The 57,117-nt window shown below is 63.4% G+C and carries 53 protein-coding genes (2 of these 53 only partly in view); 27 read left to right on the forward strand and 26 right to left on the reverse strand.

Going from position 1 to position 57,117, the window contains the following annotated elements; all coding sequences use genetic code 11:
- The 6 genes from LMJ30_RS02185 to uraH form a co-directional block, all read right to left on the reverse strand.
- Positions 1–953: the 5' portion of an HlyC/CorC family transporter gene (locus LMJ30_RS02185; protein WP_229430699.1), read on the reverse strand. The gene continues 334 nt to the left of window position 1, outside the view; the window shows 953 of its 1,287 coding nt (coding positions 1–953); it begins with the start codon at positions 951–953; the stop codon falls past the left edge of the window.
- Between the two features lie 244 nt (positions 954–1,197).
- The gene (locus tag LMJ30_RS02190; RefSeq protein WP_229430700.1) at positions 1,198–2,766 is read right to left on the reverse strand and encodes a methyl-accepting chemotaxis protein; all 1,569 of its coding nucleotides are present in this window, start codon (positions 2,764–2,766) and stop codon (positions 1,198–1,200) included.
- 111 nt (positions 2,767–2,877) lie between these two features.
- The gene (locus LMJ30_RS02195; protein ID WP_229430701.1) at positions 2,878–3,297 is read right to left on the reverse strand and encodes a type 2 periplasmic-binding domain-containing protein; all 420 of its coding nucleotides are present in this window, start codon (positions 3,295–3,297) and stop codon (positions 2,878–2,880) included.
- Positions 3,298–3,307: 10 nt separating this feature from the next.
- Complete coding sequence (locus LMJ30_RS02200) at positions 3,308–4,567, reverse strand: porin (RefSeq protein WP_229430702.1); 1,260 nt, start codon at positions 4,565–4,567, stop codon at positions 3,308–3,310.
- A 194-nt stretch (positions 4,568–4,761) separates the two neighbouring features.
- Entirely contained in the window at positions 4,762–5,322 is a 561-nt protein-coding gene (locus LMJ30_RS02205; protein WP_229430703.1) for an ATP-dependent Clp protease proteolytic subunit, read from the reverse strand.
- A gap of 66 nt (positions 5,323–5,388) precedes the next feature.
- Complete coding sequence (gene uraH, locus LMJ30_RS02210) at positions 5,389–5,742, reverse strand: hydroxyisourate hydrolase (protein ID WP_229430704.1); 354 nt, start codon at positions 5,740–5,742, stop codon at positions 5,389–5,391.
- 109 nt (positions 5,743–5,851) lie between these two features.
- On the opposite strand from uraH, the gene puuE reads away from it, so the two are divergent.
- The 10 genes from puuE (at position 5,852) to LMJ30_RS02260 (ending at position 22,794) form a co-directional block, all read left to right on the forward strand.
- Positions 5,852–6,805 (forward strand): allantoinase PuuE, encoded by a 954-nt coding sequence (gene puuE / locus LMJ30_RS02215; RefSeq protein WP_229430705.1) that lies wholly within the window; start codon positions 5,852–5,854, stop codon positions 6,803–6,805.
- A 293-nt stretch (positions 6,806–7,098) separates the two neighbouring features.
- Positions 7,099–8,565 carry a xanthine dehydrogenase small subunit gene (gene xdhA / locus LMJ30_RS02220; RefSeq protein WP_229430706.1) on the forward strand — a complete coding sequence of 489 codons (1,467 nt, stop codon included), beginning with the start codon at positions 7,099–7,101 and terminating at the stop codon, positions 8,563–8,565.
- A gap of 10 nt (positions 8,566–8,575) precedes the next feature.
- On the forward strand, positions 8,576–10,915 hold the full coding sequence (gene xdhB / locus LMJ30_RS02225) for a xanthine dehydrogenase molybdopterin binding subunit (RefSeq protein WP_229431048.1): 2,340 nt from the start codon (positions 8,576–8,578) through the stop codon (positions 10,913–10,915).
- On the forward strand, positions 10,915–11,862 hold the full coding sequence (gene xdhC / locus LMJ30_RS02230) for a xanthine dehydrogenase accessory protein XdhC (protein WP_229430707.1): 948 nt from the start codon (positions 10,915–10,917) through the stop codon (positions 11,860–11,862). The genes xdhB and xdhC overlap by 1 nt, the downstream gene beginning before the upstream one ends.
- Entirely contained in the window at positions 11,862–13,181 is a 1,320-nt protein-coding gene (gene guaD, locus LMJ30_RS02235) for a guanine deaminase (RefSeq protein ID WP_229430708.1), read from the forward strand. The genes xdhC and guaD overlap by 1 nt, the downstream gene beginning before the upstream one ends.
- A 32-nt stretch (positions 13,182–13,213) precedes the next feature.
- Positions 13,214–14,710: an amidohydrolase family protein gene (locus tag LMJ30_RS02240; protein WP_229430709.1), complete on the forward strand. Its 1,497-nt coding sequence runs from the start codon at positions 13,214–13,216 to the stop codon at positions 14,708–14,710.
- Between the two features lie 763 nt (positions 14,711–15,473).
- Positions 15,474–18,899 carry a TonB-dependent receptor gene (locus LMJ30_RS02245; RefSeq protein ID WP_229430710.1) on the forward strand — a complete coding sequence of 1,142 codons (3,426 nt, stop codon included), beginning with the start codon at positions 15,474–15,476 and terminating at the stop codon, positions 18,897–18,899.
- A 135-nt stretch (positions 18,900–19,034) separates the two neighbouring features.
- Positions 19,035–20,720 (forward strand): bifunctional metallophosphatase/5'-nucleotidase, encoded by a 1,686-nt coding sequence (locus LMJ30_RS02250; protein ID WP_229430711.1) that lies wholly within the window; start codon positions 19,035–19,037, stop codon positions 20,718–20,720.
- Between the two features lie 18 nt (positions 20,721–20,738).
- Positions 20,739–21,821 carry a S1/P1 nuclease gene (locus tag LMJ30_RS02255; protein ID WP_229430712.1) on the forward strand — a complete coding sequence of 361 codons (1,083 nt, stop codon included), beginning with the start codon at positions 20,739–20,741 and terminating at the stop codon, positions 21,819–21,821.
- A gap of 151 nt (positions 21,822–21,972) precedes the next feature.
- Positions 21,973–22,794, forward strand: coding sequence for a MipA/OmpV family protein (locus LMJ30_RS02260; RefSeq protein WP_229430713.1), 822 nt, complete (start codon positions 21,973–21,975; stop codon positions 22,792–22,794).
- A 1-nt stretch (position 22,795) separates the two neighbouring features.
- On the opposite strand, the gene LMJ30_RS02265 is transcribed toward LMJ30_RS02260, so the two are convergent.
- Both LMJ30_RS02265 and LMJ30_RS02270 read right to left on the reverse strand, forming a co-directional pair.
- Positions 22,796–23,218, reverse strand: coding sequence for a DoxX family protein (locus tag LMJ30_RS02265; protein ID WP_229430714.1), 423 nt, complete (start codon positions 23,216–23,218; stop codon positions 22,796–22,798).
- Positions 23,219–23,298: 80 nt separating this feature from the next.
- On the reverse strand, positions 23,299–24,084 hold the full coding sequence (locus LMJ30_RS02270) for a dioxygenase family protein (RefSeq protein ID WP_229430715.1): 786 nt from the start codon (positions 24,082–24,084) through the stop codon (positions 23,299–23,301).
- 93 nt (positions 24,085–24,177) lie between these two features.
- Here LMJ30_RS02270 and LMJ30_RS02275 point away from each other — a divergent pair, with 93 nt between their 5' ends.
- Positions 24,178–25,068, forward strand: a complete 891-nt coding sequence (locus tag LMJ30_RS02275) for a LysR family transcriptional regulator (RefSeq protein WP_229430716.1) — start codon at positions 24,178–24,180, stop codon at positions 25,066–25,068.
- Here LMJ30_RS02275 and LMJ30_RS02280 read toward each other — a convergent pair.
- From LMJ30_RS02280 to LMJ30_RS02300, 5 genes are all read right to left on the reverse strand, one after another.
- Positions 25,065–25,835, reverse strand: coding sequence for a hypothetical protein (locus LMJ30_RS02280; protein ID WP_229430717.1), 771 nt, complete (start codon positions 25,833–25,835; stop codon positions 25,065–25,067). The two genes, LMJ30_RS02275 and LMJ30_RS02280, sit on opposite strands and share 4 nt — an antisense overlap.
- 85 nt (positions 25,836–25,920) lie before the next feature.
- Positions 25,921–26,889 carry an ABC transporter permease gene (locus LMJ30_RS02285; RefSeq protein ID WP_229430718.1) on the reverse strand — a complete coding sequence of 323 codons (969 nt, stop codon included), beginning with the start codon at positions 26,887–26,889 and terminating at the stop codon, positions 25,921–25,923.
- A 3-nt stretch (positions 26,890–26,892) separates the two neighbouring features.
- Positions 26,893–27,993 (reverse strand): ABC transporter permease, encoded by a 1,101-nt coding sequence (locus LMJ30_RS02290; protein ID WP_229430719.1) that lies wholly within the window; start codon positions 27,991–27,993, stop codon positions 26,893–26,895.
- Positions 27,990–29,519, reverse strand: coding sequence for an ABC transporter ATP-binding protein (locus tag LMJ30_RS02295; RefSeq protein WP_229430720.1), 1,530 nt, complete (start codon positions 29,517–29,519; stop codon positions 27,990–27,992). The genes LMJ30_RS02290 and LMJ30_RS02295 overlap by 4 nt, the downstream gene beginning before the upstream one ends.
- An 88-nt stretch (positions 29,520–29,607) precedes the next feature.
- On the reverse strand, positions 29,608–30,603 hold the full coding sequence (locus LMJ30_RS02300; protein WP_229430721.1) for a BMP family lipoprotein: 996 nt from the start codon (positions 30,601–30,603) through the stop codon (positions 29,608–29,610).
- A 689-nt stretch (positions 30,604–31,292) separates the two neighbouring features.
- On the opposite strand from LMJ30_RS02300, the gene LMJ30_RS02305 reads away from it, so the two are divergent.
- The 6 genes from LMJ30_RS02305 (at position 31,293) to LMJ30_RS02330 (ending at position 37,004) form a co-directional block, all read left to right on the forward strand.
- Entirely contained in the window at positions 31,293–33,572 is a 2,280-nt protein-coding gene (locus LMJ30_RS02305; RefSeq protein ID WP_229430722.1) for a TonB-dependent receptor, read from the forward strand.
- A 247-nt stretch (positions 33,573–33,819) separates the two neighbouring features.
- Entirely contained in the window at positions 33,820–34,251 is a 432-nt protein-coding gene (locus LMJ30_RS02310; protein WP_229430723.1) for a hypothetical protein, read from the forward strand.
- 78 nt (positions 34,252–34,329) lie between these two features.
- A complete protein-coding gene (locus LMJ30_RS02315; RefSeq protein ID WP_229430724.1) occupies positions 34,330–35,022 on the forward strand; it encodes a DUF969 domain-containing protein in 693 nt (230 codons plus the stop codon).
- Positions 35,019–35,975 carry a DUF979 domain-containing protein gene (locus LMJ30_RS02320; protein WP_229430725.1) on the forward strand — a complete coding sequence of 319 codons (957 nt, stop codon included), beginning with the start codon at positions 35,019–35,021 and terminating at the stop codon, positions 35,973–35,975. The genes LMJ30_RS02315 and LMJ30_RS02320 overlap by 4 nt, the downstream gene beginning before the upstream one ends.
- A gap of 13 nt (positions 35,976–35,988) precedes the next feature.
- On the forward strand, positions 35,989–36,633 hold the full coding sequence (gene pcp, locus LMJ30_RS02325; RefSeq protein ID WP_229430726.1) for a pyroglutamyl-peptidase I: 645 nt from the start codon (positions 35,989–35,991) through the stop codon (positions 36,631–36,633).
- Between the two features lie 20 nt (positions 36,634–36,653).
- A complete protein-coding gene (locus LMJ30_RS02330; protein ID WP_229430727.1) occupies positions 36,654–37,004 on the forward strand; it encodes a DUF3147 family protein in 351 nt (116 codons plus the stop codon).
- Positions 37,005–37,021: 17 nt separating this feature from the next.
- Here the strand turns inward: LMJ30_RS02330 and LMJ30_RS02335 are convergent, their stop codons facing one another.
- Positions 37,022–38,302 (reverse strand): alpha/beta fold hydrolase, encoded by a 1,281-nt coding sequence (locus LMJ30_RS02335; protein ID WP_229430728.1) that lies wholly within the window; start codon positions 38,300–38,302, stop codon positions 37,022–37,024.
- Positions 38,303–38,558: 256 nt separating this feature from the next.
- Here LMJ30_RS02335 and LMJ30_RS02340 point away from each other — a divergent pair, with 256 nt between their 5' ends.
- Positions 38,559–38,729 carry a hypothetical protein gene (locus LMJ30_RS02340; protein WP_229430729.1) on the forward strand — a complete coding sequence of 57 codons (171 nt, stop codon included), beginning with the start codon at positions 38,559–38,561 and terminating at the stop codon, positions 38,727–38,729.
- A gap of 17 nt (positions 38,730–38,746) precedes the next feature.
- On the opposite strand, the gene LMJ30_RS02345 is transcribed toward LMJ30_RS02340, so the two are convergent.
- From LMJ30_RS02345 to LMJ30_RS02360, 4 genes are read right to left on the reverse strand one after another with little or no spacing between them, the layout of a single operon-like run.
- Positions 38,747–39,301 carry a GNAT family N-acetyltransferase gene (locus tag LMJ30_RS02345; RefSeq protein WP_229430730.1) on the reverse strand — a complete coding sequence of 185 codons (555 nt, stop codon included), beginning with the start codon at positions 39,299–39,301 and terminating at the stop codon, positions 38,747–38,749.
- 17 nt (positions 39,302–39,318) lie between these two features.
- A complete protein-coding gene (locus tag LMJ30_RS02350; RefSeq protein WP_229430731.1) occupies positions 39,319–40,221 on the reverse strand; it encodes a LysR family transcriptional regulator in 903 nt (300 codons plus the stop codon).
- A 15-nt stretch (positions 40,222–40,236) separates the two neighbouring features.
- Positions 40,237–41,166, reverse strand: coding sequence for a pseudouridine-5'-phosphate glycosidase (locus tag LMJ30_RS02355; protein ID WP_229430732.1), 930 nt, complete (start codon positions 41,164–41,166; stop codon positions 40,237–40,239).
- 2 nt (positions 41,167–41,168) lie between these two features.
- Positions 41,169–42,308 carry a carbohydrate kinase gene (locus LMJ30_RS02360; protein ID WP_229430733.1) on the reverse strand — a complete coding sequence of 380 codons (1,140 nt, stop codon included), beginning with the start codon at positions 42,306–42,308 and terminating at the stop codon, positions 41,169–41,171.
- Positions 42,309–42,460: 152 nt separating this feature from the next.
- Between LMJ30_RS02360 and LMJ30_RS02365 the strand changes: the two genes are divergently transcribed.
- The 8 genes from LMJ30_RS02365 to LMJ30_RS02400 all read left to right on the forward strand — a co-directional run bounded on the left by LMJ30_RS02365 (position 42,461) and on the right by LMJ30_RS02400 (position 51,451).
- Positions 42,461–42,634, forward strand: coding sequence for a hypothetical protein (locus LMJ30_RS02365; RefSeq protein ID WP_229430734.1), 174 nt, complete (start codon positions 42,461–42,463; stop codon positions 42,632–42,634).
- A gap of 281 nt (positions 42,635–42,915) precedes the next feature.
- Positions 42,916–43,758 carry a xanthosine phosphorylase gene (xapA, locus tag LMJ30_RS02370; RefSeq protein ID WP_229430735.1) on the forward strand — a complete coding sequence of 281 codons (843 nt, stop codon included), beginning with the start codon at positions 42,916–42,918 and terminating at the stop codon, positions 43,756–43,758.
- A gap of 24 nt (positions 43,759–43,782) precedes the next feature.
- On the forward strand, positions 43,783–44,976 hold the full coding sequence (locus LMJ30_RS02375; protein WP_229430736.1) for a phosphopentomutase: 1,194 nt from the start codon (positions 43,783–43,785) through the stop codon (positions 44,974–44,976).
- Positions 44,973–45,929 carry a deoxyribose-phosphate aldolase gene (deoC, locus tag LMJ30_RS02380; RefSeq protein ID WP_229430737.1) on the forward strand — a complete coding sequence of 319 codons (957 nt, stop codon included), beginning with the start codon at positions 44,973–44,975 and terminating at the stop codon, positions 45,927–45,929. The genes LMJ30_RS02375 and deoC overlap by 4 nt, the downstream gene beginning before the upstream one ends.
- A gap of 13 nt (positions 45,930–45,942) precedes the next feature.
- Positions 45,943–48,324: an aldehyde dehydrogenase family protein gene (locus tag LMJ30_RS02385; protein ID WP_371872961.1), complete on the forward strand. Its 2,382-nt coding sequence runs from the start codon at positions 45,943–45,945 to the stop codon at positions 48,322–48,324.
- Positions 48,325–48,438: 114 nt separating this feature from the next.
- On the forward strand, positions 48,439–49,761 hold the full coding sequence (gene deoA / locus LMJ30_RS02390; RefSeq protein ID WP_229430738.1) for a thymidine phosphorylase: 1,323 nt from the start codon (positions 48,439–48,441) through the stop codon (positions 49,759–49,761).
- Positions 49,762–49,771: 10 nt separating this feature from the next.
- The gene (locus tag LMJ30_RS02395; RefSeq protein ID WP_229430739.1) at positions 49,772–50,176 is read left to right on the forward strand and encodes a cytidine deaminase; all 405 of its coding nucleotides are present in this window, start codon (positions 49,772–49,774) and stop codon (positions 50,174–50,176) included.
- Between the two features lie 3 nt (positions 50,177–50,179).
- A complete protein-coding gene (locus tag LMJ30_RS02400; RefSeq protein WP_229430740.1) occupies positions 50,180–51,451 on the forward strand; it encodes a cytidine/deoxycytidylate deaminase family protein in 1,272 nt (423 codons plus the stop codon).
- A gap of 56 nt (positions 51,452–51,507) precedes the next feature.
- Here the strand turns inward: LMJ30_RS02400 and LMJ30_RS02405 are convergent, their stop codons facing one another.
- The 8 genes from LMJ30_RS02405 to LMJ30_RS02440 form a co-directional block, all read right to left on the reverse strand.
- A complete protein-coding gene (locus tag LMJ30_RS02405) occupies positions 51,508–51,900 on the reverse strand; it encodes a YybH family protein (RefSeq protein ID WP_229430741.1) in 393 nt (130 codons plus the stop codon).
- A complete protein-coding gene (locus LMJ30_RS02410) occupies positions 51,897–52,289 on the reverse strand; it encodes a VOC family protein (RefSeq protein ID WP_229430742.1) in 393 nt (130 codons plus the stop codon). Before LMJ30_RS02410 ends, LMJ30_RS02405 begins: the two co-directional genes overlap by 4 nt.
- A gap of 65 nt (positions 52,290–52,354) precedes the next feature.
- On the reverse strand, positions 52,355–52,582 hold the full coding sequence (locus tag LMJ30_RS02415; protein WP_229430743.1) for a DUF1272 domain-containing protein: 228 nt from the start codon (positions 52,580–52,582) through the stop codon (positions 52,355–52,357).
- A 15-nt stretch (positions 52,583–52,597) separates the two neighbouring features.
- Positions 52,598–53,362, reverse strand: a complete 765-nt coding sequence (locus LMJ30_RS02420) for a LytR/AlgR family response regulator transcription factor (RefSeq protein WP_229430744.1) — start codon at positions 53,360–53,362, stop codon at positions 52,598–52,600.
- The gene (locus LMJ30_RS02425) at positions 53,359–54,252 is read right to left on the reverse strand and encodes a sensor histidine kinase (protein WP_229430745.1); all 894 of its coding nucleotides are present in this window, start codon (positions 54,250–54,252) and stop codon (positions 53,359–53,361) included. Before LMJ30_RS02425 ends, LMJ30_RS02420 begins: the two co-directional genes overlap by 4 nt.
- A gap of 1 nt (position 54,253) precedes the next feature.
- Positions 54,254–54,535: a hypothetical protein gene (locus LMJ30_RS02430; protein WP_229430746.1), complete on the reverse strand. Its 282-nt coding sequence runs from the start codon at positions 54,533–54,535 to the stop codon at positions 54,254–54,256.
- Between the two features lie 114 nt (positions 54,536–54,649).
- A complete protein-coding gene (locus LMJ30_RS02435) occupies positions 54,650–55,300 on the reverse strand; it encodes a TetR/AcrR family transcriptional regulator (protein WP_229430747.1) in 651 nt (216 codons plus the stop codon).
- Positions 55,297–56,772, reverse strand: a complete 1,476-nt coding sequence (locus tag LMJ30_RS02440) for an aminotransferase-like domain-containing protein (RefSeq protein WP_229430748.1) — start codon at positions 56,770–56,772, stop codon at positions 55,297–55,299. Before LMJ30_RS02440 ends, LMJ30_RS02435 begins: the two co-directional genes overlap by 4 nt.
- A 169-nt stretch (positions 56,773–56,941) precedes the next feature.
- Here LMJ30_RS02440 and aptA point away from each other — a divergent pair, with 169 nt between their 5' ends.
- Positions 56,942–57,117 carry the start of an omega-aminotransferase AptA gene (gene aptA, locus LMJ30_RS02445; protein WP_229430749.1) on the forward strand. Its footprint extends 1,141 nt past the window's final position, so only the first 176 of its 1,317 coding nucleotides appear in the window; the start codon lies at positions 56,942–56,944; its stop codon lies off the right edge, out of view.

Below are 57,117 nucleotides of genomic sequence, written 5' to 3' on the forward strand. Positions count from 1 at the left end.
ACCAGGCCCTGCACCTCGCCGTATTCGTCGACGATGATGCCGAGGCGTTCCTTGTTCTCCTGAAAATACTGCAGCTGCGCCAGCGCGCTGGTGTCTTCGGGGATGAAGTAGGGCGTGCTGAGCAGCTCGCGGAAATGCTCGACCGTCAGTTCATCGTCTTCGTTAAGCAGGGCGACGGCGTGGCGGACATGCAGGATGCCGACGATCTGGTTGATCTCGCCTTCATAAACCGGCAGTTTGTTGTGGTAGCAGGTGGTCAGCTGGTGCTTGATTTCCGCGACCGGCACGGCCAGGTTCAGCGCCTCGACCTGGGCGCGCGGGGTCATGATGTCTTCGACCGAGATGTTTTCCAGGTCGAGCAGGTTGAGCAGGATGCTCTTGTGCTTTTGCGGAATGAAGTTGCCGCCTTCGAGAACGATCGAGCGCAGTTCTTCCGGCGACACGCGCTGCTCGTCCGGGTTGCTGCGGCGGATGCGCAGCAGCGACAGCATGGCCGACACGAACAGGTTGACGAACCAGATCAGCGGTTGCGAGATGGCCATCAGCGGGCGCAGCACGGTGGCGGCCGACAGCGAAATGTTCTCCGGGTAGCGCGCGCCGATGCGCTTGGGCGTGATCTCGGCAAACACCACCAGCAGGAAGACCAGCGCGGCGATGGCGAGGGCGATCATGGCTTCGTCGTAGCCGAAGAACAGGATGGCGATGCCGGTGACCAGCGCGGTTGCGGCGGCGTTGACGACGGTATTGGCGATCAGGATCAGCGACAGCAGCTTGTCGGTACGGTCGAGCAGCCACAGCGTCGAGCGGGCGCCGCGGTGGCCGCGTTTGGCCATCGAGCGCAGGCGGAACTTATTGGCCGACATCAGCGCCGTTTCCGCCATGGCGAAAAAGGCCGAGAACAGGATCAGGAAGGCGAGTGCGAGAAGTAGCACCCAAAGCGGCACGGTATCCAAGGGTCACCGTCAGAAAACTTGCATAACAAACTGGACGGCACCTTCGTTGGGCCGGCACCAGGCGGGGCGGGCCATCAGGCTACCGCTGAGCTTTGGATTTTAGAGGAAGGGGAGGGTTGATGCAAGTTTGTACACAAGCGGGACGGGGCGGGTGTTCGGCGGATGCGCGTACGCTTATCCGCCCTACGAAACCAGAGAAGGCGTAGGGCGGATAAGCGCGAAGCGCGCATCCGCCGATTTGACCTCAGTTGGTTATTGCCAGCACCGGCCGCCTGGCCGCTACCGCAGCATGCCCCGCCTGCGCCAGCTTGAACATCCCCAGCGCGCTGCTCAGCTGGTCGGTCTGCTCGGTCAGCGATTCCGCGGCAGCCGCCGCTTCCTCGACCAGCGCCGAATTCTGCTGGGTCATCTCGTCCATGCTGGCGATCGCGCGGCCGATGTCGTCGATGCCGGCTGACTGCTCCTGGCTCGACGCATTGATCTCGACCATGATGGCCGCCACCTTGCGCACCGACTCGACGATCTGTCCCATCGTCACGCCGGCCTGGTCGACCAGCTGCGAACCGGCATCGACCTTCGACACCGAATCACCGATCAGCTCCTTGATTTCCTTGGCGGCGGCAGCGCTGCGCTGCGCCAGGTTGCGCACCTCGGCAGCCACCACCGCGAAGCCGCGGCCCTGCTCGCCGGCGCGCGCCGCTTCAACGGCCGCGTTGAGCGCGAGGATGTTGGTCTGGAACGCAATTCCGTCGATCACCGCGATGATGTCGACGATTTTCTTCGCCGACGCGTTGATGTCGCCCATCGTCGTCACCACGCCGCTGACCACCTGGCCGCCGCGGGTGGCTTCGTCCGATGCCGACAGCACCAGCGCGTTGGCCTCGGTCGCATTGCCGGCGTTCTTGCGCACGGTGCTGGTGAGTCCCTGCATCGCCTGCGTTGTGCGGTCGAGGCTGGCTGCCTGCGATTCGGTGCGCGCCGCCAGGTCGGCGTTGCCGCTGGCGATTTCAGCGCTGGCGACGTTGATCGTCTCGGCCGAGCTCTTGATCTCGGCCACCATGCTGCCCAGCTTGGCGCGCATGTCGCGCAGCGCGGCCAGCAGGCTGGTGGTGTCGTTCTTTTCCGTAACGATTTCCATCGACAGGTCACCGTCGGCAACCGAGCGCGCAATGGCGCGGGCATACTCGGGCTCGCCGCCCAGCTGGTGCCAGATGGCCTTGACGACGAACCACGACACCAGCGCCAGGCTGGCGATCACGGCCAGCGCCGCGGCCACGATGGCCCACAGTACGCTGCGGACCTTCGCCTCGCTGTCGCCGATGCCGGCCTTGAATTGCGCCTGCGCGGCGGCATTGGTTTTCTGCAGGTCGGCCGTCAGCGCAGCGAGCGCGCTTTGCATGCGCGCCACGGTCGCGCCCGGATCACCTTCTTCCATTTCAAGCATGATGCGGGCAGCCGACAGCGCCGGCGCGTAATACGCATCGAATTCTTTCGCCAGGCGCGCGCCGTTCTCGGCTTGCCCTGGAATTTGCGCCAGCTTGCCGATGTTGGCTTTGACCTTGCCGGCCTGTTCGGCAATCTGGTCGAGGCGCGCCTTGTCGCCTTCGGCCACCGCGTCGCGCAGGCCGTCGGTGATGGCGGTGACTTCCAGGGACAGCGATTTGGCGCCGTCCAGCACTGGATAGTCGACGTTGCCGGTGGTGCGGATCGAATTGAGGGCGCCAGTGGCAATGTACGCACTGGCCCCGACGCCGACGCTGAAGATGAGGGTCGAGATCGCGGGCAACGCCCAGATCTTACGTTTGATACTCATTCTACGACTCCAAAAAGACTTAACATGCCGCCCGTGAAGGCGGCATGTTGTTGGCGCCCGTTCAAGAGAGAGCGGCGCGGGATTGGCAGGGCGTGATCAGTGCGCCAGGCGTCAAGGCACGCTCAGGACTGCCTTGACGGAACCGTCGAGTGCGCTCTTGTCGATGTAGCCGATGGCCTTTGGATCGGCCGCCACTGCCTTCTTGACTTCAGCGTTGCCTGCCAGTTCTTTTGGCAGCGAGGCCTTGCCGGTGAATACCAGCTTGGACCACAGCGCCTTGGCCTGGGCGGCGTCCTTGCCGGCGACCTTCTTGTAGAACTCGCCGCGGATCGCTTCCGATTCAGGCTGGTCGACCGGCGTCATCGCCGTCGATTTGCCGAGGAAAACCTGGGCCACCTGCTCGCTGGTCATGGTCGATGCCGGGCTCTTGGCGCCGACCACGACCACCACCTCGGCCTGTGCCGGTACTGCCAGCACTGCCAGGGAAACAGCTGCGGCCACGGTCGCCAGTTGATGACGAATTTGTTTCATGCGTGGCTCCTTAGAAGACGAAGTCGACGGCAACTGCGCCGACGGTAACTGGACCGGTGAAGCCGGCGGCAGGCTGGAGCAGCAGGCCCTGGCCGTGTTTCGGCTTGATGCGGTCGACCTGGACCTTCAGCGCGGCCGACTGGTGGAAGTCCCAGCGCATGCCGATGGTGTCGGTGCTCTGCTGGCCCTGGGTGCCGGTGGTGGTCAGGCGGGTGACGCCGGCCGACAGCGCGCGCATGGTCGGGGTGCAGGCGGCCGGGTAGCCGGGAGGGCAGGCTGCAGGAACCGTGTTGGCAACGATGTTGTCAGCCTTCAGGTTCGAGTGGCTGACATACGGCAGGAACTTGCCGAAGCGGTAGCCGCCCATCACGTACCACGAGGTGGTGTCGTTGATGTAGCTGTCGGTCTTGCGCTTGCCGATTTCGGTCTGGACCAGGATGTTGTTCCAGTCGAGGATCGCGCCGGCGGAGGTGAACGACACTTTCTTGTCGTTGACGGACAGTTCATTGCCCAGCGAGATAAGCTGGCCGAAACCATAGCCCGAGCCGGCTGCGCGCAGGCCGCCTACCAGGGTGTTGAGCGACACGGAATCGTCGATGGTGGCTTTGGCGTCAGCGCGGCCAAGGCGCACGATCAGGGGGCCATGCTCGGCCACCAGGTTCAGCGCCAGCAAGTCCTTGGCATCGAGGTGGACGATCGAGCCGCTCCCCGTGTTGAGCGCGCGCTCGGTCGTGCCGTATGCGAGCTGGGCGGTAACAGTGGTGTCGCCGAACGACTGCTGGAAGGTGCCGTCGACGCCGTCGATGCTGTCGAATGGAACCTGCGAATACATGTCCGAAGGCGGACGCAGCATGGTGTTGGCGTAGCCGACGTTACGGTAGTCGGAAATCATGAACACCGGCAGGCCCAGGCGGCCGCCGCGGATGCTGAAGTTGTCCGACACCTTGGCCTTGACGAAAGCCCACGCCAATTCGGCGCCAAAACCTTCTGCGCCATCCTTGCGCACCAGGCCCTGGGCGGTGGCCGACAGCCATGGGTTGATGTCGGTGCTGGCCTGCAGGCCGAGGTTCGAATCGACGCCGGTGCGCGGGCTCTTCCTGGCGCCGCTAGCCTGGTTAGGGCGGGCGAACTGGGCCTGGTCGGTGTCGGTGAATGTGAGGGCGCCGGTGCCGAAACCGCTGATTTTGACCGTCGGTGCGGTGTCAGCTGCGTAGGCGGCGGACACGGCGAATGGCAACGCAAGCATCGTTGCAATAAAGCGTTTGTTCATTGTGATTGTCTTTGTGAGGTTAAACGGAGGTGCAAAACTCGCGGAGGTCTTACGGCGGGGGTGGGGCCGAACGCTCTTGCTAGATTTGATTCTAACCTTGCCAAACGACAATTGGTTACATTTGGTGGGATTTGTAAAGATTTGTTGCGTAAAAGAATCGAGGGATTCTTCTAGAAAAGATCAGGGCATCATGATCAACCGTTCCACCAGTGCGATGTCGCCCCGGCTTCCGGGATCTTGGCCTGGACGGCCTTGTGGATGATGCCGCAGGCAAGCGCCTGGTCGGCGTCGAACAGGCGGGCGTTGCCGAACAGGTTAGGGCGGATGTCGACGCAGCCGGCGCAATCTTTGGTGGCTTCGTCAAAGGCGCGCGCGTAGCGCTCGGCGTCGAAATCGAGGCAGTCGCGCCACTCGCTGACGCGCGAGTGGTCGGCGGCCACCAGGTTGCCGAAGCCCCAGTGCAGGGGATGGACCAGGAAACGGGTGCCCGGGCAGGCGTAGCGCTTTGCGCCGGCGAGGAAAATCACCACGCCGACCGACTCGATGCTGCCCACGTTATGCGTGGTCAGCGGCAGCGGCAGGGACTTGAGGAAGAAGTACAGCGCGAAGCCGGCGGTCATGTTGCCGCCCTCGGTAGACATGTGCAGCTCGATCTCGCTGGCGCCGCTCTGCAAGGCCTGCAGGCACAGGTTGCGGATCGTGCAGGCCGAATGGTGGTTGATGGGGCCGATAAAGTGAACTATGTGCAAAGACATTTTCTCTCCCGAGGCAATGCCCAAGGATAGCAAGTTTGACCAATTTGCATCGTTCGGCTGGACGGCTCAGCTACCCCGGTAGGTGGAGTACGACCACGGGGTGACCACCAGCGGGACGTGGTAGTTCTGGTCGGCGTGCGCAATGCCGAAGGCAATGGTCACGCGGTCGATGAAGCGGGGCGAGGGCAGGTCCACCCCTTGGGCGGCGAAATAGTCGCCAGCGGCAAACACCAGCTCGTACTGCCCCGGCTGCATCCCATCGCCTTCAAGCAAGGGACTGTTGCAGCGGCCGTCCTGGTTGGTGGTTTCCACCTTGACCAGCCTGCGCTGGCCATCGCTGACCGCATACAGCTCCACCTTGACGCCCGCGCCGGGTTTTCCTTGTGTCGTGTCGAGCACGTGGGTACTGAGTTTGCCCATTCGCTTACCTCTATATAGTGGCTGTGAAATAACCTATCGCAAAGATCATATACCCTTGTGCGTCAGTCAATATATGATGCCAGTTATAACCCACATCCGGCTTGTACCGATGACGACCTACGATAACTATCCGCGCGACATGATCGGCTATGGCCGCAACCCGCCCCATCCGCAGTGGCCGGGGCAAGCCAGGGTCGCGCTCCAGTTTGTGCTGAACTACGAGGAAGGCGGCGAAAACTGCGTGCTGCATGGCGACGCGGGATCGGAGACCTTCCTGTCCGAAATCATCGGCGCGCAATCCTTCCCGATGCGGCACATGAGCATGGAAACGCTGTACGAATACGGCTCGCGCGCCGGACTATGGCGCCTGCTGCGCATGTTCGAGGAGCGCAAGCTGCCGTTGACGGTGTTCGGCGTATCGATGGCGCTCAAACGCAATCCTGAAGCGGTCGCCGCCTTCCGCGAGCTTGGCCACGAGATCGCCTGCCATGGGCTGAAGTGGATTTCGTACCAACACATCGACGAAGCCACCGAGCGCGCCCATATGCAGGAAGCGGTGCAGATCATCCGCGAGCTGACGGGCGAAGCCCCGCAAGGCTGGTACACCGGTCGCGACTCGCCGGCCACGCGCAAGCTGGTGGTCGAGCACGGTGGTTTCGTCTATGACGCCGACCATTACGGCGACGACCTGCCGTTCTGGCAGAAAGTGGAGTACGCCGATGCTCACGGCGTGGCGGCCGTCAAGCCGCACCTGGTGGTGCCATACACGCTCGACACCAACGACATGCGCTTTGCTGCGATGCAGGGTTTCAACTCCGGCACCCAGTTCTTTGATTACCTGAAAGATGCGTTCGACGTGCTGTATGCCGAGGGCGACCCCAATGGGCTGAACCGGCCGAAGATGCTCTCGATAGGCCTGCACTGCCGGCTCGTCGGGCGCCCGGGCAGGGCAGCAGCGCTGGCGCGCTTCCTCGATTACGTCCAGGGGCAAGACAAAGTCTGGATCACGCGGCGGATCGACATCGCGCAGCACTGGCATTCGACGCATCCTTTTCTAGAATGAAGTAATCGTTTCCAAATTCGGGGTCAGACCACGGCCAAGCGAGAACATTTCCAGAATTGGGGTCTGACCCCGAAGTTGCGGAGTTCGGGGTCAGACCACGGCCAAATGAGAACATTTCCAGAATTGGGGTCAGACCACGGCCAAACGAGAACATTTCCAGAATTGGGGTCTGACCCCGAAGTGGCCGGAGTTGGCGATTAATCATATTTGCTGATAACCGACATCAGCGTTTTCATATACCTGCCTATGCTGCTGGTGTTAGCCTTGTAAGCTGGGATAAAGCCGAGGCAAGAATGTCAGAACCGATCCGTTTCTTCTATCAGGGCGCTGTGCGCGAGGTCAGCAGTGCGTCACCGACGCAGACTGTCTTGCAGCATTTGCGCGAGGTTCTGCATTGCACCGGCACCAAGGAGGGCTGTGCCGAGGGCGACTGCGGCGCCTGTACCGTCGTCATCGGCTCGCTGGAAAATGGCCAGCTCCAGATGAAGGCAGTCAATTCCTGCATCCAGCTGGTGCCTACCCTCGACGGCGAGGCACTGTTCACCGTCGAGGACATGCAGCTGCCGGACGGCACCCTGCACCCTGTACAGCAGGCGATGGTCGAATGCCACGGGTCGCAGTGCGGCTTCTGCACGCCCGGCTTCGTGATGTCCTTGTGGGGCATGTACCTGAAGCAGGAGGGCACGCGCCCAAGCCGCTGCCAGGTGGATGATGCGCTGTCGGGTAACCTGTGCCGCTGCACCGGCTACCGTCCGATCATCGATGCCGCCATGCGCATGGGTGAGCTGCCTTCCGTGTCATTCGACCGTGATGCGCTGGCCAGCCAGCTGGCGTCGCTGCGCCGTGAAACAGCGGCGACCTACAGCGTCGGCGGACAGCAGTTCCACGCGCCGCGCACCATCGACGAACTCGTACAGCTGCGTTCCGCACATCCTTCCGCTTTGCTGCTGGCCGGCTCCACCGATGTCGGCCTGTGGGTCACGAAGCAGATGCGCGAGCTGGGCGACATCATCTACCTTGGCCATGTCGATGAACTCAAGACCGTGGCGGAAAACGATGGCACGATCGAGATCGGCGCCGGCGTTACGCTTGAAGAGGCGTACAAGGCGCTGTGCCGCCACTATCCGGGCGAGCTGTCGGAGATGTGGCAGCGCTTCGCGTCGCTCCCGATCCGCAATGCCGGCACACTTGGCGGCAACGTCGCCAATGGTTCGCCAATCGGCGATTCGATGCCGTGGCTGATCGCGGCCGGCACCCAGCTCGTGCTGCGCGGTCCTTCAGGCCAACGGGTGATGCCGCTTGAAGATTTCTACCTCGGCTACCAGCAAAAGGATTTGCAGGCCGGCGAATTCGTCCAGGCCTTGCGCGTGCCGATGCCGCGCGACGGCGTACGCCTGCGGACCTACAAGCTGGCCAAGCGCTTCGACCAGGATATCTCCGCGGTGTGCGCTGCGTTTGCATTCACCTTCGATGGCGACGTGGTCGCGGATGCCCGTATCGCTTTCGGCGGCATGGCCGCGACGCCGAAGCGCGCTGCGGCCGCGGAGGACGCGGTACGCGGCCAGCGCTGGACCGAAGCGACGGTCAATGCCGCGATGGCCGCGATGGCGCAGGACTACAAGCCGCTGTCAGACATGCGCGCATCCGGCGAGTACCGCATGAAGGCGGCGCAGAACCTGCTCAAGCGCTACTGGTTCGAGACGCGCCAGGATGCGCCGCTGGCGGCCGCCGAAGTGAACGCCTTTGCCGTGCGCGCCTAAGGAGAACATGATGAATGATGCAGGTTCCCCCGTATTGAAAAGCGCCGCCTGGAGCGTGGTCGGCAAGCCGCGCCCGCACGAGTCGGCCGAGCTGCATGTGCTTGGCCAGGCCACCTACACCGACGACATTCCGGAAGTGCAGGGCACCCTGCACGGTGCGCTCGGCCTGTCGGCCAAGCCGCACGCGATGATTGTGTCGATGGACCTGGCGCCAGTTCGCGCCAGCCGCGGCGTGGTTGCCGTCTACACGGCCGACGACATCCCAGGTACCAATGACTGCGGCCCGATCGTCCACGACGATCCGATTTTCGCGAACGGCATCGTGATGTATGTGGGCCAGCCGCTGTTTATCGTGGTCGCGGACACGCACGACAACGCGCGCCGCGCCGCGCGCCTGGCCAAGGTGACCTATGACGAACTGCCGGCAATCCTGACTCCGCAGGCAGCCAAGGCGGCGCAGTCGTACGTGCTGCCGCCGATGCACCTGGCGCGCGGCGATTACCAGGCCGCCTTCGAACGCGCGCCGCACTCGGTTAAGGGCGAGCTGTATGTCGGCGGCCAGGAGCAGTTCTATCTCGAAGGGCAGATTGCCTACGCCATCCCGAAGGAAAACAAGGGCATGCTGGTGCAGTGCTCGACCCAGCACCCGAGCGAGATGCAGCACGTGGTGGCGCATGCGCTCGGGGTTCCCTCGCATAACATCGTGGTCGAATGCAGGCGCATGGGCGGCGGCTTTGGCGGCAAGGAGTCGCAGTCGGCGCTGTGGTGCGCTGCGTCAAGCATCGCGGCCAATCACCTCAAGCGCCCGGTCAAGCTGCGTGCCGACCGCGATGACGACATGCTCGTTACCGGCAAGCGCCACTGCTTCTACTACGAATACGAGGTCGGCTACGACGACAACGGCAAGATCGTCGCGGCGAAGGTCGACATGGTCAGCCGCGCCGGCTATTCGGCCGACTTGTCCGGGCCCGTCGCCACGCGCGCAGTCTGCCACTTCGATAACACCTATTACCTGTCCGACGTCGACATCCGCGCGGCATGCGGCAAGACCAACACGCAGTCCAATACCGCCTTCCGCGGTTTCGGCGGGCCGCAGGGCGCGATCGCAATTGAATACGTAATCGACGAAATCGCCCGTAACCTGGGGCGCGATCCGCTCGACATCCGCCGTATTAATTTCTACGGGAAGACCGATAACAACGTCACGCCATACGGGCAGGTGGTGGTCGATAACGTCATCCATGAACTGGTGGCGGAGCTGGAGGCGAGCAGCGAATACCGCGCGCGCCGCAAGGCGGTCGCCGCCTTCAACGCGTCAAGCCCGGTTCTGAAAAAAGGCCTGGCGCTCACGCCGGTCAAGTTCGGCATCGCATTCAACGTCACCCACCTGAACCAGGCCGGCGCGCTGGTGCACGTATATGTCGATGGTTCGATCATCGTCAATCATGGCGGCACCGAGATGGGGCAGGGCATTAACACCAAGGTCATGCAGGTGGTCGCGCATGAACTGGGCGTGGACCTGTCGCACGTCCGCGCCACCGCGACCGATACCAGCAAGGTTTCGAACACCTCGGCCACGGCCGCATCGACTGGCGCTGACCTGAACGGCAAGGCAGCGCAGGACGCCGCGCGCCAGATTCGCGAGCGGCTGGCGGCGTATGCGGTCAAGCTGTACGGCGGCGATGTGGCGGACGTGCGCTTCGCTGCCGATACCGTGTTCGTCAACGGCCATGAAGAACCATTCCCGATCCTCGTCCAGAAGGCATATCTGGCGCGAGTCCAGCTGTGGTCCGATGGCTTCTACGCCACGCCGGGGCTGCACTGGGATCCGAAGACCATGAACGGCCACCCGTTCTCGTACTATGCCTACGGCGCCGCGGTGTCGGAAGTCGTGGTCGATACGTTGACCGGCGAATGGAAACTGCTGCGCGCCGACGCGTTGTATGATGCGGGCCGCTCGCTTAACCCGGCCATCGACATCGGCCAGGTGGAGGGCGCCTTCATCCAGGGCATGGGCTGGCTGACCACTGAGCAGCTGTGGTGGAACGACGGCGGCAAGCTGATGACGCACGCGCCATCGACTTACAAGATCCCCGGCGTGTCCGACTGCCCGGAAGACTTCCGCGTGCGCCTGTTCGACAACGGAAACGTGGAGGACAGCATCCACCGCTCGAAAGCGGTCGGCGAACCGCCGCTGCTGTTGCCGTTCTCGGTGTTCTTCGCGATCCGCGACGCGGTGTCCAGCGTCGGCGGCCACAAGGTCAACCCGCCGCTGAACGCGCCCGCCACCAGCGAAGAGATTCTCAAGTCGATCGCCGCGGTCGAAGCGGCCCTGCAATCGGCCGTGTGATGGAAGTGCTTGTAACGGTTGCGATAGCCGAGGGCTCGGTGCCGCGCGAGCCTGGCGCAAAGATGCTGGTCAGCGCGAATGAGGTGAGCGGCACGATCGGCGGCGGACACCTCGAACTGCGTGCAATCGACATCGCGCGGACAATGCGGGCAAAGCGCCACTTCGAACGCTTTGCGCTTGGCCCTGGACTGGGGCAATGCTGCGGCGGGGTGGTCTACCTGTTATTTGAACAGGCAGATGCCGCGCAGGCAGCCTTGCTGCGCGAGCGCGCGCGCGAGGACAGCTGGCGCGTGGTGGCCATCGACGGCGTGCCCGAGGCGGCGCTGTTCGACGCCGCCGGCGCACAGATCGCCGGGTCGCCTGCCCCCGCGTTTGCGCGCAACCGCGGCACGCACGTCATGCAGGATGCCGATGGACGCAGGTGGCTGGTGGACGCGGTGATGGCGCCGCGCGCCCATCTGGTGCTGTTTGGCGCAGGTCATGTGGGCGCTGCGATCGTGCGCGCGCTGGCCGACTTGCCATGTACAGTAAGCTGGGTGGACGAGCGCGACGACATGTTCCCGGCTGTGGTTCCGGCCAACGTCACGGTCGAAGCGACCGACACGCCCGAAGCGCTGGTCGCCGCTGCGCCGGAAGGCGCGAGCTTCCTTGTCATGACGCACAGCCACGCGCTTGACCAGCGCCTGGCCGAAGCGATCATGGCGCGGCCCGGCGTCGGCTGGTTTGGCCTGATTGGCTCGCACACAAAGCGCAAGCAGTTCGAGCACCGCCTGCGCGACCGGGGTGTCGACCCGGCGCGAATTGAAGCGATGGTATGCCCGATCGGGCTGCCCGGAATAAGCAATAAGGCGCCCGCGGTGATCGCGGCGTCGGTATGCGCCCAGCTGCTGGGCGTATGGGAAGCGCAAGAAGCCGCCCTCCACAAGATTGAACAAGAAAGAACCTGATGTCGATAGCTCCACCAAACAAGCTGCAAGCCTACCGCGCGAGCGTGCTGCACTTCCACGCCGACCCGGCGTTCACGCCTGATGCCTACAGCTGGCACGAGGACGGGCTGCTGATCGTCGATGGCGATAAAGTCCACGCGGCGGGCGACTACGCGACGCTTGCGCCGGCGCTGCCCGAAGGCGTCACCGTGCACGACTACCGCGGCAAACTGATCGTCCCCGGCTTTATCGACACCCACCTGCACTTCCCGCAGACCGACATGATCGCCTCGCCTGCGCCTGGCCTGTTGCCATGGCTGGAGACCTACACCTTCCCGACCGAGCGCCAGTTCGGCGACCATGCGCACGGGCGCGAGGTGGCCGAGTTCTTCCTCGACGAGCTGCTGCGCTGCGGTACCACGACCGCGATGGTGTACTGCACAGTGCACAAGGAATCGGTCGACGCATTTTTTGAGGCGAGCGAGGCGCGCAACCTGCGCATGGTGGCAGGTAAGATCCTGATGGACCGGCACTGCCCGGAGTTTTTGTGCGACAGCGCCGAGGGTGGCGCGCGCGAGAGCGAAGACCTGATCCGCAAGTGGCACAAGCGCGGGCGTTCGCTGTACGCGATCACGCCGCGCTTCGCGCCGACATCGAGCGAGGCGCAGCTGGCGCTGGCGGGCGAACTTGCGGCGGCCTACCCGGACACCTTCATCCAGACCCACGTGTCTGAAAACCATGCCGAATGCGACTGGGTGCGCGAGCTGTACCCGAAATCGCGCAGCTACCTGGACGTGTACGACAGCCATGGCCTGATGCGCCAGCGGTCGATGTTCGGCCACTGCATCTGGCTCGACGACGCCGACTTCGCGCGCATGGCCGCCACCGGCGCCGCCGCCGCGATCTGCCCGACCTCCAACTTCTTCCTCGGCAGCGGCCTGTTCGATTTCGAGCGCGCCGATGCGGCGCGGGTCAACCTGTCGCTGGCGACGGACGTGGGCGGCGGCACCTCGTTCTCGATGTTGCAAACGATGAATGAAGCCTATAAAGTAGCGCGCTTGAAGGGCAGTTACCTGCCGGCGGCGCGCATGTTCTATCTCGCCACGCTCGGTGCTGCACGCAGCATGCAACTGGAAGGCAGCATCGGCAGCTTCGCGCCGGGGACAGAGGCGGACTTCATCGTGCTCGATCCGGCTTGTACGCCGCTGCTGGCGCGCCGCACCGAGCGCTGCGCCAACCTCGAGGAACTGCTGTTTGTGCTGGCGCTGCTGGGCGACGACCGCGCGGTGAGCGCGACTTTCGCCGCCGGGCGGAAGGTACACGAGCGCCTGCCTGCATAATTTTGGCAGTTCCACACACCGAGAGAAGAACAATGCACATCAAAATGAGCAGCATGGCGATCGTCCTGGCGTTCGCCGCCGCCCTGCCGTCCGCGCACGCGCGCGCGCCATCCGCCAAGGCCAACGAAGTCCTCACGGCGCGTCATTACGCGTCGCTGATCGCGGGCCAGGCGCCGAAGACCTCGGAACTGACCCTGTTCTTCACCCGCATGCCAAAGGGCGCGGACCTGCACCATCATTATTCCGGCTCCATCTACGCCGAGCAGTACCTCGAATGGATCGACAAGCAGGGCTGGTGCGTCGACGTGAACACCTACCTGATCGAATCGGACCCGGCAAAGGTAGCTGCCGCGCGCATTCCGCCACCGCCGCCGGCCAGGATCAGCTGCCTGACGGGCGCCGAGTTTGTCGCGAACGATACTGCTTACCGCGAGCTGCTGCAGCGCTGGTCGGCCAAGGACTTCGACAACCATGGCGCGGTACAGCCGCCGCCGGACCAGCGCTTCTTCCAGACCTTTAACTACTTTTACGCGGTATCGAACACGAACTTCAATGAAGGCCTGCTGACGCTGAAAAAGCGCGCGGTCGACGAAAACGTCTCCTACATCGAGACCATGTTCAAGTCGGCGCCGTCGAGCGACGGCCCTGAGTTCGACGCCAGGGTAAGCCAGGCCACCAGCGACGCAGCCCTCGACCAGGCGATGGCCACTTGGGTAGCCGCCCTCGAGACCGACGCGAAGTTCAACCAGAACCTGTCGGAATACACGCGCCGCATCGCCGAGTCGCATGCCGGCGTCGACGACGCCAACTTCACGATGCGCTACCAGTCTTACGTGTTCCGCCTGCAGTCGCCGTCGCGCGTGTTCTCGTCGATGCTGGGCGGCTTCAAGGCTGCGGCGCAGGGCGGGCTGGTGGTTGGCCTGAACATCGTCGGCCAGGAAAGCTCGCTGATCTCGATGCGCGACTACAGCCTGCATATGAAGATGTTCAGGTTCCTCAAGGCGCGCTACCCGGGCGTCAAGCTGGCGCTGCACGCGGGTGAGCTGGCGCTGGGCGACGTGCCGCCGGAAGGCCTCAAGTTCCATATCGACGAAGCCCTGCGGATCGCCGGCGCCGACCGGATTGGCCACGGCATCGACCTCGCGCACGAGTCGAACGCGCTGGCGATCATGAAGACAATGCGCGAGAAGGACATCCCGGTCGAGATCAACCTCACCAGCAACGCTTTCATCAGCGGCATCAAGGGAGACAACCATCCGCTTACCCTGTACCGTAAATATGGCGTGCCGTATGTGATTTCGACCGACGATGCGGGCGTGACGCGCCACACGCTGTCGAACGAGTATGTGCTTTTCGCCAGCCGCTACAAGCCCGACTATAGCGAGGTCAAGAAGGCTTCGTACAACAGCTTGCGCTACGCTTTCCTGCCGGCGCAGGAGAAGAAACGCCTGACTGCCCAGCTGGACGCACGGTTTGCCAAATTTGAAGCTGAGATGGCTTCGCTGGCATCCAAGGCTAAAAAGCACTGACACACCTCAACAACGTCGTTCCCGCGGAGGCGGGAATCCACATTGCCTATGCGCGGGCGTGCCATGGATTCCCGCCTGCGCGGGAATGACGACTGGGTGACAGTTATAAGCTGGAGGCGGACCTGCTGTCGGTAGGCGTGCGCTTCCAGTTCTAAGCTCTACTGATTCAAAAAAAACCGGGCCGCAGTGCGGGCCCGGTTTTTTTACGTCCATACACATTGCGGTCAATACAGGCCCTGATCGCTGCCCCAAAAAGCGTCCTGTGTGGCCTTCCTGCTACAGATTTTCACCTCCATGGCGCGCTTTTCCAGTTTTCCCTCCGAAAGAATTTCAGCGTAGAACTGGTCATTTATAATTCCGCCACCGGGGAAACATGCTCGAAAACCAAGGGTTTTCTTCGCTGATCGGAGATATTGTTGGCCAATTTATATTTATAAAATATAAATTAGTAAGGGAAAACGTATTTGTCTTGCAAGTATTCCTTCATGCATAGTTCTCCGATGGTCGTTCCATAAGTCCGGTTTTCCCATCGCCGCCGTGTCACGAAGGTGCAATAAACGGCCGCTACACTTGAGGTTTTTGCAATTTGTTTATGGCAACAGCTTGCGGCAGATGGGCAAGATTTCGTTGTTCGGAAGAGGATGCCTTTTCCGTGATGGGTTTGACGACCGGTGGCCGAGGTCGCGTATTGATTGCAGCAAAGTAAAGAGGGAAGGGTCTGGCGGACCTTCCAATAACTATTAGTCTTTTTTGGGGTTATACAATGATCATTCAGAAACGGTTGCAGCTTACTAAGCTCGCTTTCGCCCTGTCCATGGCGCTGGCAGTGTCGGCGCCGGCCATGGCGCAGAACACGACCTCGGCAATTGGAGGCCGCGTCTCGAGCAGCGACGGCAAGCCAGCCGCTGGCGCCCAGGTAACGATCGTCCACACCGAATCCGGTTCCGTCAGCAAGGTCAACGCTGATGCGGAAGGCCGCTACACCGCGCGCGGCCTGCGTGTTGGTGGTCCATACACGGTCACCATCACCAAGGATGGCGTGTCGGAAAAGTTCGACAACGTCTTCCTGCAACTGGCTGAAACCGCAACCGTTGACGCCCAGCTGGGCGCGTCCGCCATCCAGACCGTGACCATTACCGGCCAGGCCAACAACGCCAACTTCAACAGCGGCAAGATGGGCGCCGGCACCAACGTCAACCGTGCCCAGATCGACGCGCTGGCATCGGTTCAGCGCAGCCTGGCTGACTATGCCCGTACCGACCCGCGCCTGGCCCAGACCGACAAGGACCGCGGCGAAATTTCCGCCGGCGGCCAGAACTCGCGCTTTAACTCGATCACCATCGACGGCGTGTCGATCAGCGACACCTTCGGCCTCGAAGGCAACGGCCTGCCAACCAACAAGCAGCCAATCTCGATCGACGCGATCCAGTCGGTCCAGGTCAACATCTCGAACTACGACGTGACCCAGAAGGGCTACACCGGCGCCAACATCAACGCCGTGACCAAGTCGGGTACCAACGACTGGAAGGGCAGCGTCTATCACGTCTACCGCGACGAGAGCATGGTCGGCGACCGCTACAACGCGACCGACGATTCGTACACCAAGCCAGCCGACTTCAAGGAAACGACCACCGGCTTCACCCTGGGCGGCCCGATCATCCAGGACAAGCTGTTCTTCTTCGTGTCCGCTGAAGACTCGGCCAGCTCGCGCACCACGCCAGCATTTGGCCCACTGGGCAGCCCGCTGACCAACGTCGGCATCACCCCGAGCGCAATCGCCGGCCTGCAGTCGATCGCCAAGAGCCGCTACGGCATCGACGTCGGCACCGCTGATGGCGCCGCCGGCGCTGAGCAGACCGTCGAAGACCGCCTGGTCAAGCTCGACTGGAACATCAACGACGACCACCGCGCCAGCGTGCGTTGGCAGAAGACCGACCAGGTCGAGCCTATCTTCTCGGGCTTCTCGGCGTCCGGTATCTCGCTGAGCTCCTACCTGTATTCGGAAGTCAAGAATAACGAGTCCACCGTCGTCCAGTGGTTCGGTGACTGGACCCCGAACTTCTCGACCGAAGTGAAGCTGTCGCAGCGCGATTTCGGCAAGGACCACGCCAACAACGCCTACCTGCCAGCGATGGCCCTGGCGTTCCCTGGCCCGCTGCCAGAAGGCACCCCGTCGTCGGTCCGTACCGGCACCCGCTTCATCAACTTCGGTACCGAGCGTAGCCGCCAGTTCAACCGCCTGGAAACCAAAGCGCAAGACGCTTACGTTGGCGCGACCTGGGTCCAGGGCGACCACGAAGTCAAGTTCGGCGGCGACTACAGCAAGACCGACATCTTCAACGCCTTCCTGCAAGACGTAAACGGCAACTATACCTTCGGTTGCACCAACAGCAGCGCGACCTATACCTACGAATTCGGTTCGGTCAACTGCTCGACCTCGCCTGCCGCAGTGATCGAACAGGCGGTGCTGGAGAACTTCCGCCGCGGCCGTCCAACTTCGTACACCGCCCAGCTGCCAGTGGCCGGCGTCACCCTGCAGGACACGGCAGCGAACTGGACCCTGGAAAACACCGGCCTGTTCCTGCAGGACTCCTGGACCGTATCGCCACGCCTGAGCCTGACCATGGGTGTGCGTTACGACAAGGCCACCACCGACGACCGTCCACGCCGCAACGAACGCGTTGCACTGGCGCCAGTTGCTGGCCTCTACGCTACCGTGCCTGCGCAGATCGTCCGTGCCACCGGCGGTTTTGGAAGGGATAACACCAACACGATCGACGGCGACGACCTGATCCAGCCACGCTTCGGCTTCAACTACCGCCTGGAAAGCGCACGCGCCACCCAGGTACGCGGCGGTTTCGGCCTGTTCGGCGGCTCGGCCCTGAACGTTTGGCTGGGTAACCCATTCGCCAACCCAGGCGTGAACACCTACAACGTCGGTTGCGGCGGCTCGTTTGCAGCTTGCTCGGCTGACGGCGGCGTCTTCAGCCCGGATCCAACCGCACAGCGCCCGATCAACGGCAGCAATCCGGCAGCCAACGTCGACTTGCTCGACCCGGGCCTGAGCCAGCCGTCGGTATGGAAAGCGAACATCGGCGTCGAGCACGAACTGCCATGGTTCGGCATGGTGGCAAGCCTGGAGTACATGTACACCAAGACCAACACGGGCCTGTACTTCCGTAACCTGAACCTGGGCGCACCAACCCGCATCGGTTCGGACGGCCGTGAACTGTACTGGACCGAGCCAGGCTACACCGCATCGTGCGCCAACGGCACCGGCGGCTTCACCTCCACCGGCGCTTGCGCAGGCTTCCGTGCCCGTGCACTGTCGAACGCTTCGTTCGGCAACGTGATCACGATCTCCGAGACCGACAAGGGCGGCGGCAACCTGGCCACCATCGCGGTCAACAACGGCCGTGCAAAAGGTCCGAAGTGGTCGCTGGCGTACACCTACACCGAAGCGACCGAAGTATCCAACCTGAGCTCGTCGACATCCGGTTCGAACTGGGGCGCGCGCGCAGTCTTCAACCCGAACGAAGAAGTCGATGCCAATTCGTCCTACCTGGTACGTGACCGCATCAACGCGTCGCTGACCTGGGACAAGCGTTTCTTCGGCGAGTACAAGACCACCTTCGGCGCGTTCTATGAAGGCCGCAGCGGCAAGCCATACAGCTGGACCTTCAACAACGACATGAACGGCGATAACGTCCAGTCGAACGACCTGATGTACATCCCAACCGCCTTCGGTTCGGGCGAAGTCGTGTTCCGCGGCGACACCGCTACGAGCAAGGTCAACGAGACCAAGTTCTGGGATATCGTCAACTCGACGCCTGAACTGGCCCGTGCGGCTGGCCGCGTGACCAAGCGTCATGACTCGTTCGCACCTTGGACCAACAGCATCGACGTTCGCGTCAGCCAGGAAGTTCCAGGCCTGTGGGCCGGCCACAAGGGTGTGTTCACCCTCGACATCATGAACTTCGGTAACCTGCTGAACAAGCGTTGGGGCCGTATCAATGAAGTCAGCTTCGCAAGCGCCGGCGGTAACTCGCGCAGCTTCGTGGACTACGCTGGTATCCAGGACGGCAAGTATGTCTACCAGGTGCGTGACCAGGTAGAAGACTACGTCACCAAGCAGTTCCGCGGCGAATCGCAGTGGGCCCTGCAGGTAACGGCACGTTACGAGTTCTAATCTTTTAGAACCCTGAAACGCAGAGAACGGCTGGTGGCGACACCAGCCGTTTTTTTATGTGGTGATACATTCCAGATACATTCCCGGAGGGGCTGGCTGTCACAGGCGAGCCTGCTTCGGTTATCCTTCCAGTCTATGAAAAATTATCTCCGGCCCCTCTGCGCGGCGCTCGCTGCGGCATCCCTGGTTTCCGGCTGCGCCACGCATCCGCAAGCGCCGCTTGAACTGAACGTGGTCGCGCTGAACGACTTCCACGGCCACCTCGAAGGCGGCAAATTCAAATACAAGATCAACGGCCAGGAGACCACCGTGCAAGCCGGCGGCATCGACGCCATCGGCGCGGCGCTGCAGGCCTGGCGCAAGGAAGACAAGGAGCTGATGTTCGTCGGCGCCGGCGACCTGATTGGCGCCAGCCCGGCCATGTCGTCGATGTGGGCCGACGAGGCCAGCCTGTCGGCGCTGTCGATGCTGGGCATGAACGCCAGCGCGGCGGGCAACCACGAATTCGACCAGGGCCGCACCGAGCTGCTGCGCCAGCAGCACGGCGGCTGCGCATCGCACCGCGCCGACAAGGCCTGCAAGCTCGATCCCGACTACCGCGGCGCCTCGTTCACCTACCTGGCCGCCAACGTGATCGACAAGGCCACCGGCAAGACGCTGCTGCCGGCCTACAAAATCGAGGAAGCCAAGGGCGTCAAGGTCGGCTACATCGGCGCCGTGTTGAAGGACACGCCTTCGGTGGTGCTCGCATCGGGCATCGCCGGTTTGTCCTTCCTCGACGAAGCCGACTCGATCAACAAGGCGCTGCGCGAGGTGCGCGCCAAGGGCGCAACCGTGTTCGTGGTGCTGATCCACGAAGGCGGCCATACCGACGAAGGCTTCAACGAGCCTGACTGCAAAAACCTCAAGGGCCCGATCGTCAGCATCGCCAAACGCCTCGACCCGGAACTGAAGCTGATCATCAGCGGCCATACGCACCAGGGCTTCCAGTGCAAGGTGGACGGGCGCACCATCACCCAGGCCGAGATGGGCGGACATGTCCTGTCGCGCATCAAGCTGGCCGTCGACCCGCAATCGCGCCTGCTGCGCGACATCACCGTGCGCAACGTGGTGGTCAAGCCGGGCGAGTATCCGGCCGATCCGCGCCTGGCCGGCTACCTGAAGCACGTCAAGGAGCGCAGCGATGCGGCGCTGGCGCGCCCGGTCGCCCGCCTTGGCGCCAAGTCGATCCCGCGCAAGCTCAACGCGGCTGGCGAAGCGCCGCTTGGCAACCTGATCGCTGATGCGGTGCTCGAGGCCACCAGGGCCGAAGGCGTGCAGATCGCCTTCATGAACGGCGGCGGCATGCGCAAGGACCTCGAAACCGGCGACAACCAGGTCACCACCTACGGCCAGGCGCAGGTCGTGCTGCCGTTTTCGAACACCATCGTGGTGATGGACATGACCGGCGCGCAGCTGCGCGCGGCGCTTGAGCAGCAGTGGATCCGCAAGCACGCCGACAGCCAGGCCGAGATGCTGCACCCGTCGCGCGGCTTTACCTACCGCTGGGACGGCGCCAAGCCGAAAGGGCAGCGCGTGGTGCCGGGCAGCGTCAAGCTCAATGGCGCGGCGCTCGACGACGCAAAGACCTACCGCGTGGCGGCCAATAACTTCCTCGCTGAAGGCGGCGACGGCTTTACCGCGTTCGCCCAGGCGGCCAACAAGCGCAACACGCAGATGCTCGACCTCGACGCCTTTGTACGCTACCTGTCGGCGCAGGACCAGGCCGGCAAGCCAGCTGGCAGCAGCGTTGTTGCCGGCCGCGTCGAGACGACCCAATAAAACCTGAAAGAACGAATAATGAAAAAACTAGCTTCTGTACTCGCGCTGTCCTGCGCCTTTGCGTCGGTTGATGCGCTTGCGTGGGGCCATGAGGGCCATCGCGTGGTGGGCTCGATCGCCGAGAAGCTGATCAAGGGCAGCAACGCCGAAAAGCAGGTGCAGGCGCTGCTGCTGCCGGGCGAGACGCTCGAGTCGATCACCAACTGGGCGGACGGCGCCAAGGGCGGCGTAGGCTACCCGGCGCCGACGCCGGAGCAGGCGGCATACACGGCGGTGAATCCAAAGCACGAGGAATACCACTACGTTAATATCCCGTTCCAGAAGGCGCACTACCACGACCACGAGGTCGGCACGTCCGAGCACGACATCGTCAAGACGCTGCGCCAGGCCATCGCTGTCTTGCAGGGCAAGACCGATCCTGACGTGAACCCGCACAACTTCACCAGGCGCCAGGCGCTGCTGATCGTCGCCCACATGGTCGGCGACATCCACCAGCCGCTGCACGTCGGCGCGGCCTTCCTCAGCAAGGACGGCAAGTTCGTGGTGCCCAATTCGCGCGCCGAAGTCGACGCCGTCAACATCTACGAGTCGCGCGGCGGTAACAGCCTGCTGCTCAATAACGACAAGCTGTCGATGTTGTCGAAGGCGCTGATCCCGGGCGAAGACGCGCCGCTGCCGGAAGGCGCGAAAAAATGGACCACGCGCCCGTTCCACTCGTACTGGGACAGCACCGTCGTCAACTACGCGATGCGCCGCATCAGCACCACGACGCCGCACGAATTCGCGCAGAAGGTGCTGGGCGACCCGGACAAATTCCGCAACTGCGAAATCTGCCCGGTCCTGCCGGTGAATACGACCACCGACCCGACCTACTGGCCTTACGAGTGGGCCAACGATTCGCTGGCCGTGTCCAAGCGGGCGTATGATGACGTAACGCCGGGGCAGATCACGCCGCAGGTCAACAAGAAGGGCGAAACGTATTACACATTCAGCCTGGAAATGGGCGAGAAATATCCCGTACCGAGTTCGGCCATTGCCAAAACGCAGCTAATCAAGGGCGGCTACAACCTGGCAGCGGTTTTGAAAGCAATTTGGCCGTAAGCAAACGCCGACTGGCAACCCAAGGGGGGGCTTCGGGTCAAAGTTAACTCGTCATTCCCGCGCAGGCGGGAATCCATGGCACGCCTGCTCATCGGTACTATAGATCCCCGCCTGCGCGGGAACGACGGTTTTCGGACAACGGAGGCACCCGATGCTTGAATCGATGCGTGTGTCGCTCTGCGGCGTACTGCTTGCGCTGCCCCTTGCGGCAGCGGCCCAGCAAGACCTTCCTTTGTGGGAAATCGGCGTCGTTGGCGGCGCCGTTTCCACGCCTGCCTATCCCGGCGCCGGCGACCGCTCGTCGCGCCTGCTGGTTCTCCCGGCCCCTATCTACCGCGGCAAGATCTTCCGGTCCGATGAATCGGGCATCGGCGCGCGCCTGTTCCGCAGCGACCGGGCCGAATTCGACGTGGGCTTTGCGGCGTCGCTGCCGTCGCGTTCCGACGAAGCCGATGCCCGCGCGGGCATGCCGGAACTTGGCACGCTGGTGGAATTTGGCCCGCGCCTGAAGCTCACCCTGTTGCGGCGCGAGTTCAGCCGCCTGCGCCTTGACCTGCCCATGCGCACGGTCATCGAAGGCAGGGGAGGGCTGCGCAACCAGGGCTGGAATTTCGCGCCGCGCCTGGTGTACGAAATGGACGATACCGGCACCGGGTGGAATGGCGACCTGCACATCGGCTTTGTCGCGGCCAACGAAAAGCTCAACAGTTACTTCTACGATGTGCGGCCTGAGTTCGCGACCGCCGGGCGGCCCGCGTATGACGCGAAGAAGGGGCTGGTGCTGGTGCGTGCAGGCGGCTTCGCGGCGCGCAAGGTCAATCCTGACCTGCGCGTGTTTGGCTACCTCTGGTACGAGAACTACGCGCGCTCCGCCAACGACGAAAGCCCGCTGTTCAGGAAAACCAGCGGGGCGTCGGCAGGCATCGGTTTCTTGTGGACGCTGGCGCGCTCATCGCGCCGCGCCAACGACTAGCTTAGTTCCACTTGCCGTTGATGCCGCCGACGCTGTAACGGCCTGCGCCCAGCAGGGCCACCGCAATCGCGCCGAACAGGAACATGCCCTGCAGTTCAAGCGCCCAGCCGCCTTGCTTGTTCAGCTGAGCCAGTTCAGGCATGTGGACCAGCATGATGGCCACGACCATGTTGACCGCCATGACGGCGGCGGCGGCGCGGGTCCACAGGCCGATCAGCACCAGCAGTGGGGCAACCACTTCACCGACATACACGCCGTAGGCGAAAACGGCTGGCAGGCCAGCGTTGGTGACCATGCCGGCGATGCCGTCAATGCCGCCGGTCAGTTTGGAGATGCCGTGCAGCAGCACCAGGATGGCCAGCGCGCTACGGATCACGAGTTTCCCGAGGTCTTCGGTTGGAGTGGGGAGGGCAGTGGTTTGCATGGCGATTCCTTTTCTTAAGTTGATTTATTAATAAGAACGGCACCGCGGCCTATTCTACGCCTGCGGCGCCCGCCCATGGATCAGGTAAATGCGTAGACGTCCATGGCGAGAATGCCGTACTCGTAACTGGCGTGCAGGCGTTCCGCGTTTGCGCCGTCGCCCGCCGCGCCCAGCGCCACATACAGCGGCAGCAGGTGCTCGTCGGTCGGGTGGTTGCGCTCGGCGTGCGGCGCCCGCTTGCGGTAGTCGCGCAGCGCCTGCAGGTCGTTCGCATCGAGCCGTGCCTTCATCCAGTCGCCAAAGTCGCTGACCCATGCTGGCGCGGCGGCGTCGATGGGCTGGCCGCGGAACTCGTACAGGTTGTGCGTCAGCGAGCCCGAGCCGATGATCAACACGCCTTCTTCGCTCAGCGGCGCCAGCGCGCGGCCGATGCGCTCATGGTCCGAAGGAGAGGCGCCGCGCACGATCGAGATTTGCGCGACCGGGATGTCGGCGCCGGGATACATCAGGTGCAGCGGCACCCAGGCGCCGTGGTCGAGGCCACGCGTAGCGCTTTGCGCAACGGTGAGGCCTTGCTGCGACAGCAGCGACGCGGCGCGTGCCGCCACGCCGGGCGCGCCCGGCGCGGGGTACTGGATCGCGAACAGCGCGTCCGGGAAGCCGCCGAAGTCATGGATGGTTTGCGGCTTCATGGCCATGCTGACGGCGGGGCCGCCATGCGATTCCCAATGCGCGGACGCGACCAGGATCGCTTTCGGCCGCGCCAGCGTTTGGCCCAGTTGGCGCAGGAAACGGCTGGCGGGGCTGTCGGCGATCGCGAGCGTTGGCGCGCCGTGGGAAACGAACAGGGTCGGTAAGGTGCTCATGCTGGCCTCCTTGAATGAAGCATCCAGTGTATCTGTTCCAATAAATGGGATAAATATGCTTTAATGAGACACTTCGTTCCACATATCGAGACAATGGACAAATTCCAGGAAATGCAGGCCTTCGTGGCCGTGGTGGACGCTGGCAGCTTCGTGCGCGCGGCGGAAGCGCTCGGCAGTTCTAAGGCGGCGGTGTCGCGCCATGTCAGCGAGCTGGAAGACCGGCTCGGCGTGCGCCTGCTCAACCGCACCACGCGCAGCCTGTCGATGACCGATGACGGCCAGGCTTTCTACTTCCACTGCACGGAGCTGCTGGCTGCCTTGGACGAAGCCGAGGGTGACCTCTCCACCCGCAGCGTGGAGGCCAGTGGCCTGGTGCGCATCAGCGCGCCGGTTACCTTCGGCATCCTGCACCTTGCGCCCTTGTGGGGCGGCTTCCTGGCGCGCTATCCGAAGGTGAGGCTGGATGTGGCGCTGTCGGACCGCGCGGTCGATCTCGTCGAAGATGGTTTCGACCTCGCCATCCGCATCTCCAGCGTCATGCAGCCGTCGCTGATCGCGCGCCAGCTGGCGGCCACGCGCCTTGTGCTGTGCGCGTCGCCGGAGTATCTCGCCCGCCGCGGCACGCCGCAGCATGCGCACGAGCTGGCGCAGCACGACGTCGTCGCCTACACCTATGGTGCGTTTCGCGATGAGTGGACCTTTGATGGTCCCGATGGCGAAGTGACGGTCAAGGTGAGCCCGCGCCTGTACGCCAACAACGGCGACACCTGCCGCGCCGCCGCGCTGCGCGGGCAGGGCGTGATCCTGCAGCCGGACTTCCTGATCGGGGATGACCTGCGTTCGGGTGAACTGGTAGAGATTTTGCCGGACTACCGCACCGAAGACCTCGGCGTGTACGCGATCTATGCGTCGCGCCGGCACCTGCCGCTGAAGCTGCGCTACCTGGTTGATTTCCTCGTCGAGGCGTTCAAGCCCGCAGCCTAGCCTTTGCAGGCAATGCCGAAAGGCGTGGCGACGCAGCCGCGCTTGATGCACTGCTCGGCGTGATAACCAGCGGCGCGGCACTGGCGCAGCGTCTCCGCCATTTTGGATTCACGCACCGCGGCCGGGTCAGGCGGCGGCGCAGCCACGCGGCGCGGTGCTTTCGCCACAGCGCGCACGCGGCTGCGCGCCGGTTTGGCGGCGACAGGCGTGGGTGAGAAGTCGGGCACTTCCGCCTCGAAGCCAGGGGTGTCCAGCGCCAGTTCGGAAGCGGGCACGTCGATCGGTTCCACAGTCCGTAACGGCGCGCGCGTCACGTACCCGGGCACCGGGGCGTCGAGCGCAGCCGAGGCGACGGCCAGCGCCTGGTCGGTCTTGGTTTCCTTGTACATCCAGGCAGCGCCGCCGGCCACCAGCACAAGCGCCGCTAGTGCCGCGCTCCACGCTGCGGCGCGGCGTCCCCAGCGCTCGTACCAGGCAGGCTCGATGTCGGGATTGGCGATGGCCCAGCATTCGGCCAGCGGGTCAGGATCAAGCGTGTGGATCGGCGGATCGGACGGCTCCGGCGCGGCATAGGCAGGCGCCGCGCCCTCGCCGAGCGGGGCGGAGGCGCGCTGGCGCCACGGCCCGGCGCGCCATTTGTCCGCTTCCTGCGATGGGGCAGCAGCCGGCGGCGGCGTCCCATTGGCGGGAGCCGGAGCGACATTTTTGGGGGGAATGATCGGTACGGAGTGGTTCTCGCCGATGTCTTCTAACAGTTGGGTTTTCATGTTCCAGTGCTACGCCCACTTAGACAGTACCCAAAAGTCTAGAACAATCCTGCAAGCGGGGGCGCACGGCCCCCGCTTGCATGGATCAGCGCGACTTGACGAACGGTTTGCCGATGGCTTTCGGCGCCACCGATTTGGCCATCAGGCCGGCCAGCACGATCACCGTCACGACGTACGGAATCATCTGGATCAGCGAGCCAGGGATGCGGCCGATGCCCGGCAGGTCCACGCCTTCGATCTGGATCTGCACCGCGCTGAAGAAGCCGAACATCACGCAGCCAAGCGCCGTGTACATCGGGCGCCAGTTACCGAATACCAGCGCGGTCAGCGCCAGGTAGCCCGCGCCGGCCGACATGTCGCGCAGGAAGAAGCCGCTCTGCACGATGGCCAGGTAGGCGCCCGAGAACGAGCACAGGATGCCGCAGGCGAGCATCGCCATGTAGCGGGTGCTTTCGACGCTGATACCTGCCGCATCGGCGGCGTGCGGGTTTTCGCCGCAGGCACGCAGGCGCAGGCCGAAGCGGCTGTGGTAGATCACCCAGTGCACCAGCGGGATCAGGGCGAACGCCAGGTACACCAGCGCCGAATGCCCGCCGATCACGTGGCCGTAGAACCAGCCGAGGAAGGGCACGTCGGCCAGCGCCGCGGTGCCAGGCAAAACGATGTCGTACAGGCGTGCTTCGCCCAGGTCCGGCGTGCGGCCGCCCTGCTGGTAGAAGAATTGCGCCAGCACGAAGGTCAGGCCGCTCATGGCGATGTTGATCGCGATGCCGCCCACCAGCTGGTTACCTTTTTGCGTGATGCTCACATAACCCTGCAGCAGCGCCAGCGCGGCCGATACCGCGACGCCTGCCGCTACGCCGTACCAGGCGTTCTGCGTCGTGTAGGCGACGGCTGCCGACACAAAGGCGCTGGCCAGCATTTTGCCTTCCAGCGCGAGGTCGATCACGCCGCTGCGCTCGGCGAACAGGCCGGCCATGGCGGCGAAGATCAGTACCGGCGCGTTGCGGATGGTCGATACGACGATGCTGGCTAAATGGAAGTCTTCGAACATGGCTTATCCTTTCACCGGCGCCGGCGTGCGCGTCATGTTGATCATCTTGAGGATCGCAGGTCCGTACAGGTTTTCCATCGCGCCGCAGAACAAAATGATCAGGCCCTGGATGAAAATGAAGGTCTCTTGCGGGATGTTCGGTTTTTCCAGCGACAGGTCGAAGCCGCCCTGGATCAGCGCGCCGAACAGCACCGCCGACAGGAAGATGCCGACCGGGTGCTGGCGGCCCATCAGCGCAATGGCGATGCCGACGAAGCCCGCGCCTGCCGGGAAGTTCAGCGACAGGTAGTGGGTCGAGCCCATGATCGAGTTGACCGCGCCCAGGCCTGCCAGTGCGCCCGAGATCAGCATTGCGACGATGATCATTCGGCTGATCGACACGCCCGCGTAGTGCGCCGCGTTCTGGTTCAGTCCCGTGGCGCGCAGCTGGTAGCCCCACGACGAGCGCCATACCATCACGCCATAGACCGCCAGCGCGATGATGGCGAGGATGAAGCTGACGTTGAGCGGGGTGTCGCCCAGCGCCGGGAACCATTCGCCCAGGCGCGGCATTTCGCCGGCGCTTGAAAACACGCGGCTGGCCGGATTCTGCTGGCCTTCCGGGATCAGGTATTTGACGATGATGAAGTTCATCAGGCTGGCGGCGATGAAGTTAAACATAATCGTCGTCACCACGATGTGGCTGCCGCGCTTGGCCTGCAGGTAGCCGGGCAGGAAAGCCCAGCCGGCGCCGAACAGGGCGCTGCCGATCATCGCCGCCGGAATCAGGAGCAGGGCAGGCAGGGTCTGGTCGAACGCCAGCATGACCAGGGTCAGGCCAAGGCCGCCGATGTACAGCTGGCCCTCGCTGCCGATGTTAAACAGGCCGGCCTTCATGGCAATCGACACCGACAGGCCGGTGAAGATGAAGGTGCTGGCGTAAAACAGCGTGTAGGCCAGGCCTTCAGGATTGAGCACCGCGCTGTCGATCAGGATCGCCAGCGATTCGGTCGGGCTCTCGCCCAGCAGGTGGATCACCAGCGCCGCTACCAGCAGCGCAGATACCAGGTTCAGGACGGGCAGGACAAAGCCTGTGGCCCAGCGTGGGAGTTCGGTCGTTTTCATGATTTGTGCATCCCGCCCATCAGCAGGCCAAGGCGGGTGGTGTCGAATTCTTCAATCTTAAGTTCGCCGGTGATGCGTCCGCCCGACATGACGATGATGCGGTCGGCCAGCGCCCGCACTTCTTCCAGCTCCACCGATACCAGCAAGATGGCGACGCCTTCGTCGCGCATCTTCAGCAGCTCGGTGTGGATGCTTTCGATGGTGCCGATGTCGACGCCGCGGGTCGGCTGGCCGACCAGCATCAGCTTCGGCTTTGCCGATACTTCGCGCGCGATCACCACCTTCTGCTGGTTGCCGCCCGAGAGCAGGCCAATACGCAGGTCAGGGTCGGCAGGGCGCACGTCGAAGGCCTTGAGCAGGCCCGCGCAGCGCGCCGAGATGGCCTCGAAGTCAAACAGGCCGGCGCGGTTGGTCACCCGGTCTTCGTAGCCGAACACGGTGTTCTGCATGACCGAGAAGTCCTTGATCACGCCGTCGCGCAGGCGGTCTTCGGGAATGTGGGCGATGCCCAGGTTACGGAACAATTTCGGCAGGCCGTCGGCGTCCTTGCGCTTTGCATACGGCAGTTCGCTGCCGAGGAATTCGACCTTGCCGGACGTTGGCAGGCGCATGCCCGACAAAATCTGCATCAACTCGCTCTGGCCGTTACCCGACACGCCGGCGATCGCGACGATTTCGCCGGCGCGCAGCGTGAAGTCGATGTCGGCCAGCAGGCGCACGCCCTGGCTGTCGGTCAGCTGGAGATTGTTCACCTTCAGTACCACCTCGCCCGGGTTGTACGGCGCGCGCGGCAGTTCGCTCTGGATCGGGCGGCCGACCATCATGTTGGCCAGTTCTTCTTTCGAGGTGCCCTCGGTGGCCACGGTGCCGATCACGCGGCCGCCGCGCATCACCGTCACCTGGTCGGTGATCTCCATGATCTCGCCCAGCTTGTGGGTGATCAGGATGATGGTCTTGCCCTGTTCCTTGAACAAGCGCAGGATCTCGAACAGCGATGCGGTTTCCTGCGCCGTCAGCACTGCTGTCGGTTCGTCCAGGATAAGGATTTCGGCGCTGCGGTAGATCTGCTTGAGGATCTCGACGCGCTGCTGCGCGCCCACCGACAGGTCTTCGATTTTCGCCAGCGGGTCGACGTCGAGGCGGTAGCGCGCGCAGATCTCGCGCAGCTTCGCCTCGGTCTCGGTGCGCTTGGCAGCCAGCTTGAATCCGCCTTCGGTGCCGAGCATGACGTTATCGAGGACGGTGAAATTCTCGACCAGCATGAAGTGCTGGTGCACCATGCCGATGCCCAGTTCGATCGCTTCGTGGCTGGTGCGGATGCTGCGCTCGTGGCCGTCGATCAGCGTCTCGCCACTGTCGGCGTTGTAGTAGCCGTACAGGATGCTCATCAAAGTGGACTTGCCGGCGCCGTTTTCCCCGATCACGCCATGGATCGAGCCCTTGGCGATGGAGAAGCTGACGCCGGCGTTCGCCTGCACGGCCCCGAAGGCCTTGCTGATATTGCGAAATTCTACGGCTGGCTGCATAGAGGTCAGTGGTAAGTGGTGGTGATATATTCAAAAGCGCGCCGGGCCGGATAACCGGCGCGGCGCGCTTCTTTAACGCAGGTGAAAATCAGACCGGGCAGCTGCCCGCTACGCGGTAGTCGACTACCTTGATCTTACCGTTGATGATGTTGGTCTTCGCTTCCAGCACGCGCTTCTCGATCGCTGGCGTGACGACCTTGCGGTTGTCCTTGTCCAGCACCCAGTCAACGCCGCCTTCTTTCAGGCCGCGGTGCGTGACGCCGGCCTTCCAGGTACCGTTCTGGACCTGCTTGAATGAGTCGTAGATCGCCAGGTCGACGCGCTTGACCATCGAGGTCAGCATGTTGCCCGGGTGGAGATAGTTCTGGTTCGAGTCCACGCCGATACCCAGCTTGCCTTTTTCCTTGGCCATCTGGAGGGTGCCCATGCCGCTGCCGCCGGCAACCGCGAACACCACGTCGACGCCGCGGTCGAACTGCGCGCGCGCCAGTTCGCCGCCCTTGGCAGGGTCGTTCCAGGCGGCGGCGGTGGTGCCGACCATGTTCTGCATCGATTCGATTTTCGGGTTGACCGCTTTGGCGCCCTGGTTGTAGCCGCAGGCGAAAGCGCGGATCAGCGGGATGTCCATGCCGCCCACAAAACCGATCTTCTTCGACTTCGACGCCATCGCCGCCGCGACGCCGACCAGGTAGGAGCCTTCTTCTTCCTTGAACAGGATCGAGTTGACGTTGTTACCCTTGGCGACCGAGTCGATCAGCACGAAGCGCACGTTGGGGAATTCCTGCGCGACCTTTTGCACCGCTTGCGTCTGCGAGAAGCCTACCGCTGCGATCAGGTCGAGCTTCTTGCGGGCGAGGCCGCGCATGACCTGCTCGGCCTGGGTGTCGCTGCTGGCCTGCACTTCGATGTATTTAATGCCCGTCTCTTTTTTGAAACGCTCTGCGCCTTCAAACGCGGACTGGTTGAACGACTTGTCGAACTTGCCGCCCGCATCGTAGACGATGCCCAGCTTCGGCGTGGCAGCGGAAGCGCCTGCGGTTACGCAGAGTACGGCCATCGTCATGCTGAGGTGCTTGAATTTCATATAAGTGAACTCCTGGAATATCGATATTGTACCCGGCGCTACTGCTGCGTTGGGACGAAGACTGCGTAAGCTTAAACGGACTAGGCAAGCAAGGCCAGCAAATTGGCACGGGCCGGTTCGAATTGTGTCAGCCATCCGCCCGGGGCGGGGTTACCAAATGTATCGAACGTAACCGTTGCTCGACGAGAATTTTGGCCTCCGCACACCCGTTCTATTCTTTTTCCTGCGGCATTTCTTCTGGGTAATATCAATCGGACAATCAATGTCTTGTCGTAATGACGCAACAGGCATCATTGCTTAAAAGCACTAGAGTAAGTTCTCGGTTTGGCATGACTGCAACACATCGCCCGCCTGCGGCGCCTTCAGCCTGCTCTACCAGCCAAAACCAGCGAAACCCTTACCCGCTCTGGGTCGCCAACGTGAGAACACATGAGTTTCGGAACTATGCACCAGGCTTTATATGTATGGCAAATATGTTTTTACTTTGTCATTTATATCGAAGAGGTATAAATGAAAAGATATTTACACCACTTTCCGGCGTGCTAGCATCATTTTTTCTTTGCCTAATATAAAGAAAAAGACTGCTGGATGGAGCTAGAATCACGCCGAAATTTGTGCGCTGCAATAGCACTGGCCGGGAGCTCACAGGCGCCGTAGAGATTGATTTTTTCAAAAAAAGGAACTCCACAATGAGTAACAAGAGCAAGCAATCGAGCACCACGACCCGCTCGCTGATCGCCCTGGCTATCGCCAGCGCCTTCCCGCTGCACGCCGCGATGGCACAGGAAACCGCGGCGGCCGCCGAGAAAGCCCAGCCGGGCCAGCTCGAGACCGTCATCGTGACCGCGCAGCGCCGCTCCGAGAACATCAAGGACGTGCCGATGGCGATTACCACCCTCAAGGGTGAAAAGCTCGACGTGCTGACCTCCGGCGGCCAGGACATCCGCTTCCTGTCGGGCCGCTCGCCAAGCCTGAACATCGAATCCGACTACGGCCGCTCGTTCCCGCGCTTCTACATCCGCGGCCAGGGCAATACCGACTTCGACCTCAACGCATCCCAGCCGGTCGGCCTGGTGGTTGACGACATCGTGCAGGAAAGCCCGATGCTGAAAGGCTTCCCTGTGTTCGACGTCGACCAGGTTGAAGTGCTGCGCGGCCCACAGGGCACGCTGTTCGGCCGTAACTCGCCAGCCGGCGTGATCAAGTTCGACTCGGCCAAGCCAGTCATCGGCAAGACCGAAGGCTACGCATCGGTCGGCTTCGGCAACTACAGCGCCGTCAACGCCGAAGGCGCGGTCAACCTGCCGATCAGCGACACGATGGCAGCGCGCGTCTCGGTACAGTCGCAGAACCGCGACGACCGCGTGACCAACTACCGTCCTAACGCGCCGACCAAAGAGTTCGAAGGCTACGGCGACCACGCCGCGCGCGTCCAGCTGCTGGTCAAGCCGACCCGCGACTTCAGCGCACTGTTCAATGTGCACGCACGCGACATGAAGGGCAGCGCCACGCTGTTCCGCGCGAACATCCTGAAGCAGGGCACCAACGAACTGGTCGACAACTTCGACTACGACACCTACAACACCGACGGCGGCAACGAGCAGACCCTGAAGACCAAGGGCGCCAGCATGCGCCTGCGCTGGGACCTCGAAGGCATGACCGCGCACTCGATCACCGGCTACGAAAGCGCTGACTTCTACAGCCGCGGCGACGTCGATGGCGGCTTCGGCGCGGTCTACGCGCAGCCGATGGGTCCTGGCTTCATCCCGTTCGTGGTCGAAACCGCCGACGTGCTGCCTAGCCACCGCCAGTTCACGCAGGAGTTCCGCGTCGAGTCGAACAACAAGGGTCCGCTGCAGTGGATCGGCGGCCTGTTCTACTTCAGCGAAGACATCCAGATCGACAGCATCAGCTTCGACTCGCTCGCACCTGGCAACCCGCAGAACCCGTTCTACGCAGTGCAGACCCAGGACACCACCTCGTGGGCGGCGTTCGCATCGGTGAACTACACCGTATCGGACAAGCTGAAACTGCGCGGCGGCGTGCGCTACACCGACGACAAGAAGGACTTCGCCGCATCGCGCATCGAAGCCACCACGTCGGGCCCGCACCGCATCCACAGCGATTCGACCAACGTCAGCTGGGACGCCAGCGGTACCTACTCGCTGACCAAGGACACCAACCTGTTCGCCCGCGTAGCAACCGGCTACCGCGCGCCGAGCATGCAGGGCCGCCTGTTCGGCCTGGCCGACCGTCCATCGTTCGCCGACGCAGAGAAGGCGCTGTCGGTTGAAGCGGGCGTCAAGCAGGAACTGTTCGACCGCCGCGCGCGCATGTCGGCCACCGTGTTCCAGTACCGCGTCAAGGACAAGCAGCTGACCGCGGGTTCGGGCACGATCAACATGAACCAGCTGATCAACGCCGACAAGGTCACCGGCCAGGGCGTGGAACTGGACTTCCAGGCCATCCTGAGCAGCTCGCTGCAGATGTCGCTGGGCGGCAGCTACAACGACACCGAGATCAAGGACACCAACCTGTTCGTCCAGACCTGCGGTAACTTCCCGAACACGAACGGCGTCGCTGGCTGCACCGTGACCGGCACCCCGGGCACGATCCCGTTCACGCAGCTCCTGGACGGCAACCCGCTGCCACGCGCACCGAAGTGGCAGGGTAACTTCACCCTGCGTTACAGCACGCCTGTAGCGAACGGCGAGTTCTTCGCGTACACCGACTGGGCATACCGCAGCACCTACAACATGTTCCTGTACGAAGCGAAGGAATACAAAGCCAAGTCGCTGCTCGAAGGCGGCCTGCGCGTTGGCTACAAGTGGGATAACTACGAAGTGGCTGCATTCGCCCGCAACATCACCGACGAAATGCAATCGGTCGGCGCGATCGACTTCAACAACCTGACCGGCATGGTCAACGAACCGCGCACCGTCGGCGTTCAGTTGAAGGCATCGTTCTAAGCGATAGCTGTTTTATCGAAAGCCCGCGCACCGCAAGGTCCGCGGGCTTTTTTTGGGCCTGTGCCGCCGTGGCGCGGCGAGCGCCTTTCCGCCGCCCGACGTCGTTCCCGCGAATGCGGGAACCCATACTTAACGGCGACATCGCGCTCTTTGATCCGGCCCGATCACTAAAACTGGGTCTGGCATTGCTTGAATGCTGTCCGAGGTTAAAACTGCTCTCCACCAAAATGTCTAAGCTGGGGCGATCATGTACAGAGGCTTCAAAATGGGCGTTAAGAAATTTTTAGAAGGCGATGAGGAAGAACCGTCTAGAAATCCTGTTGCGGGTGGGGGAGGCCCGCCCTATGATGGAGAAATGGAAGCCCGGATCGCCAAATTGGAAGATTTTGTTAGCGAAGCGCGCATGGAACTGCGTGCGATCGATGTTCGTCTTGGGCGAATCGAAATGCGCCTTGACGCCGCCGCCACGAAGGCTGACATCCAGGACAGTGCGAACGCAATGATTAAGTGGATCGTTGCAACCGCTGCGTTACTCGGTGCGGGCGCGATTACCATGATGACTTTTGTCCTCAATAGCGCTACTACCAAGGCTAGCCAAAGCGCGCCAGCGCCGATTGTCATCACCGTCCCCACACACGCCGGCGTACCGGCCGCGCCGCAAGTCTTGCCGACGAGATAGGTTTCGCGCCGTCAAATCGCCGATAGATACTGCTCGGTGGTAATATCTTCGCCGCCTCTTTCCCGCAGCGGAGATTCAATGCAATCAGCAGTCAACTTGTGGCCCCTGGCCGGTGTCGCAGTCATCGTCCTGGGCTTTGTCATGCGCGCGCACCCCGTGCTGGTGGTGGTTGCGGCCTGCGGCGTTACCGGCGTCGCCGCGGCGATGCCGGTCGAAGCCATCCTCGCCTCCATCGGCACCGCGTTTATCAAAACGCGCAACCTGCCGCTGATCCTGTTGCTGCCTCTGGCCGCCATTGGCCTGCTTGAACGCTTCGGCCTGAAAGAACACGCGCAAGCCTCGATCGCCAAAATCCGCTCGGCCACCACGGGCCGCCTGCTGATCTTCTACCTGTTCGTGCGCGAGGTATCCGCGGCGGGAGGCCTGACCAGCCTTGGCGGCCACGCCTCGATGGTGCGGCCGCTGGTCTCGCCCATGGCGGAAGCGGCGGCCGAACTGCAGAACCCTTCGCTGCCGGAGAAAATGCGCTACCAGATCCGTGCGATGGCGGCGGCCACCGATAACGTCGGCCTGTTCTTCGGCGAGGATATCTTCGTGGCCTTCGGCGCCATCGTGCTGATGCAAACGATCCTCAACGCCGAAGGCATCGCGGTCAATCCGCTGCACATGGCGCTGTGGGGCATTCCAACCGCGATCACCGCGTTCATCATCCATGCATGGCGCCTCGGCCGCCTCGACGGCCAGATCCGCCGCGCAGGAGCTGCGCAATGATCATCCTGCTCGATTACTTCTACCTCGTGCTGGGCGCGATGCTGACGATCGCCGCCGTCATGACGCTGCGCGACAAGCACAACCCGAAACGCTACACGACCGCGCTGTTCTGGGGCCTGTACGCAGTGGTGTACCTCGCAGGCGAACGCATTGCGCCAGTCGTTGCGGGTGCGATCATGGTCCTGATGGCGCTGATCGCCGGGTTCGGCGGCATCGCGCTGGGCAAGTACGGCTTCCTGCCTGAAGGCGAACGCCGCGCCAGCGCGAAACGCCTCGGCAACCGGCTGTTCATTCCCGCACTGATCATCCCCATCGTGACCATGCTCGGCTCGACGCTGCTGAAGGACGTCACGATCAACGGCATGCTGCTGTTCGAACAAAAGCACCTGACGCTGGTGGCGCTCGGCTGCGCATCGCTGCTGGCGGTGGCCGCGGCGTGCTGGCTGACCCGTTCGACGCCGGTGCAGGGCATGCGCGAATGGCGCCGCCTGGTCGACTCGATCGGCTGGGCGCTGGTGCTGCCGCACATGCTGGCGGTGCTCGGGCTGCTTTTCTCCGAGGCCGGTGTCGGCAAGGCCGTCGCCCACATCGCCACTTCGTATGTCGCGATGGACTCGCGCTTTGTCGCCGTCGCCGTGTATTGCATCGGCATGGCGCTGTTCACGATCGTGATGGGCAACGGCTTCGCCGCCTTCCCTGTCATGGCGGGCGGTGTCGGCATCCCGATCCTGATCGGGGTATACGATGCCAATCCCGCGGTGATGGCGGCCATCGGCATGTTCAGCGCCTATTGCGGAACCCTGATGACGCCGATGGCCGCCAACTTCAACATCGTGCCCGCGGCGCTGCTTGAGCTGCCGGATAAAAATGCCGTGATCAAGGCGCAGATCCCGACCGCCTTGCCGCTGCTGGCGGCGAATGTCCTGCTGCTGTATTTTTTGATGAACATGTAACGAGGCGAACGCCATGACCAAGACTGTACTGCTGACCGGTTTCGAGCCGTTCAACAAGGAGACCATCAACCCCGCATGGGAAGCCGTGCGCGCGCTTGCCGGATGGGCAGGGGAGGGCTTCGTCGTCGAAGTGCGCCAGCTGCCGTGCGTGTTCGGTCATGCGCAGGAAGTGCTGAAGGACGCCATCGGCTCGCTGCAGCCGGACGTGGTGATCGCGGTCGGCCAGGCCGGGGGCAGGGTGGACATGTCGGTGGAACGGATCGCCATCAATATCGACGACGCGCCGATTCCCGACAACGCGCAAAAGCAGCTGGTGGACGAGCCGATTGTCGCCGATGGCCCCGCCGCCTACTTCTCCACGCTGCCGATCAAGGCCATCGTGCGCGCCTTGCGCGATGCAGGACTGCCGGCGTCGGTGTCGCAGACCGCCGGCACTTTCGTCTGCAACCATGTATTTTACGGCCTGATGCACCACACCGCAGGGTCGTCCACCAGGGCGGGCTTTATCCACATTCCGTACCTGCCGCAGCAGGCGGCTGCGCATCCTGGCGCGGCCAGCATGTCGCTGGCCGAAGTCGTACGGGGACTGAAGATCGCGGTCGACGCCGCGCTGTCCGCCGAGACCGACGTGCGCGAAGCTGGCGGCCGTACGCACTGAGTCCCTTCCCTGGAGTGCATATGACCTGGCTCATCATCAAGTACCTGCTAACGTCGGCCATCGTGGTCGGCGTCTCCGAGTTTGCAAAGCGTAGCGACAGGGTAGGCGCGCTGATCGCCGCGCTTCCCCTTGTTACGGTGCTTGCGCTGATCTGGCTGCATGTGGAGAATCAGCCGCAAGCGAAAATCGCCAACCATGCGTGGTACACGTTCTGGTACGTGGTGCCAACGCTGCCGATGTTCCTTGTTTTTCCAGCCTTGCTGGGACGGATCGGCTTCTGGCCAACGCTGGCCGCCAGCGTCGTCCTCACCATCGTTTGCTTTACTGTGTTCGCCCGCGTGGTTGGCAAGTTCGGGATCGAGCTGCTATAGGCTCAACGCCGGCGGGGTTACTCGGCCGACGGCCGCGCTGATTGCGCGAGCGCCTGTTCCGCCCTGGCCAGGTTACCGCGGTAGCCCGCGAGTACACGCTCGCCTTTGCCCTGCTTTTCCGCTATCGAAATCGCGTTGAGGAACTGGGCCTTTGCTTCCGCTGGCTTCTTCGCGCCGAGCAGCACTTCGCCATAGCTGTCCTGCGCGTTGTCCGATTGTGCATGCGCCTGGGCGTTTGCTTTGAGGATCAGTTCGGCCACTTGCGGCTGGCCGCGCTTGCCCAACAGTTCATAGCCGATGCGGTTGATGTCAGCTTCGCCGAATTTGCTGTCGCGGATAGCCCCAGCAACCAATAATCCGGCTTCTGCGTGGCGCCCGGATTGGATCAGCGCTGGCGCCCGGTCGAGTTGACTGAAGAGCGCTGCCCGGGCCTGGGCATGGAGCCGGCGCGTTTCCTGGTCGGTCGCTAGCGACATCACTTGCTCGATAGCGGAAATGACGAGCTGGGGCTGCTCCAGATGGATATTGTGGCCGGCGTGCGCGGTCACGGTGTGGATGCCGGTGCTGAACTGGCGGAAGAAGCTTTCGTGCAGGCTGCGCCAGGTCTTCATCCCCTCGGGCGAGTGCAGGAAGAATTCGGCGTTCTCGTGCTTTTTCGACGAGGTCAGAACGGCGACAGGTACATCCGGAAGGGGCCCGGCGGCCGGCAGTGCGCCACGATCGAAAATGGCCTGCACGTGCTTCAGCTCCGCCTTGAACTTGGCCGGTGTGTAGCTCTCGCTGATTTTGATGTCGTGCGCCGTCTTTGCAGGATCGATCTTGCGTAGCTCGGCCTCGATGCGCTCATCGCTCGCGTCGACGAACACCATGCCCGCCACTTGGGCCGGATTGCGCGCTGCGAAGTCGCGGATCAGGAAACCGCCATACGAATGCCCGACCAGGATGAAAGGCGGGCGCAGCTTTGCCGCAGCGATCATGTGTTCGAGGTCCGAGGTATTGGCGGACAAGGTGCGTTCGCCCGGCCTCGCCTGCGATTTTCCATGGCCGGCGCGCGAATAGGCGACCACCCTGGCCGACCTGGCGACCGCAGGAGCGACCTTGCGCCACACGGTCAGGTCCGAGCCGAAGCCTGACTCGAAAATGACGGTGTACGGGCCATCGCCCATCTGCACCATGTTGACCTGTTGGCCCCTGACGTTGATCATGTCGGCCGGCTCGGCTGCCCATGCGGCAGTGGCCGCGGACAGGGTCGCGGCAATGATAGTGGCGCCGAACAGGCGCTTGAGGGGGGTGTTCAATATCGGCTCCTTCGAAGGCGGGATGTAATCATTGCGCATTCTAGGAGCCGCCTGACCCTCCGGCTACTGTCAGAAATGACAGCGCCGGATGGTTCGTTATCGCTTGGCCGATGGCAGCGCCCATTTCAACCCGCGCGTGATGACCAGCTTAGCTGTCATGCCAACATTGGTCAAAATGCCTTTCGCGGAGCTGGCGTTGACGGCACATGCCGCTGGCGGCATACTCTGCGCAAGAATATCGTCAAAAGGCTGCTGTATGAAGCGTCCCCACCTGATCGCCGCACTATGTTTCGCCATTGCCGGTCTTTTCTATCTTGCCGGCTTGTCGAACGACTACCTGGTCGGGTTCCTGGTCCTTGGCGTGGGCTTCGAAATTGCGGCGTGGGCTAACGTAGCCAGGGCATCGCGCGAAAAGCGCGCCGACTAGCAGCCCGCAGCCCGCAGTCAGGCGGGAGCGCCTTTCCACTCGCGCCGCAGCAAGCCATACAGCTCGGAGTCGCATACCTCGCCGCCGACGATCCAGCGTTCGCGCATGAAGCCTTCGCGGATAAACCCTAAACGCTCCAGGCACACCTTCGACGCTTCGTTGCGCGGGTCGATATCGGCTTCGAGCCGGTTCAGGTCGAGGTCATTGAAGGCGTAGGCCAGCAGCGCTTCGAGCGCTTCGTTCATGTAGCCCTTGCCCCAGTGCTGGCGCTGCAGCGCGTAGCCGATCTCGGCGCGTCGGTTCTGCCGGTGCAGCGCGTACAAGGTGCAGTTGCCGATCATGCGCTGCGTCTCTTTCAGTACGATCGAGAAGCGAAAGAAGCCGCCTCGTTCGAAAGCGGCGGCGTCGTCGTCGATCTGGCGCGCCGCACGGTCAGGATCGGTCCATGGCGGCTCGCTGAAGTAGCGCATCACCTCGGCGTCGGAATGCAGGGCAAACAGCGCGTCCTCGTCGCCACGGCGCGGTGCGCGCAGGGTGAGGCGTGCGGTGGAAAGCGTCTTGGGGGAGCCCATGCATTGTCCGGTGGTGGTTACGCCGATGGCGGATTCAGGATATTAAGGAATGCGCGGATGACCGGCGCATCGTCCTGGGTCGTATACGCGATGTACAGGTTCGCTGACGGCGGATTGGTTTTAATCGGCAGGAAGCGCACGCCCGGCCAGCCGATCCGGCCAGTCGTCTCGGGCATCAGCGCGACGCCGAGGCCGACGCCGACCATGGCCAGCAGGGTCTGGGGCTCATTCGCTTCCTGGAAGATGGTTGGCTGGAAGCCTGCGTTGACGCAGCACTGGATCAGGTAGCGCGGGAAGGACGACTTGTCGAGCGCCAGCGTCAGCATCGGCTCGTCGGCCAGGTCCATCAGTTCGACGTACGGGCGGGCCGCAAGCGGGTGGTGTTCGTTCACCGCCACGCACACGTTCTCGCGGAAGCATAGCTCCTGGCGCAGGTTGTCGTTCTTCAGCTCGTCGTCGTTCATCTTTGGCTCGCGCCAGAATCCGACATCGACCTGCTTTGCCCGCAGCGCCTCGTACTGCACGGTCGGCCCGAGCTCGTGCAGCGTCCACGTCACGCGCGGGTACTTGGTCTGGAACTCTTCCAGCAGGCTGGGAATCGGCCCCCACATGGCCGAACCCACGATGCCGACCCGCAGGCGGCCCACTTCGCCGCGGTCGATCTGGCGGATCGTGTCGATCGTCATCCGCATCTTGGCCAGCATGTCGGACGCTTCGCCCATCAGCGCCTTCCCCGCCACCGTCAGTTCGAAGGTGCGGGTGGTGCGTGCAAACAGCTTGACGCCAAGTTCGCTCTCCAGCTTCATGATCTGCTGCGACAGCGGAGGCTGTGAAATGTGCAGGCGTTCGGCCGCGCGGCTGAAGCTTTTTTCTTCAGCGACGGCGAGGAAATACTTCAGCTGCTTGAGGTCGATCGACATTGCGGTAAGTCCTGGTCAGATTGGCTGCATGCCCGGCAGGTCATGCATGGCGGCGGCCAGTTTTGCGCCAACCAGCGCATTGTGCTTCACAAGGGCTATGTTTGTCATCAGGCTGCGGCCTTCGGTAAGCTGCTTGATGCGGTTCAGCAGGAATGGCGTCACTGCCTTGCCTTTGACGCCGCCCTGGTCGGCCTCGTCCAGCGCCTGTCTGGTAATGCTGTCGATTTCCGCCTTCGGCATCGCAAACATCTCCGGCACCGGGTTGCTGACAACGACGCCGCCGCGCAGGCCAAGCTGCCATTTTGTGTTGATGAAGGCGGCCTGCTCCAGCGGGCTATCGAGCTGGAAGTCGGCCTTGAAGCCGCTTTCGCGCGTGAAGAATGCTGGGAAGCCCGGCTGCCCGACGCTGATGACCGGTACGCCGTGCGTTTCGAGGTATTCGAGGGTGAGGCCGATGTCGAGGATCGACTTGACGCCGGCGCATACAACGGCCACGTCGGTCTGCGCCAGTTCCTGCAAATCGGCCGAAATGTCGAAGCTGGTTTCGGCGCCGCGGTGGACGCCGCCGATGCCGCCCGTGACGAACACGCGGATGCCTGCCAGCGCCGCGCAGATCATCGTCGCCGCCACTGTCGTGGCGCCCAGCTTGCGGGTCGACAGCACGTAGGGCAGGTCGCGGCGGCTCACTTTCATCGCGTCGGGCGAATTACCGAGCAGCTCAAGCTGGTCCTCGGACAGGCCGATGCAGATTTTGCCGTCGATGATCGCGATCGTGGCCGGCACCGCGCCCGCGTCGCGGATGATCTGCTCGACTTCCTTCGCGGTGGTCACGTTTTGCGGATACGGCATCCCGTGCGAGATGATCGTCGATTCAAGCGCGACGACTGGCTTGCCGGCGACGCGCGCTGCGGCGACTTCTGGGGAGAACAAGAGAAACTGGTGCATGGTCATTCCTGGTAAAGGGCGTTGAACGGCTGGCCGTCAGTGGGAAGGGGCGCCTCGATGGCCGCAAACGTATCGGGAGCCAGGGAAGGGCAGACAGTCTGTGCGCAGGCCACCGTCATGGCGGACAGCGCCAGGCCGCGGCGGCACGCGAGGTCGAGGTTATCGCTGCCCTGGTACAGGGTCCAGCTGACGGCCGCGGCGAAGGCGTCGCCGGCGCCGGTGACATCGACGACCGTGGCATCGAGCGCGTCAAGGTGGGCGATGCCGCCTGCTGTGGTGTGGCTGACGCCGCGCGCGCCGCGCGTGATGATGACGTCTTTCGCGCCCTGCGCCTGGATTGCGGCGCAGGCTTTTGCCAGCGCCGAGTCGGTGTCCACTGGATAGCCGACCCGCGTTCCGAGCTCGCCTTCGTTCAGTATCAGCAGGCGCACGCCGGCGAGGTTCGCAGGCAGGCGGTCCATCTTCGGCTGCGAGACGGCGACGACGATCAGCGGCACCTCGAAGCGAACCGCATCGTCGAGAAGGGCTTGCAAGGTGTCGAGGGGCAGGTTCAGGTCGGCGACGGTGAGCGCGGCGCCGGCGCGCTGCTGCTGCGTGCGGGCGAGGGCCTCGGGCGTGAGCTGGTCGTACAGCGCCATGTCGGCCAGGGCCAACAGCATGTCGCCTTGCTGGTCGAGTACCGCGGTGTAGGTGCCGCTGCCGGTGCCTGCAAGCCGCAGGCTGCCGCGCGTATCGATGCCGACTGCCTCGGCCTGCGCCATGAGCGCCGCGCCGGAAGCGTCATCGCCCACCGCCGTGATCAGGCCGACCGGCGTGCCGAGGCGCGCCAGGTTCTCGGCGATATTGCGGGCCACGCCGCCGAACGATTCGTGCTGGCGCGCCGGGTTCGAGGTGCCCATCTGGACCGGGCCAAGCGAGCGCAGCTTGCGGTCAAGGTTGGCCGCGCCAATGCACATGATGGCGCGCCGATCCGCCAGCACGTAGGCACGGCCAAGCAGGCGGCGTTCGCGGATCAGGCCGGCGATATGGCCTGCGACGGCGGAGCGCGACAGGCCAAGCTGCAAGCCCAGGTCTTGCTGCGAGATGAAAGGATTGGCGCGTATCAGTTCGAACAACTGATCTTTCTTGGAAAGTTCGGTCACATGAGCAATCGTTAAACAATTGTTTGCAATGGTAGACTTTTGTTTGTATGAAGTCAAACACGTTTTCAGTGTTGTGTGGGTGAACGAACAGTTGGCCGCGGTTTAAATCCAGATACTGGAAAACAAGCACAGAAACTATCTCCAGGAAAATGATGAACCCGAATACACCGAACTCCCGCATCGAGGCCGAGATCCAGCGCGAGCGCAATGAGCGCCTGCACAACGACGAGGCAAAGACCGGGGAGAGCCGGGGCGACGACTTCCGCATCAAAGATGCGCGCGAAAACGAAAGCTCTGGCAACCTGCACCGCTCGCGCAACCGCTGACCCCATCCTCCGCGCGGCGCCCGCCGCGCCAGCATGTTCTCGATATCTTGCTCCGCCGCCTCGCCCGAGGCGCGCGGTGAACCCAGCTATTTATATCGCCACCATATAAATAGCCAAGAAAAATGGTATTTGCCATACATATCGAGAATAATGCATAGTTATAATATCTAGCAAGCCCATTCCCACGGCAGCCGCGGACCTACCCGTCCGGCGACTCCCATCCGCATGACCGGCACGACCGGGCCGCTACCACCTCAACGCCGAAACCATCAAGGAAGACCATGTCCAACAATACCCCTTTTGAAGCCGTCGACATCATCAAAGCCCGCAAACCCGGCTTCGCGCCGCGTGTGGCAATGATCCTCGGTTCGGGGCTGGGCGTGCTGGCCGAGCAGATGACCGACGCTGTATCGATCGGCTTCGACGAGCTGCCAGGCTTCCCGATCAGCACCGTGCACGGCCACGCGGGCGAACTGGTGCTCGGCACGCTGGCAGGCGTGGACGTGGCATGCATGAAAGGCCGCGGCCACTTCTACGAAGGCTACGGCATGGGCGTGATGACCAGCGCCGTGCGCACCATGAAGCTGCTCGGTTGCGAGATGCTGTTCGTGACCAACGCCGCAGGTTCGCTGCGTCCTGAAGTCGACGCGGGCAGCCTGGTGGCGATCACCGACCATATCAACCTGCTGCCGGGTACCCCGATGATCGGCGCGAACGACGACCGTTTCGGCCCGCGCTTCTTCAGCATGTCCAATGCCTATGACGCGGACATCCGCAACCTGGTCAAGGACACCGCGGCCGCAAACGGCATCACGCTGCACGAAGGCGTGTTCGTCGCCTACCCGGGCCCGAACTTTGAAACCGCCGCTGAAATCCGCATGATGTCGCGCCTGGGCGCCGACACGGTCGGCATGTCGGTGGTGCCTGAAGTGATTTCGGCGCGCCACTGCGGCCTGAAAGTGACCGGCGTATCGGTCATCACCAACCTGGCGGAAGGCCTGTCGCCGTTCCAGCTGTCGCACGAGCAGACCCTGAAATACGCCGCCATCGGCGCCAAGGACCTGGTCGCGCTGATCCTGGCGTTCCTGGCACGCGTGGCCGAACAGCCGCGCGCCGCAGCCTGATACCCTTTTATATCGAGCGATACCATGTCCCGCGCATTCATCCTCCTGCTTGACTCATTCGGACTCGGGGCCACGCCCGACGCCACCACCTACGGCGATGTCGGCGCCAACACTTTCGGCCATATCGCCGAATGGGCCGCGAAGGAAGGCAAGCCGATGTCGCTGCCTAACCTCGAACGCCTCGGCCTGGCCGCTGCCGCCCACAAGGCAAGCGGCGAGTGGGCCGCCGGCTTCAACCTGCGCGACGGCTTTACCGGCGCGTGGAGCGCGGCGCGCGAGCGCTCGACCGGCAAAGACACCCAAAGCGGCCACTGGGAAATCGCCGGCGTGCCGGTTGAATTCGACTGGGGCTACTTCCCGCGCACGGTGCCGTCGTTCCCGAAGGAGCTGACCGACAAGCTGCAGGAACTGACCGGCGTGCCCGGCTTCCTCGGCAACTGCCACGCATCGGGCACCGACATCATCAACAAGCACGGCGACGAGCATGTCGCCACCGGCAAGCCGATTCTGTACACCTCGTCCGACTCGGTGTTCCAGATCGCGGCGCATGAAGAACACTTCGGCCTCGACAAGCTGTATGCGATGTGCGAAGCGGCCTATGAGCTGGTCAAGCCATACAACATCGGCCGCGTCATCGCGCGCCCATTCGTCGGCGCCAACGGCGACTACCGCCGCACCAGCAACCGCCACGACTACGCGGTGCCGCCACCGGCCAAGACCCTGCTCGACCACGTCAAGGAAGAGGGCGGCGAGGTTGTCGCACTGGGCAAGATCAGCGACATCTTTGCGGCGCAGGGCGTGTCGCGCGTCGTCAAGGGCGCCGACAACATGGCCCTGTTCGACGCACTGCTGAAGGTAACCGATGAAGCAGGCGACAAGTCGCTGACCTTCGTGAACTTTGTCGACTTCGACATGCTGTTCGGCCACCGCCGCGACATCAAGGGCTACTCGAACGCGCTGCACGAACTCGACGCGCGCCTGCCGGAATTCATGGCCAAACTGAAGGAAGGCGATATGGTTGTCGTCACCGCCGACCATGGCTGCGACCCGAGCTGGCACGGTTCGGACCACACCCGCGAACACATCCCGATGATTTTCTTCGGCCCGGCTGTCAAGCCGCAGGAACTGCCGATCTCCGAAACCTTCTCCGACATCGGCGCCACCCTGGCCAAGCACCTCGGCGTAACACCACTTTCCAACGGAACCAGTCTGCTATGACCCATAACTCCGCATTCAAACGCAATGAGGCCGTCGGCCTCGACCTCGGCTGGGTCAACCAGATCAAAGTCAACCGCAACGCCGCCGACCGCCGCGCCGCAAGCCTGGCCAATCGCCGCACCGTCAAGAAGGAATACCAGGCCGCGTGGCTGGTCAAGGCGATCCAGTGCATCGACCTGACCACCCTCGGCGGCGACGACACGCCAGGCCGCGTCGAGCGCCTGTGCATGAAGGCGATGCGTCCGCTGCGCTCCGACCTGGTCGAAGCATTGGGCGTGCAGGGCCTGACCACCGGCGCCGTCTGCGTGTACCACGAAATGATCGCGCCAGCGGTCAAGGTGCTCAATGGCCGCTTGCCGATCGCCGCCGTGTCGACCGCGTTCCCGGCCGGCCTGTCGAGCCTTGAGACCAAGCTGCGCGAAATCGAGCTGTCGGTTGCCGCAGGCGCCACCGAAATCGACATCGTCATCACCCGCCAGCACGTCCTGACCGGTAACTGGCAGGCGCTGTACGACGAGATGCTCGCGTACCGCAAGGCTTGCGGCGAAGCGCACGTCAAGGCGATCCTCGCCACCGGCGACCTGGTCACGCTGGAAAACGTCGCCAAGGCGTCGTGGGTGTGCATGATGGCCGGTTCCGACTTCATCAAGACCTCGACCGGCAAGGAAGGCGTCAACGCCACGATCCCGGTATCGCTGGTGATGGTGCGCGCGATCCGCGAGTACTACGAGCAGACCGGCTTCCAAGTCGGCTACAAGCCGGCCGGCGGCGTCAGCACCGCCAAGAGCGCGCTGCAATACCTGACCGTCATGAAAGAAGAACTCGGCAATGAGTGGCTGGAGCCGCACCTGTTCCGTATCGGCGCATCGAGCCTGTTGACCGACATCGAACGACAGCTCGAACACTACGTCACCGGTAACTACTCGGCGAGCTACCGCCACGCGCAACCTTAAACACGGATTCGTCATGCCAACTATTAACGAGATTCTTCAGACTATGGACTACGGCCCTGCACCCGAGAGCACCAAAGAAGCGCAAGCGTGGCTGGACCAGCATGAGCGCCGCTTCGGCCTGTTCATCGACAACGCATGGACGCCGGCATCCGACACCTTCGCCTCGACCAACCCTGCCGACGGCAAGGAGCTGGCGCAGGTAACGCAAGCCACCAGCAGCGACATCGACCGCGCCGTGGAAGCCGCGCGCCGCGCCCAACCGGGCTGGGTAGCCCTCGGCGGCCATGGCCGCGCGCGCGTCATGTACGCGCTGGCACGCCTGCTGCAAAAGCACGCGCGCCTGTTCGCAGTGCTCGAAACCCTCGACAACGGCAAGACCATCCGCGAAACGCGCGATGCCGACCTGCCGCTGGCCGCGCGCCACTTCTACCACCACGCTGGCTGGGCGCAGCTGCAGTCGGAAGAATTCGCCGACTACCGCGCCGTTGGCGTGGTTGGCCAGATCGTCCCCTGGAACTTCCCGCTGCTGATGCTGGCATGGAAAATCGCGCCTGCCATGGCCGCCGGTAACACCATCGTGTTCAAGCCGGCGGAATTCACGTCGCTGACCGCGCTGCTGTTCGCCGAGATCTGCAAGCAGGCGGGCGTGCCGGCTGGCGTCGTCAACATCGTCACCGGCGACGGCCGCGTGGGCGAAGCCATCGTCAACCACCCAGGCATCGACAAGCTGGCCTTCACCGGTTCCACCGAAGTTGGCCGCATCATCCGCCAGGCCACCGCGGGCAGCGGCAAGAAGCTGTCGCTGGAACTGGGCGGCAAATCGCCATTCATCGTCTTCGAAGACGCGGACCTCGACGCAGCCGTCGAAGGCCTGGTCGATTCGATCTGGTTCAACCAGGGCCAGGTATGCTGCGCCGGCTCGCGCCTGCTGGTGCAGGAATCGATCGAACAACGCTTCTACACCAAGCTGCGCGCGCGCATGGACAACCTGCGCCTTGGCTCGCCGCTCGACAAATCGATGGACATCGGCGCACTGGTCGACCCGGTACAGCGCCAGCGCATCCACGGCCTGGTCGAATCGGCCCGTCTTGAGGGCTGCACCATCTACCAGCCGGCCGCATGCGAAATGCCGGCCGACGGTTCGTGGTTCCCGCCGACCCTGATCACCGGCGCATCGACGTCGGCAGGCATCGCGCAGACCGAAATCTTCGGCCCAGTGCTGGTGGCGATGAGCTTCCGCACCCCGGGCGAAGCAGTCCAGCTGGCCAACAACACCGTGTACGGCCTGGCCGCCTGCATCTGGTCCGAGTCGATCAGCCTCGCGCTCGACGTGGCGCCGCAGATCAAGGCTGGTGTCGTATGGATCAACACCGCCAACCAGTTCGACGCAGCCTGCGGCTTCGGCGGCTACAAGGAATCCGGCTTCGGCCGTGAAGGCGGCCGCGAAGGCATGTACGAGTACATGACACCGCTGTCGGAAGATGCGCGCCCATCCGCGCCTGTCGTTGAAGCCAAAGGCAGTGTCAAGATGGCTGAAGGCGACTCGCCGTTTGCGATCGACCGCACGGCCAAGCTGTACATCGGCGGCAAGCAGGCACGCCCTGACGGCGCGTACAGCCGCGCCATCAACGGCGCCAACGGCCAGTTCCTCGCCGATGTCGGCGAAGGCAACCGCAAGGACATCCGTAACGCGGTGGAAGCTGCGCACAAGGCCTCCGGCTGGGCCAAGGCCACCTCGCACAACCGCGCGCAGGTGCTGTACTACATCGCTGAAAACCTGGCGATCCGCGCTGACGAATTCGCAGCCCGCCTGGCCGCGATGACCGGTTCCAAAGACCCGCAACGCGAAGTGCAGGCCTCGATCGAGCGCCTGTTCTACTACGCGGCGTGGGCCGACAAGTACGACGGCCTGGCGCACCAGCCGCCGATGCACGGCATCACCGTGGCGCTGAACGAGCCTGTTGGCGTCATCGGCATCATCTGCCCGAACGAGAACCCGCTGCTCGGCTTCATTTCGCTGGTCGCTCCTGCGCTGGCGCTGGGTAACCGCGTGGTGGCGGTGCCGTCGGAAGCCTTCCCGCTCTCGGCGACTGACCTGTACCAGGTGCTCGATACGTCCGACCTGCCAGGCGGCGCGCTGAACATCGTGACCGGCAGCGCGGATGAACTGGCCAAGACGCTGGCGTCGCACGCCGACGTGGACGCGGTGTGGCGCCATGACGGTTCGGCTGCTGGCTGCGCGGAAGTGGAACGCCTGTCGGCTGCATCGCTCAAGCGCACCTGGGTCGGCGGCGCAAAGGGCCGCGACTGGTTCGACACGAAGCAGGCCGGTGGACGCGCAGTGCTGGCGCACGCAAGCCAGGTCAAGAACATCTGGATTCCGTACGGCGTATAACGCTGTAAGGAAACCGTAGGGCGGATAAGCGGAGCGCATCCGCGTGCATGCGTCAACGCGACGCAGGCGGATGCGCTTACGCTTATCCGCCCTACATTTTTTAGAAGAGGTCACATGTTTTTAACCCAAGAAATCATCCGCAAAAAGCGTGATGGCGGCGCCCTGAGCGCTGAAGAAATCCAGTTCTTCGTCAGCGGCATCCCGAACGGCAGCGTGACCGAAGGCCAGATCGCGGCATTCGCGATGGCCGTCTATTTCAACGACATGAACATGGACGAGCGCGTCGCCTTCACCCTGGCGATGCGCGATTCCGGCCAGGTGATGGAATGGCGTTCGCTGAACCTGCCAGGCCCGGTCGTCGACAAGCACTCCACCGGCGGCGTCGGCGACGTGGTCTCGCTGATGCTCGGCCCAATGATCGCTGCCTGCGGCGGTTTCGTGCCGATGATCTCCGGCCGTGGCCTCGGCCACACCGGCGGCACGCTCGACAAGTTCGACTCGATTCCCGGCTACTGCACCGTGCCCGACCCTGAACTGTTCCGCAAAGTGGTCAAGGACATCGGCGTGGCCATCATCGGCCAGACCGCGCAGCTGGCGCCGTCGGACAAGCGCTTCTACAGCATTCGCGACACCACCGCGACGGTGGAATCGGTGGCGATGATCACCGGCTCGATCCTGTCGAAGAAGCTGGCTGCCGGCCTCGATGCGCTGGTGATGGACGTGAAGGTCGGCTCCGGCGCCTTCATGCCAACCTACGAGAAATCGGTCGAACTGGCAGAGAGCATTGTCGCCGTCGGCAATGGCGCAGGCACCCGCACGTCGGCGCTGCTGACCGAAATGAACGAGTCGCTGGGGCCGGTCGCCGGCAACGCGCTGGAAGTGCGCCTGGCGATGGACTACCTGACCGGCCGTTCGCGCCCGGCGCGCCTGCACGAAGTGACGATGGCGCTGTGTGCAGAGATGCTCATTTTGGGTAAGCTGGCCGCCAACGAAACCGAAGCGCGCGCCAAGCTGCAGGCCGGGCTGGATTCGGGCGAAGCGGCCGAACGCTTCTCGCGCATGGTCGCGGCGCTGGGCGGCCCGGCCGACCTGGTCGAGCGTCCGGACGCCTACCTCGAGCAGGCGCCGGTTGTGGTGCCGGTGCCGGCACTGCAAGCCGGTTTTGTAACCCAGACCGACACGCGCGGCCTTGGCCTGGCAGTGGTCAGCCTTGGCGGCGGCCGCCGCCGTCCGGAAGATGCGATCGACTTCGCAGTCGGCCTGACCGGCCTTGCGGAGCTGGGCGACACGATTTCCGTCGGCCAGCCGCTGGCGATGGTCCACGCGCGCACGCAAGCGGCAGCCGAGCAGGCGGTGCGCGAGGTGCAGGCAGCGTACAAGATCGGGGCGCAAAAACCGGCGCCGAACCCGATCATCTACCGCACCATCCGTCCTTAAGAGGGGCAGCATGAAATACCAAAAACTGATCGACGAAGCACGCGCCGCGCGCGAGCTGGCATACACGCCTTACTCCAACTTCAAGGTTGGCGCGGCGCTCGAGTGCGAGGACGGCCGCATCTTCCGTGGCTGTAATGTGGAAAACGCCTCCTACGGGCTGTGCAACTGCGCCGAGCGCACTGCGCTGTTCAGCGCAATCGCGCACGGCTACAAGCCGGGCGACTTTGCCGCGCTGGCAGTCATCGGCGACACCGAAGGCCCGATCGCACCGTGCGGCGCCTGCCGCCAGGTGATCCTTGAGCTGGGTGGCAACGGCCTGCCGGTCGTGCTGGCCAACCTGGAGGGCGACATCTTCGAAACCACGGCTGCGGCACAACTGCCGAACGCGTTCGGCGGCCGGGACCTGAAGAAGTAAGCTTTGAGGAAAACCATTGATGTACAGGCTGCGGTTGCGATCGCGGCCAATGAAGCGGTAGCCGCCAAGACCCAAGGAACCTTCGGCGTCGGCGGCCTGCTGCTCGATGGGCAGGGCAACGTGCTCAAGTCCCTGCAAAATAACGTCGTGCGCGAAGGGCTGGTGTTCGACCCGACCGCGCATGGCGAACGCCAGCTGATCGACTGGTACTTTGCCGAGCGGGCGAAGGGCGCTGCCTTGCCGCCGCCGGATGAAATCACCGTCGTCACCTCGCTCGATCCGTGTGCGATGTGCACTGGCGCGCTTCTTGCGGCAGGGTTCAACGTCGTCGTGGCGGCGACCGACCGCAATGCGGGTATCAACTTTGACGCAAGCGGGAGCTTTGCCGCCTTGCCCGAGCCGTTGCGTTCGCGGGCGGCGCAGTCGTTCTACTATCCACCGGTATTGGGGTCGTCGGCCTATGCACGCGAGGGCTGGGGCTCGCCGCCACGTGGGCTCTTTATCGGCAAGACCATCGCCGAAGGCACGCAGGCACTTTGTTCGCTGGCCTTTGAGGCGACCGAGGAAAAGGTGCAGGCGCTGTGCAGCAGCGATGTGGCGCAGGACCAGTTGCGCGACCCTGCGACCCTGCCGCCGGCGCATCCGCTGGTGCGCAAGCTGCGCAGCTTGTATCCGGAGGCGTTGACGTATCGCTGCGCGCCGCAATTACCTGACGCCGGACTCGCGCCTTTCATCCGGGCGGCTATGGAGAAGGACCGCGAGCAGGGCGGCGAGGGGAATGCGGTCGCGTTGCTCGATGCGTTTGGCAACCTGCTGCTGTGCGTGCCGGGCCGGCGCGCGCAGTCCGTCATCTGCACTGCGTTCATGGAGTGCACGCGGCAGTACGCGCAGCTGCGCTACATGTTGATGCGCGACGCGTCGCCGCCGGAACAGCTGGAGATCGGGCAGTACCTGGCGCATCCGAGGGACGGCACGTTTGTGTTCGCACGCGGGCCGGGCAAGGATGCGCAGGGGTTCATGGACCTGGGCGCGTATGGGTCGACCATGGAGGGGCCGCTGCCGGTGCACAATCCGCGGCAGTTCCAGTATGTGCAGGCCGGCCTGCCGCAGGAGGAGCTCGACGCCGTGTGCGCGGCGATGCCGCCGTTTTACCGCGATGTGGTCAGCATCAGGCCGGTCCAGGTGGAAAGCGGGGCGTTAATCGAAGCGCTTGGCGAGCCTCGTCATTCCCGCGAAGGCGAGCCTCGTCATTCCCGCGAAGGCGGGAATCCATAACACGTGCGCATGTAGACGGGCGAAGTATAGGTTCCCGCGTTCGCCGGAACGACGGATCAAGCCGCGGCGGCAAGCATGTTCGCGTCCCGCGTCAAGCGCCATTTTCCATCGGCCTGCTTGCGCAGTATCGACAGCGTATCGCCGTTGCGCAGTATCGGCAGCTGTCCGTGCTTCGAGGTAATCGTCACCGTCAGCTTGGTGCGGCAGTAGGCGAGATCCCCCGACACCACGATCTCCGCAATCTCGCTGGTCGATTCGATCACATTCTCCGCCAGTACCTTGTTCAGTCCACGCGCAAATGCCTCGCGCCCGGTCATCGGCGGCTGGCCAGCCGACATGAACATGACGTCGTCCGACATCAGCGCCAGCACCGCTTCCACGTCGCCCGCTTGCGTGGCCATCAGCCACGTTTCAACCAGCTGGCGGATCTCTTGTTCGTCTTGGCTCATGCTGCCTCCGGGTCTTCTTGCATCATGCCGAAAATGTTACCGTCCGGGTCCCTGGCGTAACCTAGCCAGCCTATGCCAGGCACCGGCATCTTGGGAACAACGATTGCGCCGCCTGATCCGTTGGCGGCGGCTTTGGTGAGCGCGCTGTCGATGTCGTCCACATCGACCGTGATGACAAACGCATTCACCGCCGCCATCGGCTCCGGCACCGGCCCGCGCCGTGGCAGCAGGCCGCCGTTGATGCCGGGCTTTTCTTCCGGCCCGGTGTGGATCAGCCAGTATTCGCCGCCTTCCCATTTGTTGAACGACCAGCCGAACAGGCCTGTGTAGTAGTCGATCAGCGCCTGGGGGTTCGACGCCTGGATTTCGAAGTGGACTGCGCGTGACATGCCGTTCTCCTTCTTATACAAATGCGACTGAGTGCCAAAGGTCAACCAGGGACTATATTAGTTCATTATTTGATTGGCGTGCGCTCCGTCCGGGCAGGGAACTTGAGCAGCTTGTCGGCCGGCCGGACCGGCCGCCGAACCAGCTCGCCGCCGCAGTTCGGGCAAGTCATCGCCAGCCTGCCTTCGGCGCAGTCGCGGCACCAGGTGCATTCGAAGGTGCAGATAAAGGCGTCACGCGAGTCCGGGGCGATATCGGCGTCGCAGCATTCGCAGTTGGGGCGCAGGGCTAGCATTGTTTCCTTTCGAGCTTACATTTGTTGGAACAGGCCGGAGTGGTTGCGGCTGACTTCAAGTTCGCGCGCATGGTTGCGCAGCCTGACCATCTGGCGGCCACGTTCGTCGCGGTAGACCTCCACGATGGCGTCCACGCGCACCAGCGTCGAGCGGTGGATGCGCCAGAATTCATCGGGATCGAGTTCGTCGGCAAGCTCCTTGAGCGTCTTGCGGATCAGGAGTTCGGCCGATGCGGTCTGCACCAGGGTGTATTTGTCATCCGACTGGAAGAACAATATCTCCTTCGTGCTGATCATGCGCAGGCTGGCGCCGACCTGCGCCTGGATCCAGCGCAGGTACTGCTTCGGCGCGGCGCCTTGTCCGCGCTCCAGGATCCGGGCCAGCGCCGACAGCTTCTGGTCGATGTCGGCGGGCGGCTTGCCGATGCGCTCGCGCAGGCGCTCGCAGGTGAGGCGCAGGCGATCCGCCGCCACTGGCTTGAGCAGGTAGTCCATCGCGCCATGTTCGAAGGCCTCGACCGCGTACTGGTCGTAGGCGGTGACGAACACCACGTGGCTCTGGCTGTACAGCTGGCGCGCGGTTTCGATGCCGCTGGGGCCAGGCATGCGGATGTCGAGGAAAACGATGTCGGGCTTGAGGCGCGCGGTCATCTCCAGCGCTTCGATGCCGTTGGCCGCTTCGCCGGCGACGCCGAGCTCCGGCCACACCTCGGCCAGGCGCGCGCGCAGCTGGTCGCGCATGGGCGATTCGTCGTCGACGATCAGTGCGGTGACAGTCATGCCGCTTTCTCCGTAACGATGTAGGGCACGCGGATCGAGGCGAGCGCGCCGCCTTCAAGCGGCATCTCGATGACCAGCTCGGCGCGGCTGCCGTACAGCAGCCGCAGGCGCTCGCGGATGTTGGCCAGGCCTACGCCTTCGCCCGCATGCATGTTAAATCCGATGCCGTTGTCCTGCACGTCGACGTGCATGGTGCCGTCGATCAGGCAGGCCCGCACGTCGATGCGGCCGCCTTCGATCTTCGGCTCCAGGCCATGCTTGATCGAGTTCTCGATCAGGATCTGCAGCATCGTCGGCGGGAACACGGCGTTTTCAAGATAGTCCGGCACGTCGAAGCTGAACTGGAGGCGTTCTTTCATCCGCGCCTGCATGATGGCCAGGTAGGCGCGCGCCAGCTCTACCTGGTGCTTCAGGGTGCCGCCGTTCGGCGCGCGCATTTGCGGCAGGGTCGAGCGCAGGTATTCGATCAGGTTGGCGTGGATGCGCGCCGCCTGCGGCGGGTCGGTTTCGATCAGCTGGCCGATCAGCGCCAGTGTGTTGAACAAAAAATGCGGCTCGACCTGCGCCTGCAGCGCCGCCATCTGCGCTTCCATCAGGCGGCGTTCCAGCTCCGCGACATCGGCCTGCCTGGTGGCCTCCTTGGCTTGCAGTTCCGCCCTGCGCTTGCCGCCGGCCAGCACCTTGACGCCGAACGACACGAACACGAACCAGATCGCAGGCTCGGGATAACCGAGCATGACCCCGAACGCGAACACGAGGAAGGCGATGATCCCCAGCTGGCGCCATTCGACCATCGCCAGCCAGTCGAAGAAGCGCCACCACAGCACCGCGGCTTCCGCCACGATCTCGCGCAGCAGGTCGACAAACCGGTTCAGGTCACTGGCGCGCACTTTACTCTCCTGCGTCGCCGACCGTGCGGTAAGGCGTGGCCGGGCCGCGGCGCTTGCGGCTGGCGCAGGCGATGACGACCATCCGCGCCGTCATGAAGATGATGAACAGGAACAGCGCCAGCGGAATGATGGTGATGGCCAGGGCCAGCGCGACGCAGCTGACCAGCAGCGCCGGCCAGGACATCGTCGCCATCGCGCGCGCCACGTAGCGGCCGGCGCGGATGAAGGCGTTGCCGATGTCGGCGAGCAGTGCGGCAAAGGCGTCGAAACTTGCGTTTTTCATTACGGTCTCCCAGTGGAGTGGATCAATGGAGCCACTGTAACGCCGGGCTGCGCCGGCATCCATACGAGTCCGACGAAATGCATATTAGGAGGGTTGACCGGTTGCTGGGCTGGATTAATCGGGCGCGCTTCTGGCCGGAGCGATGGCGACTGCCGCCAGCACCATGTTGACGATTAACGTTTCGCCATCGTCGAAGTCGCTGGCGGTGAGTTGCTTATGGTTTAACACGAGGTTCATCTGTTCAGCAAAGTCCGCGTATGCCTGGGTCATGTGCCAGATCGCAAACAGCAGGTGGGTCGCGTTGACGGGGGCGATGCGGCCCTCGCGAATCCAGCCTTCGAACACGTCGATATCCTTGCGCAGCAGCGGCACCACGCGCTCGCGGATCTGCTGTCCATACAGCTGGGCGCCGCCGATCACTTCGAGCGCGTACACCCTTGACGCGAGCGGCTGCTCGCGCGAGAAGCGCATCTTGGCCTCGATGTACGAGCGCAGCACGTCGCGCGGGTCGGATTCGCGCTCGGCCAGCTTGTCCATCCGTTCGAGCCAGTCATCGAGCACGCTGTCGAGAACCCGTTCGTACAGCGCCTGCTTGGTCGGGAAGTAGTACATCAGGTTCTGCTTCGACAGCCCGGCGTTTTCGGCGATGGTGGCGACCGAGGCGCCTTCGTAGCCGCATTCGGCGAACACGCGCACCGCTTCGGCCAGGATGTCGGCTTCGAGCTTGTCGCGGTTGATGACGCGGCGTTTGACTGTGACGGTCATTGCATCTCCTCGCGCACCGATTTCAGGAACGCGGTCAGCAGCGGCGCATCGGCCGCGTAGGCGACATTAAACCGGAACCAGATCGATTCGGGCTGGCGCAGCATGAAGAACTCGTTGGGCGACAGCAGGATGCCTTGCTTGACGGCGCGGTCGGCCACCGCCTTGCCGTTCCACTGCGCGCTCGGCGCTTCCGGCCAGCCGGCGCTGACAAACATGCCGCCGCGCGGGCGCGCCACCGGCGTCATGCCGACCTCGCGCAGGCGTTCGATGGTTTGTTCGCGGCCCGCGCGCAGCTGGTCCACCAGCTTCTCGACCATGCGCTTGTAAGGACGCGCCGAAACCGCGTGGTACACCGCGCGCTCATTGATCTCCGACGTGGTCAGCCCGGTCAGCATTTTGATGCGCAGCAGTTCAGGCACCAGCGAGCGCGATGCGCAGATCGAGCCGACCCGCAGCACCGGCGACAGGGTCTTGGAAAAACTGCCGACCCGGATCACCCGGCGCAGGCCATCCATTGCTGCCAGCGACGCTTCGCCGCGCGCCGCCAGTTCGCGGTAGATGTCGTCTTCCACCAGCCAGAAGTCGAACTGCTCGGCCACGCCCAGCAGGCGGTGGGCCTGGGCCTGGCTGAGCGAGGTGCCGAGCGGGTTTTGCAGCACGGTGTTGACGAACATGAGCTTCGGCTGCGTGGCCTTCGCCTGCGCTTCAAGCACGTCGAAGTCGAGGCCTGCATCGCCGCGCGGGATGCCGACCGGGATGCAGCCGTGATGGCGGATCAGCGACAGCAGGTTGCTGTAGCCGGGATCCTCGACCAGCACGGTGTCGCCTGGCTTGGTCAGGGTGCGCAGGATCAGGTCGAAGGCGTGGGTGGCGCCGTGGGTCAGCAGGATCTGGTCGGGTTCGACCGGGAACAGGTCCTCGGCCATGGTGCTGGCCATGTGCTGTCGCAGCGTAGGAAAGCCGAGCGGGTGGCCGTAGCCGCGCAGGCGGTTGGCCGGGATTTTCATCGCGTGGCGCACGCAGTCGAGGATCGTGGTCTCGCCGTACCATTCGGGCGGCAGCCAGCCGGCGCCGACCGGCAGCGCATCGGAGACGCCAGAATACAGGTCGGGCGTGAGGGCGTCGATGGCGGAGGGGCTGGGCGGAACGATATGCGGCTGCGCGGCGGCGACTTCATTGCGGGCGACAAAGAAACCGGAACCCCGGCGCGAGGAAAGCAGTCCCAGGTTCAGCAGCCGGTCGTAGGATTCGACGACCGTGAAAGTGGAAACGCCATTACACTTTGCGAATTGTCTAACCGACGGCATTTTTGTGCCGATCCGCAATTCGCGCTCGTTTACCATCCGCGTGATCGCTGCCACAATCTGATCGACCAGGCTGCCGCGTTTGTTGCGCTCGATCGCCAACACCGGCCAGGCCGATTTGCCGTTGCCAGTTGGAAATCCCTCATCCGATGCCGCCGATTCTTCCATTCACAGCTCCTGTTGCAGACACCCGCAAACTGTACAGATTGGACAACCAATACGGTTGGCGGTTTTTGCGGTTTGTGTATCTGTGCCGTTGATGTGTTGCTTACTATTATTGCATCAAGATTTTGCCAACTGGTAAATTATTTTTCGCTCGTAAAAACTGGAGAGCTGTATGAACGATACCCGCCCAGAATCCATGTCGTCGTTTTGGATGCCATTTACTAATAACCGCGACTTCAAGGCCAATCCGCGGCTGCTCGTGTCCGCGGAAGGCATGTATTACAAGGACGTCGACGGCAACTCCGTGCTGGATGGCACTGCCGGCCTGTGGTGCGTGCCTTGCGGCCA

The sequence above is a fragment of the Massilia agrisoli genome (assembly GCF_020831365.1).
GTDB classification, from domain to species: domain Bacteria; phylum Pseudomonadota; class Gammaproteobacteria; order Burkholderiales; family Burkholderiaceae_D; genus Telluria_A; species Telluria_A agrisoli.

Bases quoted from the DNA above. Each gene is read 5' to 3' on its own strand.
- LMJ30_RS02270 (WP_229430715.1), bottom strand. From the start codon at position 24,084: ATGAGCACCTTACCGACCCTGTTCGTTTCCCACGGCGCGCCAACGCTC.
- LMJ30_RS02290 (WP_229430719.1), bottom strand. From the start codon at position 27,993: ATGAAAACGACCGAACTCCCACGCTGGGCCACAGGCTTTGTCCTGCCC.
- LMJ30_RS02285 (WP_229430718.1), bottom strand. From the start codon at position 26,889: ATGTTCGAAGACTTCCATTTAGCCAGCATCGTCGTATCGACCATCCGC.
- puuE (WP_229430705.1), top strand. From the start codon at position 5,852: ATGACGACCTACGATAACTATCCGCGCGACATGATCGGCTATGGCCGC.
- LMJ30_RS02350 (WP_229430731.1), bottom strand. From the start codon at position 40,221: ATGTCGATCGACCTCAAGCAGCTGAAGTATTTCCTCGCCGTCGCTGAA.
- LMJ30_RS02430 (WP_229430746.1), bottom strand. From the start codon at position 54,535: ATGAAAAACGCAAGTTTCGACGCCTTTGCCGCACTGCTCGCCGACATC.
- LMJ30_RS02205 (WP_229430703.1), bottom strand. From the start codon at position 5,322: ATGTCTTTGCACATAGTTCACTTTATCGGCCCCATCAACCACCATTCG.
- LMJ30_RS02295 (WP_229430720.1), bottom strand. From the start codon at position 29,519: ATGCAGCCAGCCGTAGAATTTCGCAATATCAGCAAGGCCTTCGGGGCC.
- LMJ30_RS02265 (WP_229430714.1), bottom strand. From the start codon at position 23,218: ATGCAAACCACTGCCCTCCCCACTCCAACCGAAGACCTCGGGAAACTC.
- LMJ30_RS02200 (WP_229430702.1), bottom strand. From the start codon at position 4,567: ATGAACAAACGCTTTATTGCAACGATGCTTGCGTTGCCATTCGCCGTG.
- LMJ30_RS02250 (WP_229430711.1), top strand. From the start codon at position 19,035: ATGAAAAATTATCTCCGGCCCCTCTGCGCGGCGCTCGCTGCGGCATCC.
- LMJ30_RS02305 (WP_229430722.1), top strand. From the start codon at position 31,293: ATGAGTAACAAGAGCAAGCAATCGAGCACCACGACCCGCTCGCTGATC.
- deoC (WP_229430737.1), top strand. From the start codon at position 44,973: ATGACCCATAACTCCGCATTCAAACGCAATGAGGCCGTCGGCCTCGAC.
- LMJ30_RS02195 (WP_229430701.1), bottom strand. From the start codon at position 3,297: ATGAAACAAATTCGTCATCAACTGGCGACCGTGGCCGCAGCTGTTTCC.
- LMJ30_RS02385 (WP_371872961.1), top strand. From the start codon at position 45,943: ATGCCAACTATTAACGAGATTCTTCAGACTATGGACTACGGCCCTGCA.
- xdhB (WP_229431048.1), top strand. From the start codon at position 8,576: ATGAATGATGCAGGTTCCCCCGTATTGAAAAGCGCCGCCTGGAGCGTG.
- LMJ30_RS02410 (WP_229430742.1), bottom strand. From the start codon at position 52,289: ATGTCACGCGCAGTCCACTTCGAAATCCAGGCGTCGAACCCCCAGGCG.
- xdhA (WP_229430706.1), top strand. From the start codon at position 7,099: ATGTCAGAACCGATCCGTTTCTTCTATCAGGGCGCTGTGCGCGAGGTC.
- LMJ30_RS02255 (WP_229430712.1), top strand. From the start codon at position 20,739: ATGAAAAAACTAGCTTCTGTACTCGCGCTGTCCTGCGCCTTTGCGTCG.
- LMJ30_RS02420 (WP_229430744.1), bottom strand. From the start codon at position 53,362: ATGACTGTCACCGCACTGATCGTCGACGACGAATCGCCCATGCGCGAC.
- LMJ30_RS02300 (WP_229430721.1), bottom strand. From the start codon at position 30,603: ATGAAATTCAAGCACCTCAGCATGACGATGGCCGTACTCTGCGTAACC.
- deoA (WP_229430738.1), top strand. From the start codon at position 48,439: ATGTTTTTAACCCAAGAAATCATCCGCAAAAAGCGTGATGGCGGCGCC.
- LMJ30_RS02340 (WP_229430729.1), top strand. From the start codon at position 38,559: ATGAAGCGTCCCCACCTGATCGCCGCACTATGTTTCGCCATTGCCGGT.
- uraH (WP_229430704.1), bottom strand. From the start codon at position 5,742: ATGGGCAAACTCAGTACCCACGTGCTCGACACGACACAAGGAAAACCC.
- LMJ30_RS02245 (WP_229430710.1), top strand. From the start codon at position 15,474: ATGATCATTCAGAAACGGTTGCAGCTTACTAAGCTCGCTTTCGCCCTG.
- xdhC (WP_229430707.1), top strand. From the start codon at position 10,915: ATGGAAGTGCTTGTAACGGTTGCGATAGCCGAGGGCTCGGTGCCGCGC.
- LMJ30_RS02355 (WP_229430732.1), bottom strand. From the start codon at position 41,166: ATGCACCAGTTTCTCTTGTTCTCCCCAGAAGTCGCCGCAGCGCGCGTC.
- LMJ30_RS02405 (WP_229430741.1), bottom strand. From the start codon at position 51,900: ATGAGCCAAGACGAACAAGAGATCCGCCAGCTGGTTGAAACGTGGCTG.
- LMJ30_RS02280 (WP_229430717.1), bottom strand. From the start codon at position 25,835: ATGAAAACCCAACTGTTAGAAGACATCGGCGAGAACCACTCCGTACCG.
- LMJ30_RS02320 (WP_229430725.1), top strand. From the start codon at position 35,019: ATGATCATCCTGCTCGATTACTTCTACCTCGTGCTGGGCGCGATGCTG.
- LMJ30_RS02330 (WP_229430727.1), top strand. From the start codon at position 36,654: ATGACCTGGCTCATCATCAAGTACCTGCTAACGTCGGCCATCGTGGTC.
- LMJ30_RS02345 (WP_229430730.1), bottom strand. From the start codon at position 39,301: ATGGGCTCCCCCAAGACGCTTTCCACCGCACGCCTCACCCTGCGCGCA.
- LMJ30_RS02375 (WP_229430736.1), top strand. From the start codon at position 43,783: ATGTCCCGCGCATTCATCCTCCTGCTTGACTCATTCGGACTCGGGGCC.
- guaD (WP_229430708.1), top strand. From the start codon at position 11,862: ATGTCGATAGCTCCACCAAACAAGCTGCAAGCCTACCGCGCGAGCGTG.
- pcp (WP_229430726.1), top strand. From the start codon at position 35,989: ATGACCAAGACTGTACTGCTGACCGGTTTCGAGCCGTTCAACAAGGAG.
- LMJ30_RS02190 (WP_229430700.1), bottom strand. From the start codon at position 2,766: ATGAGTATCAAACGTAAGATCTGGGCGTTGCCCGCGATCTCGACCCTC.
- xapA (WP_229430735.1), top strand. From the start codon at position 42,916: ATGTCCAACAATACCCCTTTTGAAGCCGTCGACATCATCAAAGCCCGC.
- LMJ30_RS02260 (WP_229430713.1), top strand. From the start codon at position 21,973: ATGCTTGAATCGATGCGTGTGTCGCTCTGCGGCGTACTGCTTGCGCTG.
- LMJ30_RS02275 (WP_229430716.1), top strand. From the start codon at position 24,178: ATGGACAAATTCCAGGAAATGCAGGCCTTCGTGGCCGTGGTGGACGCT.
- LMJ30_RS02435 (WP_229430747.1), bottom strand. From the start codon at position 55,300: ATGACCGTCACAGTCAAACGCCGCGTCATCAACCGCGACAAGCTCGAA.
- LMJ30_RS02395 (WP_229430739.1), top strand. From the start codon at position 49,772: ATGAAATACCAAAAACTGATCGACGAAGCACGCGCCGCGCGCGAGCTG.
- LMJ30_RS02315 (WP_229430724.1), top strand. From the start codon at position 34,330: ATGCAATCAGCAGTCAACTTGTGGCCCCTGGCCGGTGTCGCAGTCATC.
- LMJ30_RS02310 (WP_229430723.1), top strand. From the start codon at position 33,820: ATGTACAGAGGCTTCAAAATGGGCGTTAAGAAATTTTTAGAAGGCGAT.
- LMJ30_RS02240 (WP_229430709.1), top strand. From the start codon at position 13,214: ATGCACATCAAAATGAGCAGCATGGCGATCGTCCTGGCGTTCGCCGCC.
- LMJ30_RS02415 (WP_229430743.1), bottom strand. From the start codon at position 52,582: ATGCTAGCCCTGCGCCCCAACTGCGAATGCTGCGACGCCGATATCGCC.
- LMJ30_RS02365 (WP_229430734.1), top strand. From the start codon at position 42,461: ATGAACCCGAATACACCGAACTCCCGCATCGAGGCCGAGATCCAGCGC.
- LMJ30_RS02440 (WP_229430748.1), bottom strand. From the start codon at position 56,772: ATGGAAGAATCGGCGGCATCGGATGAGGGATTTCCAACTGGCAACGGC.